The 56,932-nt window shown below is 72.7% G+C and carries 49 protein-coding genes, 3 tRNA genes and 1 pseudogene (1 of these 53 running past the window's edge); 29 read left to right on the top strand and 24 right to left on the bottom strand.

The window, feature by feature from the left end; all coding sequences use genetic code 11:
- The first annotated feature begins 11 nt into the window (after positions 1-11).
- The 3 genes from DWB77_RS26275 (at position 12) to DWB77_RS26265 (ending at position 2,795) form a co-directional block, all read left to right on the top strand.
- Positions 12-905 carry an SGNH/GDSL hydrolase family protein gene (locus DWB77_RS26275; RefSeq protein WP_120723680.1) on the top strand — a complete coding sequence of 298 codons (894 nt, stop codon included), beginning with the start codon at positions 12-14 and terminating at the stop codon, positions 903-905.
- Positions 906-1,067: 162 nt separating this feature from the next.
- A protein-coding gene (locus DWB77_RS26270) for an IS5 family transposase (RefSeq protein WP_246033784.1) occupies positions 1,068-1,876 on the top strand; the annotation gives its coding sequence in 2 pieces (ribosomal slippage) (positions 1,068-1,416 and positions 1,416-1,876; 810 coding nt in all).
- 110 nt (positions 1,877-1,986) lie between these two features.
- A protein-coding gene (locus DWB77_RS26265) for an IS5 family transposase (protein ID WP_246033784.1) occupies positions 1,987-2,795 on the top strand; the annotation gives its coding sequence in 2 pieces (ribosomal slippage) (positions 1,987-2,335 and positions 2,335-2,795; 810 coding nt in all).
- 301 nt (positions 2,796-3,096) lie between these two features.
- On the opposite strand, the gene DWB77_RS26260 is transcribed toward DWB77_RS26265, so the two are convergent.
- On the bottom strand, positions 3,097-5,544 hold the full coding sequence (locus DWB77_RS26260; protein WP_246033640.1) for a glycoside hydrolase family 3 protein: 2,448 nt from the start codon (positions 5,542-5,544) through the stop codon (positions 3,097-3,099).
- A gap of 170 nt (positions 5,545-5,714) precedes the next feature.
- Here DWB77_RS26260 and DWB77_RS26255 point away from each other — a divergent pair, with 170 nt between their 5' ends.
- Complete coding sequence (locus tag DWB77_RS26255) at positions 5,715-6,353, top strand: TetR/AcrR family transcriptional regulator (RefSeq protein ID WP_120723679.1); 639 nt, start codon at positions 5,715-5,717, stop codon at positions 6,351-6,353.
- A gap of 117 nt (positions 6,354-6,470) precedes the next feature.
- Positions 6,471-7,667, top strand: coding sequence for a pyroglutamyl peptidase (locus DWB77_RS26250; RefSeq protein WP_120728266.1), 1,197 nt, complete (start codon positions 6,471-6,473; stop codon positions 7,665-7,667).
- Positions 7,668-8,175: 508 nt separating this feature from the next.
- Here DWB77_RS26250 and DWB77_RS26245 read toward each other — a convergent pair.
- Positions 8,176-8,985: an NAD(P)-dependent oxidoreductase gene (locus tag DWB77_RS26245; RefSeq protein ID WP_120723677.1), complete on the bottom strand. Its 810-nt coding sequence runs from the start codon at positions 8,983-8,985 to the stop codon at positions 8,176-8,178.
- Positions 8,986-9,034: 49 nt separating this feature from the next.
- Between DWB77_RS26245 and DWB77_RS26240 the strand changes: the two genes are divergently transcribed.
- Positions 9,035-9,958 (top strand): LysR family transcriptional regulator, encoded by a 924-nt coding sequence (locus tag DWB77_RS26240; RefSeq protein WP_120723674.1) that lies wholly within the window; start codon positions 9,035-9,037, stop codon positions 9,956-9,958.
- Between the two features lie 267 nt (positions 9,959-10,225).
- Here the strand turns inward: DWB77_RS26240 and DWB77_RS26235 are convergent.
- The 4 genes and pseudogenes from DWB77_RS26235 to DWB77_RS26220 all read right to left on the bottom strand — a co-directional run.
- Positions 10,226-10,987, bottom strand: a pseudogene (locus DWB77_RS26235) (EI24 domain-containing protein); the annotation flags it as partial.
- 89 nt (positions 10,988-11,076) lie between these two features.
- Positions 11,077-12,039, bottom strand: a complete 963-nt coding sequence (pip, locus tag DWB77_RS26230) for a prolyl aminopeptidase (RefSeq protein WP_120728264.1) — start codon at positions 12,037-12,039, stop codon at positions 11,077-11,079.
- A gap of 56 nt (positions 12,040-12,095) precedes the next feature.
- The gene (locus tag DWB77_RS26225; protein ID WP_120723670.1) at positions 12,096-12,521 is read right to left on the bottom strand and encodes an organic hydroperoxide resistance protein; all 426 of its coding nucleotides are present in this window, start codon (positions 12,519-12,521) and stop codon (positions 12,096-12,098) included.
- Between the two features lie 182 nt (positions 12,522-12,703).
- Complete coding sequence (locus DWB77_RS26220; protein WP_120723669.1) at positions 12,704-13,732, bottom strand: NADP-dependent oxidoreductase; 1,029 nt, start codon at positions 13,730-13,732, stop codon at positions 12,704-12,706.
- A gap of 175 nt (positions 13,733-13,907) precedes the next feature.
- Between DWB77_RS26220 and DWB77_RS26215 the strand changes: the two genes are divergently transcribed.
- Positions 13,908-14,330 carry a MarR family winged helix-turn-helix transcriptional regulator gene (locus DWB77_RS26215; protein WP_120723667.1) on the top strand — a complete coding sequence of 141 codons (423 nt, stop codon included), beginning with the start codon at positions 13,908-13,910 and terminating at the stop codon, positions 14,328-14,330.
- A gap of 71 nt (positions 14,331-14,401) precedes the next feature.
- Here the strand turns inward: DWB77_RS26215 and DWB77_RS26210 are convergent, their stop codons facing one another.
- Positions 14,402-15,100, bottom strand: coding sequence for an SCO2400 family protein (locus DWB77_RS26210; RefSeq protein WP_120723665.1), 699 nt, complete (start codon positions 15,098-15,100; stop codon positions 14,402-14,404).
- A 147-nt stretch (positions 15,101-15,247) separates the two neighbouring features.
- Here DWB77_RS26210 and DWB77_RS26205 point away from each other — a divergent pair, with 147 nt between their 5' ends.
- The 6 genes from DWB77_RS26205 to DWB77_RS26180 all read left to right on the top strand — a co-directional run bounded on the left by DWB77_RS26205 (position 15,248) and on the right by DWB77_RS26180 (position 23,014).
- Positions 15,248-15,814 carry a hypothetical protein gene (locus DWB77_RS26205; RefSeq protein WP_174248625.1) on the top strand — a complete coding sequence of 189 codons (567 nt, stop codon included), beginning with the start codon at positions 15,248-15,250 and terminating at the stop codon, positions 15,812-15,814.
- Positions 15,815-16,054: 240 nt separating this feature from the next.
- The gene (locus DWB77_RS26200; RefSeq protein ID WP_120723663.1) at positions 16,055-17,098 is read left to right on the top strand and encodes a rod shape-determining protein; all 1,044 of its coding nucleotides are present in this window, start codon (positions 16,055-16,057) and stop codon (positions 17,096-17,098) included.
- Positions 17,099-17,602: 504 nt separating this feature from the next.
- On the top strand, positions 17,603-19,135 hold the full coding sequence (locus DWB77_RS26195; RefSeq protein WP_120728260.1) for a GAF domain-containing protein: 1,533 nt from the start codon (positions 17,603-17,605) through the stop codon (positions 19,133-19,135).
- 72 nt (positions 19,136-19,207) lie between these two features.
- On the top strand, positions 19,208-20,098 hold the full coding sequence (locus DWB77_RS26190) for a LysE family transporter (RefSeq protein ID WP_120723661.1): 891 nt from the start codon (positions 19,208-19,210) through the stop codon (positions 20,096-20,098).
- A gap of 152 nt (positions 20,099-20,250) precedes the next feature.
- Positions 20,251-21,678 carry an acyl-CoA synthetase gene (locus DWB77_RS26185; protein ID WP_246033639.1) on the top strand — a complete coding sequence of 476 codons (1,428 nt, stop codon included), beginning with the start codon at positions 20,251-20,253 and terminating at the stop codon, positions 21,676-21,678.
- 4 nt (positions 21,679-21,682) lie between these two features.
- Positions 21,683-23,014 (top strand): carboxyl transferase domain-containing protein, encoded by a 1,332-nt coding sequence (locus DWB77_RS26180; RefSeq protein ID WP_120723659.1) that lies wholly within the window; start codon positions 21,683-21,685, stop codon positions 23,012-23,014.
- A gap of 86 nt (positions 23,015-23,100) precedes the next feature.
- On the opposite strand, the gene DWB77_RS26175 is transcribed toward DWB77_RS26180, so the two are convergent.
- The gene (locus tag DWB77_RS26175) at positions 23,101-24,318 is read right to left on the bottom strand and encodes an MFS transporter (protein ID WP_246033924.1); all 1,218 of its coding nucleotides are present in this window, start codon (positions 24,316-24,318) and stop codon (positions 23,101-23,103) included.
- A 548-nt stretch (positions 24,319-24,866) separates the two neighbouring features.
- On the opposite strand from DWB77_RS26175, the gene DWB77_RS26170 reads away from it, so the two are divergent.
- Positions 24,867-25,046: a hypothetical protein gene (locus DWB77_RS26170; protein ID WP_120723655.1), complete on the top strand. Its 180-nt coding sequence runs from the start codon at positions 24,867-24,869 to the stop codon at positions 25,044-25,046.
- 263 nt (positions 25,047-25,309) lie between these two features.
- On the opposite strand, the gene DWB77_RS26165 is transcribed toward DWB77_RS26170, so the two are convergent.
- The 3 genes from DWB77_RS26165 to DWB77_RS26155 all read right to left on the bottom strand — a co-directional run bounded on the left by DWB77_RS26165 (position 25,310) and on the right by DWB77_RS26155 (position 25,698).
- Positions 25,310-25,383 (bottom strand) — tRNA-Ile (locus DWB77_RS26165).
- Positions 25,384-25,547: 164 nt separating this feature from the next.
- Positions 25,548-25,620: transfer RNA gene (locus DWB77_RS26160), tRNA-Asn, on the bottom strand.
- Positions 25,621-25,625: 5 nt separating this feature from the next.
- Positions 25,626-25,698, bottom strand: a tRNA-Asn gene (locus DWB77_RS26155).
- Positions 25,699-25,868: 170 nt separating this feature from the next.
- Here DWB77_RS26155 and DWB77_RS26150 point away from each other — a divergent pair.
- From DWB77_RS26150 to DWB77_RS26135, 4 genes are all read left to right on the top strand, one after another.
- The gene (locus DWB77_RS26150) at positions 25,869-26,165 is read left to right on the top strand and encodes a YtxH domain-containing protein (RefSeq protein ID WP_120728255.1); all 297 of its coding nucleotides are present in this window, start codon (positions 25,869-25,871) and stop codon (positions 26,163-26,165) included.
- A 100-nt stretch (positions 26,166-26,265) separates the two neighbouring features.
- The gene (locus DWB77_RS26145; protein WP_120723653.1) at positions 26,266-27,711 is read left to right on the top strand and encodes an FGGY family carbohydrate kinase; all 1,446 of its coding nucleotides are present in this window, start codon (positions 26,266-26,268) and stop codon (positions 27,709-27,711) included.
- 129 nt (positions 27,712-27,840) lie between these two features.
- Complete coding sequence (locus DWB77_RS26140; protein ID WP_120723651.1) at positions 27,841-29,574, top strand: ABC transporter ATP-binding protein; 1,734 nt, start codon at positions 27,841-27,843, stop codon at positions 29,572-29,574.
- Positions 29,571-31,499, top strand: a complete 1,929-nt coding sequence (locus DWB77_RS26135; RefSeq protein WP_120723649.1) for an ABC transporter ATP-binding protein — start codon at positions 29,571-29,573, stop codon at positions 31,497-31,499. The genes DWB77_RS26140 and DWB77_RS26135 overlap by 4 nt, the downstream gene beginning before the upstream one ends.
- Positions 31,500-31,550: 51 nt before the next feature.
- Here DWB77_RS26135 and DWB77_RS26130 read toward each other — a convergent pair whose 3' ends face one another.
- From DWB77_RS26130 to DWB77_RS26110, 5 genes are all read right to left on the bottom strand, one after another.
- Positions 31,551-32,801 carry an RNA polymerase sigma factor gene (locus DWB77_RS26130; protein WP_120723647.1) on the bottom strand — a complete coding sequence of 417 codons (1,251 nt, stop codon included), beginning with the start codon at positions 32,799-32,801 and terminating at the stop codon, positions 31,551-31,553.
- 130 nt (positions 32,802-32,931) lie between these two features.
- Positions 32,932-34,827, bottom strand: coding sequence for a DNA primase (gene dnaG / locus DWB77_RS26125; protein ID WP_120723645.1), 1,896 nt, complete (start codon positions 34,825-34,827; stop codon positions 32,932-32,934).
- Between the two features lie 29 nt (positions 34,828-34,856).
- Entirely contained in the window at positions 34,857-36,119 is a 1,263-nt protein-coding gene (locus tag DWB77_RS26120) for an NAD(P)/FAD-dependent oxidoreductase (RefSeq protein ID WP_120723644.1), read from the bottom strand.
- Positions 36,120-36,228: 109 nt separating this feature from the next.
- Positions 36,229-37,509: a deoxyguanosinetriphosphate triphosphohydrolase gene (locus DWB77_RS26115; RefSeq protein WP_120723642.1), complete on the bottom strand. Its 1,281-nt coding sequence runs from the start codon at positions 37,507-37,509 to the stop codon at positions 36,229-36,231.
- Between the two features lie 58 nt (positions 37,510-37,567).
- Positions 37,568-38,332, bottom strand: a complete 765-nt coding sequence (locus DWB77_RS26110; protein WP_120723640.1) for a sirohydrochlorin chelatase — start codon at positions 38,330-38,332, stop codon at positions 37,568-37,570.
- A gap of 201 nt (positions 38,333-38,533) precedes the next feature.
- Between DWB77_RS26110 and DWB77_RS26105 the strand changes: the two genes are divergently transcribed.
- On the top strand, positions 38,534-39,241 hold the full coding sequence (locus DWB77_RS26105) for a SanA/YdcF family protein (RefSeq protein WP_120723638.1): 708 nt from the start codon (positions 38,534-38,536) through the stop codon (positions 39,239-39,241).
- Positions 39,242-39,463: 222 nt separating this feature from the next.
- Positions 39,464-41,578, top strand: a complete 2,115-nt coding sequence (locus DWB77_RS26100) for a molybdopterin oxidoreductase family protein (RefSeq protein ID WP_120723636.1) — start codon at positions 39,464-39,466, stop codon at positions 41,576-41,578.
- Here DWB77_RS26100 and DWB77_RS26095 read toward each other — a convergent pair.
- The 3 genes from DWB77_RS26095 to DWB77_RS26085 form a co-directional block, all read right to left on the bottom strand.
- Positions 41,532-41,996 (bottom strand): gamma-glutamylcyclotransferase family protein, encoded by a 465-nt coding sequence (locus tag DWB77_RS26095; protein WP_120723634.1) that lies wholly within the window; start codon positions 41,994-41,996, stop codon positions 41,532-41,534. The two genes, DWB77_RS26100 and DWB77_RS26095, sit on opposite strands and share 47 nt — an antisense overlap.
- Positions 41,993-42,331, bottom strand: a complete 339-nt coding sequence (gene cutA, locus DWB77_RS26090; protein WP_120723632.1) for a divalent-cation tolerance protein CutA — start codon at positions 42,329-42,331, stop codon at positions 41,993-41,995. The genes DWB77_RS26095 and cutA overlap by 4 nt, the downstream gene beginning before the upstream one ends.
- A gap of 235 nt (positions 42,332-42,566) precedes the next feature.
- Positions 42,567-43,166 (bottom strand): NADPH-dependent FMN reductase, encoded by a 600-nt coding sequence (locus tag DWB77_RS26085; protein WP_120723630.1) that lies wholly within the window; start codon positions 43,164-43,166, stop codon positions 42,567-42,569.
- 71 nt (positions 43,167-43,237) lie between these two features.
- Between DWB77_RS26085 and DWB77_RS26080 the strand changes: the two genes are divergently transcribed.
- The 3 genes from DWB77_RS26080 to DWB77_RS26070 all read left to right on the top strand — a co-directional run bounded on the left by DWB77_RS26080 (position 43,238) and on the right by DWB77_RS26070 (position 45,638).
- Positions 43,238-44,026, top strand: a complete 789-nt coding sequence (locus tag DWB77_RS26080) for an aminotransferase class IV (protein WP_120723628.1) — start codon at positions 43,238-43,240, stop codon at positions 44,024-44,026.
- 115 nt (positions 44,027-44,141) lie between these two features.
- Positions 44,142-44,846: a hypothetical protein gene (locus DWB77_RS26075; RefSeq protein WP_120723626.1), complete on the top strand. Its 705-nt coding sequence runs from the start codon at positions 44,142-44,144 to the stop codon at positions 44,844-44,846.
- A gap of 111 nt (positions 44,847-44,957) precedes the next feature.
- Entirely contained in the window at positions 44,958-45,638 is a 681-nt protein-coding gene (locus DWB77_RS26070; RefSeq protein WP_246033638.1) for a class F sortase, read from the top strand.
- 45 nt (positions 45,639-45,683) lie between these two features.
- Here the strand turns inward: DWB77_RS26070 and DWB77_RS26065 are convergent, their stop codons facing one another.
- From DWB77_RS26065 to DWB77_RS26045, 5 genes are all read right to left on the bottom strand, one after another.
- The gene (locus tag DWB77_RS26065) at positions 45,684-45,881 is read right to left on the bottom strand and encodes a hypothetical protein (RefSeq protein WP_120723622.1); all 198 of its coding nucleotides are present in this window, start codon (positions 45,879-45,881) and stop codon (positions 45,684-45,686) included.
- 91 nt (positions 45,882-45,972) lie between these two features.
- Entirely contained in the window at positions 45,973-47,457 is a 1,485-nt protein-coding gene (locus DWB77_RS26060) for a ferredoxin reductase family protein (protein WP_246033637.1), read from the bottom strand.
- Between the two features lie 133 nt (positions 47,458-47,590).
- Positions 47,591-48,244 carry a response regulator gene (locus tag DWB77_RS26055; protein WP_120723621.1) on the bottom strand — a complete coding sequence of 218 codons (654 nt, stop codon included), beginning with the start codon at positions 48,242-48,244 and terminating at the stop codon, positions 47,591-47,593.
- Positions 48,245-48,310: 66 nt separating this feature from the next.
- The gene (locus DWB77_RS26050; protein WP_120723619.1) at positions 48,311-49,609 is read right to left on the bottom strand and encodes a sensor histidine kinase; all 1,299 of its coding nucleotides are present in this window, start codon (positions 49,607-49,609) and stop codon (positions 48,311-48,313) included.
- Positions 49,610-49,634: 25 nt separating this feature from the next.
- Complete coding sequence (locus DWB77_RS26045) at positions 49,635-50,372, bottom strand: hypothetical protein (RefSeq protein WP_162952622.1); 738 nt, start codon at positions 50,370-50,372, stop codon at positions 49,635-49,637.
- 200 nt (positions 50,373-50,572) lie between these two features.
- Here DWB77_RS26045 and DWB77_RS26040 point away from each other — a divergent pair, with 200 nt between their 5' ends.
- The 6 genes from DWB77_RS26040 to DWB77_RS26015 form a co-directional block, all read left to right on the top strand.
- The gene (locus DWB77_RS26040; protein ID WP_120723615.1) at positions 50,573-51,745 is read left to right on the top strand and encodes an NAD(P)/FAD-dependent oxidoreductase; all 1,173 of its coding nucleotides are present in this window, start codon (positions 50,573-50,575) and stop codon (positions 51,743-51,745) included.
- A 117-nt stretch (positions 51,746-51,862) separates the two neighbouring features.
- Entirely contained in the window at positions 51,863-54,259 is a 2,397-nt protein-coding gene (gene nirB, locus DWB77_RS26035; protein WP_246033636.1) for a nitrite reductase large subunit NirB, read from the top strand.
- Positions 54,256-54,588 (top strand): nitrite reductase small subunit NirD, encoded by a 333-nt coding sequence (nirD, locus tag DWB77_RS26030; protein ID WP_120723613.1) that lies wholly within the window; start codon positions 54,256-54,258, stop codon positions 54,586-54,588. Before nirB ends, nirD begins: the two co-directional genes overlap by 4 nt.
- Positions 54,589-54,603: 15 nt before the next feature.
- Positions 54,604-55,188 (top strand): TetR/AcrR family transcriptional regulator, encoded by a 585-nt coding sequence (locus tag DWB77_RS26025; RefSeq protein WP_120723611.1) that lies wholly within the window; start codon positions 54,604-54,606, stop codon positions 55,186-55,188.
- 201 nt (positions 55,189-55,389) lie between these two features.
- Positions 55,390-56,154, top strand: a complete 765-nt coding sequence (locus DWB77_RS26020; protein WP_120723610.1) for an SDR family NAD(P)-dependent oxidoreductase — start codon at positions 55,390-55,392, stop codon at positions 56,152-56,154.
- A gap of 76 nt (positions 56,155-56,230) precedes the next feature.
- Positions 56,231-56,932 carry the 5' portion of an oxidoreductase gene (locus DWB77_RS26015; protein ID WP_120723609.1) on the top strand. 222 nt of this gene lie beyond the right edge of the window, so 702 of the gene's 924 nt are visible here — the first part of the coding sequence; the start codon lies at positions 56,231-56,233; its stop codon lies beyond the right edge, outside the window.

Genomic DNA, 56,932 nt, shown 5'->3' with positions numbered 1-56,932 from the left:
GGGGACCCGGGATGCAGGACAGCCGCCGGAGCCGTCGCGTCCGCGCCGCGGCCGCCCTTCTCGCCGCGTCGGCCCTCGCCCTGACCGCGGGTTGCGAGTCCGGCGGGGGCTCGTCCGCGGCGAGCCCGGCCGCCTCCAAGAAGCCGTCGCCGAGCCCCTCCCCCGCGTGGAACCGCAGCCCGGCGTCGATCGCGGCGATCGGTGACTCGATCACCCGCGGCTTCGACGCCTGCCAGGTGCTCGCCGACTGCCCGGAGGTCTCCTGGGCCACCGGCAGCGATCCCGCCGTCGACTCGCTCGCGGTACGCCTGCTCGGCCCGGCGGCCCCCGCACACAGCTGGAACTACGCCAAGACCGGCGCCAGGATGGCCGATCTGCCGGCCCAGATGGAGCGGGCGGCCGCCCAGCACCCGGGTCTTGTCACGGTGATGACGGGGGCGAACGACGCCTGCCGTGACGATGTGGCGGCCATGACGCCGGTGGCGTCCTTCCGCGCCGACTTCGAGACGTCCCTGCGCAAGCTGCGCGCGGTGTCCCCGACGTCCCAGGTGTACGTGTCGAGCGTGCCCGATCTGAAGCGGCTGTGGTCGACGGGGCGCGGCAGCCCGCTCGGCAAGCAGATCTGGAAGCTGGGGATCTGCCGGTCGATGCTGGCCGACGCGGATGATCTGGGGCCGGCGGCGACGCGGCGGCGGGAGGCGGTGTACGAGCGGGTCGTGGCGTACAACGAGGTGCTTCGGGGGGTGTGTGCGGGGGATCGGCGGTGCCGGTACGACGGGGGGGCGGTCTTTGCGTACGCGTTCGGGGGTACGCAGCTCAGCCCCTGGGACTGGTTCCACCCCAGCCGCGACGGCCAGGCCCGCCTGGCCGAAATAGCCTACGCCCAGGTAACAGCCCCCTCCTGACCCCAACCCCCTGGGGCTCCGCCCCAAACCCCGAGGCCCTTTGCCCACCCACCCGCCCGTAGGCGCAGGGTTGGATGGCCCGGGCCTTCCTGGGGCTCCGCCCCAGACCCCGTTCGCGCCTTAGAAGCCATCTCATTTGGGCGACTCGGTATTCTGTGAGTCATGGTGGGGATCGTTGAGCGTCTGGTGCCGGACGAGTTGTGGGAGTTGTTCCAGCGGGTGGTGCCGGAGGCGCCGTCGAGGCCGCAGGGCGGTGGTCGGCGTCGGCACGGGGACCGGGAGGTGCTGGCCGCGATTGTCTTCGTGGCCACGTCGGGTTGTACCTGGCAGCAGCTGCCTTCGGCGTCGTTCGGGCCGTCCGGAGCGACCGCCCACCGGCGGTTCTCGGAGTGGTCGAAGGCCAGAGTGTGGGCCAAGCTCCACCGCCTGGTCCTCGACGAACTCGGCGCCCGCGGCGAACTGGACTGGTCTAGGTGCGCGATCGACTCGGTGAACATGCGGGCCCTGAAAAGGGGGACCTGACGGGTCCGAATCCTGTCGACCGGGGCAAGTACGGCTCGAAGATCCACCTGATCACCGAACGGTCCGGTCTGCCCATATCCGTCGGAATCTCCGGGGCCAACCTGCACGACAGTCAGGCCCTGATCCCGCTCGTGAAGGGCATCCCGCCGATCCGCTCGCGCCGCGGCCCGCGCCGCCGCAAGCCCAGCAAACTCCACGCCGACAAGGGCTACGACTACGCCCACCTGCGGCAATGGTTACGCGAACGCGGCATCACCCACCGCATCGCCCGCAAGGGAGTCGAGTCCTCGCAACGGCTGGGCCGCCACCGCTGGACCGTGGAACGCACCATGGCCTGGCTCGCCGGCTGCCGACGACTCCACCGCCGCTACGAACGCAAGGCCGACCACTTCCTCGCCTTCACCAGCATCGCCTGCACCCTCATCTGCTACCGCCGACTCGCCAAATGAGATGACTTCTAAAGGGCGCTCGTCCTCAATCGCCGGACAGGCTGAGGTGCCGGCCAGCACCGAGCAGTTAAGAAGCCATCTCATTTGGGCGACTCGGTATTCTGTGAGTCATGGTGGGGATCGTTGAGCGTCTGGTGCCGGACGAGTTGTGGGAGTTGTTCCAGCGGGTGGTGCCGGAGGCGCCGTCGAGGCCGCAGGGCGGTGGTCGGCGTCGGCACGGGGACCGGGAGGTGCTGGCCGCGATTGTCTTCGTGGCCACGTCGGGTTGTACCTGGCAGCAGCTGCCTTCGGCGTCGTTCGGGCCGTCCGGAGCGACCGCCCACCGGCGGTTCTCGGAGTGGTCGAAGGCCAGAGTGTGGGCCAAGCTCCACCGCCTGGTCCTCGACGAACTCGGCGCCCGCGGCGAACTGGACTGGTCTAGGTGCGCGATCGACTCGGTGAACATGCGGGCCCTGAAAAGGGGGACCTGACGGGTCCGAATCCTGTCGACCGGGGCAAGTACGGCTCGAAGATCCACCTGATCACCGAACGGTCCGGTCTGCCCATATCCGTCGGAATCTCCGGGGCCAACCTGCACGACAGTCAGGCCCTGATCCCGCTCGTGAAGGGCATCCCGCCGATCCGCTCGCGCCGCGGCCCGCGCCGCCGCAAGCCCAGCAAACTCCACGCCGACAAGGGCTACGACTACGCCCACCTGCGGCAATGGTTACGCGAACGCGGCATCACCCACCGCATCGCCCGCAAGGGAGTCGAGTCCTCGCAACGGCTGGGCCGCCACCGCTGGACCGTGGAACGCACCATGGCCTGGCTCGCCGGCTGCCGACGACTCCACCGCCGCTACGAACGCAAGGCCGACCACTTCCTCGCCTTCACCAGCATCGCCTGCACCCTCATCTGCTACCGCCGACTCGCCAAATGAGATGACTTCTTAAGGGGCGCGAGGAACTGCGCAAGACGCGACCACAGCCCGCGGACGAACACGGGCTTTGGGGGCGCGGGGAACTGCGCAAAAAACGACCACGGCCCGCACATGACCGGGGGGTTAGGGGCGCGGGGAACTGCGCGGGAAGCGGCCACGGCTCGCAGGGTCGAGAGGGTTTAGGGGCGCGGGGAACTGCGCAAAACGGGGCCCCGGGCCGCGGCCGGGAGGGGCTGGGGGAGCTGCTCGCGGGGGGGGGCTGGGAGTCGCCCCCTGGCCGGTGCGCAGAGCCGAACCCCCCTTAAATCCCCAGCACCGCCGCCAGGCGAACATCCTCCAGGGAGTGGCACGCCCGCACCTCGTACGGCCCGGGCACGAAGCGCCACGCCCCCTCCCCCTCGTCCCAGATCTCGAACGCCCGCCCGCGCAGCGGGATATCGACCTCCACCGCGACGCCCGCGTCCGCCGCCACGGAGGCGAACCCGGCCAGCCAGCGCCGCGGGCGCTCGACCGGGTCGGCGACGGGTGCCAGATAGATCTGGACGGTCTCGCGGCCGGCCCGGGCCCCCGTGTTGCGGACCCGGACCTTGGCGTGGGTGGGTGTCACCTCCAGGGACTCGTACTCCCAGGTGGTGTAGCCGAGCCCGTGCCCGAAGGGGTAGGCGGGGGTCACCCCGTGCCGGTCGTAGGCCCGGTAGCCGATGAACAGGCCCTCGGAGTAAGGGAGTTGGCCCCGCGTCGGGCGGACCTCGGTGACGGGGGCGTCGGCGAGGGCGGCCGGCCAGGTGGTGGGCAGGCGTCCGCCGGGCTCGGCGTGGCCGAGCAGCACGTCGGCGAGGGCGGCGCCGCCCTCCTGGCCGGGGAACCAGCTCAGGAGCACCGCCGCCACGGACTCGCGCCAGGGAAGCTCCACCGGGGAGCCGGAGTTGACGATCACGACGGTCCGGGGGTTGACGGCGGCGACCGCGCGGACGAGGTCGTCCTGGCGCCCGGGAAGGCGCAGATCGCGCCGGTCGAAGCCCTCGGACTCGACGCGGTCGGTGGTGGCGACCACCACCACGGCGAGCTCGGCCGCCCGCGCCGCCTCGACGGCCTCGGCGATCAGTTCGTCCGGGTCGCGCCGCGGGCCGAGGTGGGTGAGCGAGAACATCACGGCCGTGAGCGGGGCGCCGGCCGGCCCCTGCACGGTGTGCAGGAGCGACACCTCGACGGTCTCGCCCTCGGTGAGGTGGACGCGCCCGCGTTCGGCGGGGGCGCCGAAGAACGCCTCGAACGGGTCGGCGCCGTCGCGCGGGGACTGGCTGCCCTCCCACAGGACGCGCCCGTCGACGGTGAGCGCGAACGCGCCGATGCCCCGGGTGCCGAAGGTGTGCTCGCCACTCTCGCGCGGGGTGAAGGTGCCGGTGACCTCGACGGAGTGCAGCGCCTCGTGGGTGACCCCGGCGGGCAGGTCGTCGCCGATCCACTGGACCTGGCCGCTGGGCAGCGATCCGGCCCCCAGGACGTTCCCGTCGGCGTCGTGGCAGACCGCGCGGAGCGTGAACCCCTGGTCGGCGGGGGCGAGTTCGTCGCTCGGGTCGGCGCCGACGCTGTACGTCAGGGCGCCCGCGGGCAGCGCCGCGGTGAGGCCGTCGAGCGGGGAGACGACGTGCTCGGGGAAGACGGTGGCGGAGCCGCCGCCGAGCACCCGGGCATCGCGGGCCGCGGCGCCGCTGAGCGCCACCGTGCCGATGCGGTCCGGGTCGACGGGCAGGGCACCGCCTTCGTTGCGTACGAGGACGAAGGAGCGGCGGGCCACCTCGCGGGCGAGCGCCGGGCCGTCGAGGGCGGCGGGGAGTTCGGTGACGGCCCCGTCGACGCCGTCGAGGATGCCGACGCGGGCGGCGAGCCGCAGCACGTTGCGTACGGCGTCGTCGACGACCGACTCGTCCACCTCGCCCTTGCGGACGGCGGCGGCGAGCGCGTCCCCGTACACGGTGCGGGGGCCCGGCATGGCGACGTCGAGGCCGCCGAGGATGTCGCCGACGGTGGAACGGGCGGCCATCCAGTCCGAGACGATGAACCCGTCGAAGCCCCATTCGCCGCGCAGCACCTCGCTCTGGAGGTGGTGGTGTTCGGTCATGGTGGTGCCGTTGACCTGGTTGTAGGCGGACATGATGCCCCAGGGGTGGGCGTTTTCCACGATGGTCTCGAACGGGGCGAGGTAGAGCTCGCGCAGCGGGCGGGGGGCCACGACGTTGTCGACGGTGAAGCGGTCGGTCTCGGCGTCGTTGGCGACGAAGTGCTTGACGGTGGTGCCGACGCCGCCGCTCTGGACGCCGCCCACGTAACCGGAGGCGATCTCGCCCGTGAGGCAGGGGTCCTCGGAGTAGCACTCGAAGTGGCGGCCGCCGAGCGGCGAGCGGTGCAGGTTGACGGTCGGCGCGAGCAGGACGTGGACGCCCTTGCGGCGGGCCTCCTGGGCGAGCAGCACCCCGGCGCGGCGGGCGAGGTCCGGGTCCCAGGTCGCGGCGAGCGCGGTCGGCGAGGGCAGCGCGATCGAGGGGTCGTCCGCGCTCCAGCGGACCCCGCGCACCCCGATCGGGCCGTCGGACATGACGAGCGAGCCGAGCCCGATCTCGGGCAGCGCGGGCAGCGACCACATGTCCTGCCCGGCGAGCAGCCGGGCCTTGGCCTCCAGATCGAGCCTGCCGAGGGCCGCCTCGACGACCTCGCTGTAGTCGGGCGTGGAAACGGGTGTGCCGGCCACGGTCGTACCTCCTCATAGAAGTCCGCTGCTGGGACCATCGTGACCGGTTCGCCTGTAGAGCGGTAGGGTTAGTTATACTTCCGTGACAATTGACTGCCGTACGGGATGCCGTACTGGATGCCGTACGGTCCTCTCGGACCATCGACGGACGGCACGAAACGGGGGCGGACATGGCGAGGACCAGGAGCGCCAGAAGCGAGGAGCGGCGCGCGGACATCCTGCGGGCCGCCCTGGAGGTCATCGCGGAACGCGGCTACCGGGGCTCGTCCCTGGGCGCGGTGGCCGAGCGGGTCGGCCTCACCCAGCAGGGCCTGCTGCACTACTTCCCCACCAAGGAGGCCCTGCTCCTGGCCGTCCTGGAGGAGCGGGACCAGTGGGACACCGGGGGCCGGCGGGCCACCCCCGGCGGCTGGCGCCTGGAGCTCCTCGCCTCGCTGGTCGAGTACAACGCGATGCGGCCCGGCATCGTGGGGACGTTTTCGGCCCTGCTCGGCGAGTCCGTGACCGAGGAGCACCCGGCCCGCCCCTTCTTCACCCGCCGTTACGCCCAGGTGCGCCAGGAGATGGCGGGGGTGCTGCGCGCCGAGTTCGGCGACCTGCTGCCCGGCGGGCTCACGCCCGAGCGTGCGGCGCCGCTGCTGGCGGCGGTGATGGACGGCCTCCAGTTCCAGTGGCTGCTCGACCCGGACGCGGTGGACATGGCCGACGCCTTCCGCGACTTCATGACGCTGCTGTACGGCCCGGAGGGACCTGGCGGCCCGGAGGGACCGGGCGGCTCGGACGGCTCGGACGGCTCGGACGGCTCATAAGCCCCCCTGTTCACTGGGGACTTCCTTGCGAATACTGGGCGCCACCGGACTTCGACGGAAGGATCTGTGGTGCGACGACGTGTACGGGTGGCGCGGCTGGGTTGCGCGCTGGCGGCGATGACGTTCTGCACGCTGCTCGGCCCGGCCCCCGCGCAGGCGGCGACCGGGCCCGGGCAGGCGACCGTGGAGGAGCAGCGCCTTGAGCGGCCGGCGGCCAAGGAGATCCTGGAGCGCGGCGGATTCGCCGGTGTGGCCCCGGGGTTCGCCCGCGAGCTGGCCGGTGCGCGGTCCTACGAGGCGGCGCGGCGCCTGGTCGAGCGCGAGGGGAGCGGGCTGTGGCGGCGCGCGGTGGACCGGGTGCAGGGCAGGGGGCCCGCGGGTGGCGACCTGAGCCGCGACGACGACCGCCCGCTGTACTGGGCCAGGCTCGGCCTCACCCGTGAACTGCGGCTCTGGCAGCCCGAGTTCACTCTCACCCAGGCGAGCCGCGCGGCCCTCCTGGACCGCTTGGAGCAGACCTCGCGCGGACAGACCAGCGTCAACTACCCCGCGGGCGGCGGCTACAAGCGGATCCTGCTGACCGGCTTCGACCCGTTCACGCTGGACCGCGACATCCGGATCAGCAACCCGTCCGGGGCGACCGCGCTGGCCCTGGACGGCACCTGGATCCGCACCGCCGACGGGCAGCTCGCACGGATCGAGACCATGACGTTCCCGGTGCGCTGGCAGGACTTCGCGGACGGGGTGGTCGAGCGGGCCCTGACACCGGTGCTGCCGAAGGTCGACGCCTTCACCACGGTCAGCCAGGGCCGCGTCGGCCGGATCGACGTCGAGCGGTTCAACGGCGCCTGGCGGGGCGGCTTCCCGGACAACGACAACGCGTCGAGCACCGGGCCGGTCCCGGTGAGCGACCCGGCGTCCCAGCCCCAGTGGACCCGCACGACGCTCCCGTATCAGGACATCGTGGCGGGCGCGACCGGCCGCTTCCCGGTGTACGACCACACCGACGTCACCGAGATCCCGGCCGGCGGGTCGGAGCCGGTGGACCGCCCGGACGGGCCGACTCCGGGCTCGACCGCGCGGGCCGGGGGCGGCGGCGACTACCTCTCCAACGAGATCGCCTACCGCGCCACCCTGCTCCGCGACCGTCTGGGGCTCTCCGTCCCGGGCGGCCATGTACACGCCCCGGTCCTGGAGTTCGGCCCGGCCAACACCGACCCGGCCACGGGCTCGGTGACGGACCCCCAGTTCGTGCGCAACCGCTTGGACATCGTCGCCCAGATACGAGCGATCATCCGAGCGGCCACCCGCTAGGGTCTGTCCGGCGGATCTGGTCGCCTCCCGCAGGGCTCGGCTTCTGCGTCCTGGTGAGCGGGGGCCTGGTGCGTCCAGATGCAAGGCGGAGGAGGGCGACGACGCGGAGCGTCGGCAACCGACGACAACGCGGCAGATGGGCGTGCCAGGCCCCCGCGTCCCAGACAAGATCCGCCGGACAGGCCCTAGCCCCCACCCGACACCGACCCCGCCAGGAGGTGTCCCATGCCCGGCACCAGCCCTGCCAGGGGCGCGGGGAACTGCGCGACCAGCCACCCACGGCCCGCAGACGAGAACGGGGTTTTGGGGGCGCGAGGAACTGCGCAAGAAGCGACCACGGCCCGCAGGTGCGAGAGGGTTTAGGGGCGCGGGGAACTGCGCGACCAGCCACCCACGGCCCGCAGACGAAAACGGGGTTTTGGGGGCGCGAGGAACTGCGCAAGAAGCGACCACGACCCGCAGCACCGGGCAGCCACGCGCTGCGGCGCCGCCCGATCGCCCCCCGGCCTCACCCCCCGGCGCGGATACGGTCCGCAGCACGCGCGAGGTCCCGCGCCGCCAGTTCCGGATACGCGCCGAGCCGGTCATGCACCGCGCCCAGCACCGGAAGCGGCGCCGTCGCGGTGGCGAGCGCGAGGTCCTTGGCGGCCAGCGCCGTGGCGAAGGCCGCCTCGGTGGCCAGCGCCCGCCGCGCCGCGCCGCCCAACGCGCTCGCCAGCAGCGTCCGTTCGGCCATCGCGGCGGGCACGCCGAGGCGGTCGGCGAGGGCGAGCGCCTCGGCGACAACGACCACACCGCCGACCAGGGCCGTGTTGACCACCAGTTTGAGCGCGGCGGCCGAGCCGAGCGGCCCGCAGCGCGTCACGGTGCCCAGCGCGCCGAGCACCTTCTCGACGCCGTCCGCCTCACCGCCCACCAGGACGCCCAGCTCACCCGCGGCCGCCTTGTCGACGCTGCCGAGCACGGGCGCGTCCAGGAGGGTCACGCCCTCGGGCAGGAGTCCGGCGAGGTCGCGCACGGCGTCCGGCCCGATCGTCGACATCTCGATCCAGTGGGTGCCCGGCCGCAGTTGGGGCGCCGCGCTCGTCACGACCGCGGCCACGGCCGCCGGGTCGGCGAGCATGCTGATGACGACATCGGCACAGCGGACCGCGTCGCCGGGGGTGGCGGCGACGGCCGCGCCCCGGGCCGCGAGCCCTTCGGCCCGGGCGGCCGTGCGGTTCCATACGGTCAGCGAGTGTCCTGCGTCGAGGAGCCGGGTGGCCATCGGCGTGCCCATGCCGCCGAGTCCGAGAAAAGCGATCGTCGTCGTTGTCATGGCTCAGACGCTATGAGACTCCGAACCATGCGACAAGCGAATGTCTAGCATGACTCCCATGCCAGTCACGCATAGCTTGTATGAGGTCTTCCTGCGGGTCGCCGCCGACCGCTCCTTCACCTCGGCCGCCGCCTCGCTCGGCTACACCCAGTCGGCGGTGTCGCGTCAAGTCCAGTCCCTGGAGACCGAGTTGGGGGCGCGGCTCTTCGACCGGCTACCCCGGGGCGTCCGGCTCACCGAGGCCGGACGGGTGCTGCTCCCGCACGCCGAGGCGGTACGCGACCGGCTCACGGCGGCCCGCGCGGAACTCGACGCGCTGCGCACCCTGGACGGCGGACTGTTGCGGATCGGCGCGTTCGCGACGGCCGACGCGGCGTTGCTCCCCCGCGCCCTCGCCGCGTTCCGCGCGCTGCGGCCGGGGGTGAGCGTGGCCCGCACCGAGGGCCCTTCGGCCAAGCATCTGCGGCTGCTCGCGGCCGGGGACCTCGATGTGGCCGTGGTCAGCGACACGGCGGGCCAGTCCCTGGACGGCTGCACCCTGCACCATCTGCTCGACGAGCCCATGTACGTCGCCCTGCCCCAGGGCCATCGGCTCGCGGGCCGGGGCGAGGTGAGGCTGTCCGAGCTCGCCGACGAGGAGTGGGTGGCCGGGTCGGCGCGGCCCGAGGACACCCTGCTGCGCTCCGCCGCCGAGGCGGGCTTTCGGCCACGTACCGCCTATGTCGTCCAGGACTGGATCGCCAAACAGGGCTTCGTCGCGGCGGGCCTCGGGGTGACCCTGCTCCCGGCGCTCGCCGCCGATTCGGTACGCGCCGACATCACGCTGGCCGGGGTCCACCCCGAGGACGTGCCCCGCCGGGCGGTCTACGCGGCGACCCCGCGCGGCCTGACCCACTCCCCCGCCACGTCCGCCTTCCTGGCCCAACTGCGGCGATCGGCGCGGGAGTTGATGGATGACGTCGCCGCCAGGTGACGGCGGGCTCCGGTGTCCGGCGGTTCAGAGGGCGGGCGGGGTCCGGGCCGGGTCACCGTCGCCCATCGCGCCCGCGCCCGGCGACTGGCCGTCCGCGCGCCGCAGTCCGCCGCCCACGCGTCGAGGTTCGCCGCCCACGCGTCGAGGTTCGCCGCCCACGCGTCGGGTTTCGTCGCCCGCGCGGCGCGTTTCGCCGTCCGCGCGTCGGGTTTCGTCGCCCGCGCGGCGCGTTTCGCCGTCCCCGCCCCGCGTTTCGTCGTCCGCGCCCCGCGTTTGATCGTCCGCGTCCGACTCGTCGAGCAGATCCCGCACCATCAGCGTCGCGCCCGCGACCGCCCCCGGCATCAGGAAGATGGCGACCAGCGGGACGACGAAGGCGACGGCGAGCGGCACGCCGAAGCCCAGGGTCAGCAGCCGGCGCGAGCGCAGCAGTGCCAGGCGGGGCCGCAGTTCCATGCCCCGGCGCTGGAGGGCGACGGCCGTCAGCTCCTCGGTGAGGAAGAACCCGGTGACGCAGAAGCCGATGGCCGGAATGACGCTCTGGCCGATCACCGGAACGAAGCCGAGCGCGAAGAGCAGGACGCCGTAGCACCCGACCCTGATCAGGATGCGCAGGGAGTCGCGGGCGGAGATCCACAGTTCGCGTCCGAGCGAGAGGCCCGACTCGGGGGCCGCGCCACCGCTCTCGGACCGGTCGACGTCGGCGGAGAGCTTCTCGTAGAAGGGCTGGCCGACGAGCAGGGTCACGGCGGTGAAGGAGATCACCGCGAGGAACAGGCCGAGCGCGAAGACCAGCGCGGTCAGGCAGCCGCGGAACAGGCCGAGCCAGGGCGAGGACCAGTCGTCGGCGAACGGGGTCGCCCAGCCGACGAAGTCGTCGGCGCCGTAGGCGAGCCCGATCAGCGCGCCCACGTACAGGACGAGGGTGATGAGGCCGGGCAGCAGGCCGACGCCGAGCGACCTGCCGTGCCCGGCGGCCCACCGCTGTCCCTTGACCAGATATCCGAAGCCCGCCCCTAGATCACGCATGTCGCCGACCCTATCCGGCGGCCGGTGCGGGGCCGACCCGCAGGGGGCCCCGCTCCCCGCACCCCCCGCCGTGCCTGAACGGCGCTCGTTCAGGAGCGGGCGAACCGGTCGAGGGCGTCCTGGGCCGCCGCACCCATGTCCGCGTGGCTCAGGCCGTGGCCCGCGTCGTCGATCGCCAGCAGTTCACAGCCCGGCCAGCGGTCCGCGAGGGCGCGGGCCGGGTCGGGCGGGGAGCTGAGGTCCTGCCCGCCGGTGATGAGCACCCCGGGTATCTTCCCCAACTCGCTTGCGCCGCGCAGGAGTTGACCGTCTTCGAGCCAGGCCGCATGGCGCCAGTAGTGGGTGACGAGCCGGGCGAAGGTCATCCGGAAGGCGGGGTCGGCGTACCGCGAACCGCCGAAGCTCTCGGGCAGTCGCGCCCCGGGCGCCCGCACATGGGTGTCCTCCCAGCGGCACCAGTTCCGGGCGGCCTCCTCGCGTACGGCGGGATCGGGGTCGGCGAGCAGCCGGGCGTACGCGTCGACCAGTCGCTCGCCCTCGCCGGGCCGCGCCGCGTCGCGGAACTCGGCCCACGCCTCGGGGAAGTGGCCCCCCACCCCCTCGGTGATCCAGTCCACCTCGGCGCGGCTGGTCGTCGCGATCGAGAAGAGGACGACCTCGCTGACCCGGTCCGGGTGAGCCTGCGCGTACGCGAGTCCGAGCGTGGCGCCCCAAGACCCGCCGAACACCAGCCACTTGGCGATGCCGAGGTGCTCGCGCAGCTGCTCCATGTCCGCCATCAGATGGTGGGTGGTGTTGGTGGCGAGGTCCGTCGTCGCCTCACCGGCGGACGGCGTGGAGCGGCCGCAGCCCCGCTGGTCGAAGAGGACCACGCGGTAGCGCGCCGGGTCGAAGTAGCGGCGCCAGGACGGCCCCGCTCCCGAGCCGGGCCCGCCGTGCACCACGACGGCCGGCTTTCCGCCGGGGTTTCCGCACACCTCCCAGTGGACGAGGTTGCCGTCACCGGTGTCGAGCGTGCCGTGGTCGTACGGGGCTGTCTCGGGAAAGGTCATGCGGCCCAGCATGGCAAAGGACCGCGCCACCGGGGCGCGGTCCTTCGAGGTGCCGGTTACGCGACGGCGAGGTTCACCGTGATGTTGCCGCGGGTCGCCTTGGAGTACGGGCAGACCTGGTGGGCCTTCTCGATGAGGTCCTGGGCGGTGGCGCGGTCCACGTTCGGGATGGTCGCGGTGATCTCGACGTAGATGCCGAAGCCGTCGTCGTTCTTGCCGATGCCGACGTGCGCGGTGACGGTCGAGCCGGATATGTCGGCCTTCTCGTTGCGCGCGACGACGCCGAGGGCGCCCTGGAAGCAGGCGCTGTAGCCGGCGGCGAAGAGCTGCTCGGGGTTGGTGCCCGCGCCGCTGCCGCCCATCTCCTTCGGCGGGTTGACGACGACGTCCAACTGGCCGTCGTCGGTGGAGACGCGGCCGTCACGGCCGTTCTCGGCGGTGGCGACGGCGGTGTAGAGGACCTCGGACTTCTGAATGGACATGCTGGGGTGCTCCTCCTGGGTACGCGGCCGCTCGCGCCTCACGGCCGCCGGGATGTGGAAAAACCTTATCGGATCGCGGAAACCGTGAGGCGGAGTGTGCGATGGGTCACGCGCGGGCGTGACGGGCTCCTCGCCGCGTACCTGGACCCAGGAGGACGCAAGCGGCGCGCTCCCGCTCGGAACTACTCGCCGAGCGAGACGACCATCTTTCCGGTGTTCGCGCCGCGCAGCATACCGAGGAAGGCGTCGACGCCGTTCTCGATGCCGTCCACGACGGTCTCGCTGTACTTGAGCTCGCCCGAGGCCAGCCAGCCGGCGACCTCGCCGACGAACTGCTGCTGCATGCCGTAGTGGTCGCCGACGAGAACGCCCTGGAGGCGCAGCCGCTTGCCGATGACCATCGCCATGTTGCGCGGGCCGGGGGTCGGCTCGGTGTCGTTGTAGCCCGCGATCATGCCGCAGATGGTGGCGCGGCCGTGCACGTTGAGGGCGGAGATCGCCGCCTCGAGGTGCTCGCCGCCGACGTTGTCGAAGTACACGTCGATGCCGTCGGGGGCGGCCGCGCGCAGCTGGTCGAGGACCGGGCCGTTCTTGTAGTTGAAGGCGGCGTCGAAGCCGAGCTCCTCCACCAGCCACTTGACCTTCTCGTCGGAGCCGGCCGAGCCGATGACGCGCGAGGCGCCCTTGAGCCGGGCGATCTGGCCGACCTGGCTGCCGACGGCGCCGGCCGCGCCGGAGACGAACACCGCGTCGCCCTCCTTGAAGGAGGCGACCTCCAGAAGGCCCGCGTAGGCGGTGAGGCCCGGCATGCCGAGCACCCCGAGGTAGGCGGAGAGCGGGGCGAGCGCGCCGTCCACCTTGGTGGCGTGCCGGGCGTCGACGTCGGCGTACTCGCGCCAGCCGAGCCCGTGCAGGACCTGGTCGCCGACGGCGAACCCGTCGTCGTTCGAGGCGATGACCTCACCGACCGCGCCGCCGTCCATCGGCCGCTCCAGCTGGAACGGCGGGACGTAGGACTTCACGTCGTTCATACGGCCGCGCATGTACGGGTCGACCGACATGAAGAGGTTGCGGACCAGGATGCGGCCGGGCGCCGGCTCGGCGACGGGGGTCTCCCGCAGCGCGAAGTCGGACGGCACGGGCCAGCCGTTCGGGCGGGCGACGAGGTGCCATTCACGGCTGGTGGCGGGGAGTGCGGACGAGGTGGCCATGGGGTGCGTCCTCCTGCGAGCAAAAGCTGATCGATACATCGGGTACGTCGGTACCGGTACCCATGAGCGCCGGCCGGCTGCGCCGGTGCGCCGGGCGCCCCGAATACTTCAGGTACTGAAAGAACAATGCTCCCAGATATTTGAGATTGTCAAGTAACTGGGTAGGCTTCGGCGCATGGCCCCTCGAACGGATCCCCTGAGCCTCGAAGTGATCGAGCTGATCGGCACGGTCGTCGCCCGCTACTACGAGGAGTACGAGCGGGCCGCCGCCGAGCACTCCCTCACCGGCGCGCAGGCCCGGGTCCTCGGGCTGCTCTCCCTGGAGCCGATGCCGATGCGGCGGATCGCCCAGAAGCTGAAGTGCGAGCCGTCCAACATCACCGGCATCGTCGACCGCCTCGAAGCGCGGGGCCTGGTGGAGCGCCGCCCCGACCCGCTGGACCGCCGCGTCAAACTGGCCGCCCCCACCGCCGACGGCCTGGCGACCGCGGCCGATCTGCGCGCGTCCCTGAACTTCGCGAGGGAACCGCTGGCCGAACTGTCGACACGGGAGCGGACGGTGCTGCGGGATCTGCTCAAGCGGATGCTGGGCGATTAGCCCTGGCGACTAGCCCTGGCGGATGCTGGGCGATCAGCTCAAGGGGATGCCGGGCGATCAGCCCTGCGTGCTCAGGTGCACCACCACAGGAACCGGTGGCAGGTCTTGGTCGGGGTGGGAGAGGGCGGCGGCGGGGGCGGGGGCTGCTCGGAGTGGCTGGGCTCGCCCGGTCCGGGTGAATCGGAGGCTCCCGGCGAAGCCGGATCCATCGGTACGGAGGAGGAGGGCCCGGGGCCGGGAGCGGCCGAGGACGACGTCTTCGGCGAGGCGCCGTCGCGGGGCGGCTCGCTCGCGGCCCCGCCGGGCGCGGGCGCCCCGGTGGCCGGGCCGGAGCCGGGGCCGGAGCCCGGACCCCGGGCGTGCCCTTTGGAGGACACCGGTCTCGCCGCGGGTTTCGAGGGCGGCCCCGCCGCGCTGCCCGACGGCAGCGGCTGGGGGTCGGAGATCGTCTGGTCCTCCTGCACGGAGGACGCCCGGTCGTCGACGGGCGGCTCCATCGCCATCTGCACCATGCCCACCGCCCCGGCCACCAGCACCAGACCGGCCGAGCCGAACAGGATCACCTTGCCCCGCTTTCGCCGGGCCCGGCGGCCCTTGCGGGCGCGGCGATGACCGGGCGGCGCCGGCACCTCCGCGACGCCGGTGGGAGCACCGGCGTACACCAGGAGCTCGTCGTCGGGCGCGGGTGCCAGCGCCTCCACGGGTGTTCCGCAACCGGCGCAGGCCAGTGCGCCGTTGAGGTGCCGTCGGCAGGAGTGGCAGTAATCCATGGCCCAGGGAGGCTATGCGGCGGCCGGGCAACATAAGGGGCCGGAGATGTGTGGATCTTGTGCGGAAGAGCCGCCTCCTGGGCGTGGCCGCGTGACGAATCGCCATGGACCGGGGCGTTGTCAGTGGGGCCGGGCAGGATGGACGTCATGACGGAAATCGTGATGCGGCCGTTCGGTCCGCTGGACTTCCAACTCGTGCTGCTGCGGCGGATGTCCGACCACCAGCCGGGCCTCGTCGAGCAGGCGCGGCTGGAGCTGGGCGCCTCCGTGGCGCAGATGCGCGAGGCCAACAGGCGCTGGCAGGCGATGGTCCGCTCGGCCCGCTCGCGCGGCGCGCTGTCCCGCTACCGCTCGGTGCTCGGGGCGCCCGAGTCGGTGGCGCCGCGCCGGATCGGGGACCTGGACTGCGAGGCCCACCTGTGGCCGGTGCCGCTCTGGCCCGGGCTCCGGTTCGAGGTGCTGGCCGGGCCGGGGGGCGCGGTGTGGAACGAGTGGCTGGTCCGGGCCCCCGGCATACCGGGCCCCGAGCTGCGCGGGGAGGACGATCTGCGGCCGTGGTCGTGCACGGTGGACGAGGCGGCCCGTGCCTTCCCCCCGGCCCGCCCGATGGAGGGCTCGGCGCCCACGCGGTGGCAGCTCTCGATCACCCTGCCCGGCGGCGGGACCCGCGTCGCGGAGTTCACCTGGGGGCTGCTCCAGCGACTGCTGCCCTGAGGCGGAGCCCGAGGGAGGTCTTCGACCCGCCGTCGGGCAAGGCACCGACAGGGCGCGCCGGGCGGGGTGGGCTGCTGCGACGTCCGGGCAGCTAGCCACCGCCGGCGCGCTTGACCTGCGCCGTGTCCGCTTTCTGGCTGGTCGTCAGCTCGTATGCCCCCTACCGGCGCATCCCAGCGCGCGTCGGCCCCCGCGCGGTCGCATGATGCGAACTAAGTACCGCTCTCGGGAGGATCTGCCGTGACCGTCAGTCTTGAGCAGTTGCGCCGTTGCCATGTTGCCGTCGACCTCGGGGCCGCAAGAACCCGGGTCTACGTCAAGGGAGCCGGACTCGTCGTGGACGAGCCGAGCGTGGCTGCCGTCAACACCCGCACCGGCGCGCTCATCGCCGTCGGCGCCTTCGCCGAACAGATGACGGGCCGCACGCCCGACTACATCCGGGTGGCCCGCCCGGTGTCCGGCGGCACCGTCGTCGACATCGAGATGGCCCAGCGCATGCTGCGTCATCTCCTGGGCGAGAAGCTCCGCCGCCAGTTGCGCCGCAAGCCGAGGCTGCGCGCCGCCGCCTGCACCCCGCACGACAGCGACCCGCTGGCGCAGCGCGCCGCGATGGAGACCCTGGTGGGCCTCGGTGCCCGCCGGGTCGAGCTGGTCGACACCCTGATCGCGGCCGCCGTCGGCTGCGGGCTCCCGGTCGAGCAGCCCACCGCCACCATGATCATGGTGTGCGGGGCCGCCACGACCCAGATCGCCGTGCTCTCGCTCGGCGCCATCGTCACGGCCGTCCGCATCCCCGTCGGCGGCGAGGCCATCGACCACGCGGTCATCCAGCACCTGCGCCACCAGCACGAACTGATGCTGCCCAGCCAGTCCGTGCGCCCGCTGCAACTCGCGCTGCGCGGCAACGGCCTGACCTCGCAGGGGCCCGCGTCCACCGAGATCCACGGCCGTGACGTCGCGACCGGTCTGGCCCGTTCGGTCCTGGTCGACACGGCCGCCGTGCGCAACGCCATCCACACCCCGCTGACCGCCGTGCTCGACGGCATCGGCAAGGTGCTCCGCGACTGCCCGCCCGACCTGGTCGCCGACCTCGCCGAGCGGGGCATCATGATGGTCGGCGGCAGCGCCCTGCTCCCGGGCCTCGACCAGATGCTGCGCGACTCCACGGGCATGCCGGTCCACATCGCCGAGCGGCCCGACGTCTGCGCGATCCTGGGCCTCGGCTCGATGCTGGAGGGGACGATCCAGCCGATGGCGCTGGCCCCCGCCCCGATGGCCGAGTGACCGGCACGACAACCGTGGCTGCCGGGACGGACGGCCGGGGTGCGGAATCCTCGAAGGATGACTGAAGCGGAGGGGCTGGGCGGCGCGGAGCCGGGAGGCCGGCGCCGCCCGTCCCGCCCCACCTCCGACACCCCGCCGAACCCGCACCCGGCCGCCCCCCAGGACCCGACGGCCACCGACCCGGGCACCCCCGCCCCCGAACACCCGGCCGCCACCGAACCAGGCACCCCCGGCGGCGAACACCCGACCGCCACCGAACCAGGCACCCCCAACCCCGAACACCCGGCCGCCACCGAACCAGGCACCCCCAACCCCGAACACCCGGCCGCCACCGAACCAGGCACCCCCAACCCCGAACACCCGGCCGCCACCGAACCAGGCACCCCCAACCCCGAACACCCGGCCGCCACCGAACCGGGCACCCCCAACCCCGAACACCCGGCCGCCACCGGATCATCAGGCACCCCCGGCGGCGAGGCCGACTCCGTCGCGCCCCGGTTGCCGATGCTCCTGGAGGCCGTGCTCGGCGTCGGGACCGATCTCGAACTGCGCACCACGCTCCAGCACATCGTGGAGTCCGCGGCCGAGCTGACCGACGCACGGTACGGGGCGCTCGGAGTGGTCGACCCCGAACGCGGGCGGCTCACCGACCTGTTCACCACCGGCCTCACCGACGCCGAACGCGAACGGATCGCCTCGCTGCCCGACGGCCACACCGGGTTGCTCGGCGCCCTCATCCAGGACCCGCGTCCGCTGCGCCTCGACGACCGGCGCACCGACCCCCGTTCGGCCGACCTGCCGCCCGGCCACCCCCCGATGCGCTCGTTCCTGGGCGTACCGATCCGGGTGCACACCCAGGTCTTCGGCAACCTCTACCTCACCGAGAAGCGCGGCGGCCCCTTCACCGAGGAGGACCTCGCGCTGCTGCGGGTGCTCGCCGCGCAGGCCGGCATCGCCATCGGCAACGCCCGCCTGTACGAGACCGTACGGGTGCGGGAGCGCTGGATCGAGGGCGCGGCGGCCGTCACCACCTCCCTGCTCACCGGCGAGAGCGCCGCAGACGCCCTGATGAAGGTGGCCGAGCGGGCCCGGCTGCTCGCGGACGCGGCGGCGGGGGTGGTGCTCCAGCCCACCGCGGCCGGCGGCATGGAGATCGTCGCGGCCTCCGCGCCGGACGACCCCGACGACATCGTGGGGACGACGATCGAGCCGGGATCGCCGGTCCTGGTCCAACTCCTGGGCGGGGAGCCGGTGTTCCTGGAGGACTCGGCGACCGACCCGCGGATGACCACCCATGTGCGCAGCCGTTTCGGGCCGAGCATGATGCTGCCGCTCCAGAGCGGCGGCAAGCTGATCGGCACGCTCGCCCTGCCCCGGCGGCGCGGCGCCCGCCCGTACACGGCGGTCGACCGGCTGCTCGCCGCCCAGTTCGCCTCGCAGGCCGCGCTCGCCCTGGTCCTCGCCGACGCCCAGCACAACCGCGAGCAGCTCGCCGTGTACGAGGACCGCGACCGCATCGCCCGCGACCTCCACGACCTGGTCGTCCAGCGCCTGTTCGCCACCGAGATGATGCTGGAGTCGACCCGGCGCCGGGCGGAGAAGGCCGCGGCCGACGACACCGACGAGATGCTGACCCGGGCCGTCGACGAGCTCGACTCCACCATCCAGGAGGTGCGCACCGCGATCTTCGCCCTCCAGCAGCCGCCCGCCGACGCCCCGACCACCCCGCGCGGCCGGGTGCTGCGCGAGACGGCGGGCGCGGGCGCGCTGCTCGGCTTCCGGCCCTCGGTGCGTTTCGAGGGCGCGGTGGACACCCTCGTCGGCGAGCCGGTGGACGCCCAGCTGGTGGCGGCCCTGCGCGGCGCCCTCGCCGCGGCGCACCGCAGGGCAGGGGTGTCCTCGGTGCGCGTCGTGGTGGACGCGGGCGCCGAACTCCCCGACGGGCGGCCCGGGGTGCGGCTCACCGTCGTCGACAACGGCATGCGCGACGACGGCATCCGCGGCACGACCCTCACCTGGCAGGCCCCGCTCCCCTAGGCCAGCCCGGCGCCGGGGGCGGGCGGAGAAAATGAGCTGCGTACGGCAGGTCCGGGCCCCACAGTGAGGGCCATGAGCGAGCTGTGGACGACGGCGCTGGCGGGCGCGGCGGCGGGCCTCGGGGTGGCCGTGCCGGTGGGCGCGGTCGGCGTGCTGCTGATCCAGGAGGGCATGCGCGAGCGGCGCGGCGCGATGGCCGCGGCGGCGGCCGTCGCCACGGTCGACCTGGCCTACGCGGCCCTCGCCACGGCACTCGGCCCGCTGGTCGCCGACGCGCTGTCCGGCGTGGAGGCCTGGGTGCGCCTGGCCTCCGCCCTGGTACTCGCCACCATCGCCGGCCACGGCCTGTGGGCGTCACGGCGACGCCCGGCACGGGAGCTGGAGGCGTCACCGGGCGCCCCGGCACCGCCGACGCGAGAAGCGCACGCGGAGCCGGGCGCCCTGGCAAGGCCGACGCGGCAAACGGCACACGCCGCCCCGACCAACCCGGCGGCCCCACCCCAGGAAGCGCACGCCGCCCCGACCAACCCGGCGGCCCCACCCCAGGAAGCGCCGCACGCCGCACCGGGCGCCCCGGCGAGCCCACCCCAGGACGCGGCACACCCCGCCCCGACCGACCCGGCAAGGCCGACGCGGCAAGCGGCGCACGCGGCGCCACCCAAGCCACCCGGCCCCGCCCGCACCTTCGTCCGGTTCACGGCGCTCACCCTCATCAACCCGACGACCGCCCTCTACTTCGCCGCGCTGACCACCGCCCGGGGCTCCTCCCTCCGGGGCGGCGCGGCGGGCGCGGTGTTCGTGGCGGGGGTCTTCGCGGCCTCGCTCCTGTGGCAGCAGTTCCTGGTGGCCGCGAGCGGCTTCGCCGGCGCCCGGATCTCTCCGGCCGCCCGGGCCTGGACGTTCCGCGCCGGGTACGGGCTCGTCGCCCTGTACGCCGTGAAGGTGGCGCTCCCCCTGCCGTGACGGTGCTCACGCTTGGGGTGACTCCAGCGGGATGCCAGGACGCGTACGGCAGGATGCGGATCATGCGTCCGAACGGCGCCGCGCCGGGTCGACGACCCCGGCCCGCCCCCGTTCGGGCCCGCCCGCGCCGTCGACATCGAGGAGTCCCGTACGTGTCCCCTCTTCTGCCCCGCCTGTACGCCGCCGAGCCCCGCGAGGCGATCCGCTTCGGCGAGCACGCGCTGACCTACGCCGAACTGGCGGGCTCCGCGGGCGCGCTGGCCCGCCGGATCGCGGACGCGGGCCGGGTCGCGGTCTGGGCGACGCCGACCCCGGCGACCGTGGTCGGCGTGGTGGCGGCGCTCGTCGCGGGCGTACCGGCGGTGCCGCTGAACCCGAAGACGGGCGAGCGGGAGCTGACCCACATCGTCGGCGACAGCGAGCCGACCGTGGTGCTGGCCGGCCCGGACGACCAACTCCCGCCCGCGCTGGCCGCGTTGGAGCGTATCGACGTCATCGCGGACGGGACGGCCGGGGACGGGACGGCCGGGGGCCTGCCCGCCGAGCCCGCCGACTCGGCGCCGGCCCTGATCGTCTACACCTCCGGCACGACCGGCCCGCCCAAGGGCGCGGTGCTGCCGAGGCGGGCCCTCGCGGCGACCCTCGACGCGCTCCAGGACGCCTGGGCCTGGACGGCCGACGACGTCCTGGTGCACGGGCTCCCGCTGTTCCACGTCCACGGCCTGATCCTGGGCGTCCTCGGCCCGCTGCGCCGCGGCGGCTCGGTGCGCCACCTCGGCCGGTTCTCGGTCGAGGGCGTCACCCGGGAGCTGACGGCGGGCGCGACCATGCTGTTCGGGGTGCCGACGATGTACCACCGCATCGCCGAAGTCATCGACGCGCGGCCGGAGTTGGCGAAAGCGCTGGCGGGGGCGCGGCTGCTGGTGTCCGGTTCCGCGGCGCTGCCCGCGCCCGACCACCGGCGCATCGCCCGGGCGGCGGGCCGGCCGGTGATCGAGCGGTACGGCATGACGGAGACCCTGATGCTGTGCGCCCAGCGGGCGGACGGCGGGGCGCGCCCCGGCGCGGTCGGCACCCCCCTGCCCGGCGTCGAACTGCGCCTGGCGGAGGAGGCCGACGGCATCGGCGAGATCCAGGTACGCGGCCCCAGCCTGTTCAGCGGCTATCTGAACCGGCCGGACGCGACGGCGGCGGCCTTCACCGAGGACGGCTGGTTCCGCACCGGAGACATGGCGAGCAGGGACCCGGACGGGCAGGTGCGGATCGTCGGCCGCAAGGCCACCGACCTCATCAAGAGCGGCGGCTACAAGATCGGCGCGGGTGAGATCGAGAACGCGCTGCTCGACCACCCCGGGGTGCGCGAGGCGGCGGTGACGGGCGAGCCGGACGAGGACCTGGGCGAGCGCATCGTGGCGTGGGTGGTGCCCAGCGATCCCCAACTGCCGCCCAGTAAGGTCGAGTTGGCCGACCATGTGGCCAACCAGCTCGCCCCCCACAAGCGCCCGCGCGTGGTGCGTTATCTGTCCGAGCTGCCCCGAAACGAGATGGGCAAGATCATGAAGCGAGCCCTGCATGTCTGAGCGGATGTCTGAGCGGATGTCGGCGCGGGACGCCATCGCGGCCGTGACCCGGGACTTCACCGAACTCCCGCTGCCGGAGGGCGAGTTCCCCGAGGACGGCCCCCTCGCCTGGGCGGGTTACGACGCTGCGCGCGCACGGGCGACGGAGCGTACGGGTGAGACGGAGTCGGTGGTCCCCGGCGTCGCCACCATCGAGGGGCGGCCCTGTGTGCTGGTCTCCTTCGAATTCGGCTTCCTGGGAGGTTCCCTTGGCCGGCGCACCGGCGACCGCCTGGAGGCGGCGTACGAAACGGCCCGCGAGCGGCGCCTTCCGCTGGTCTCGCTGATCGCCACGGGCGGCAGCCGGATGCAGGAGGGCGTGCTCGCGCTGGCCCAACTCCAGCGGGTGGCACGCCAGTCGGCACTGCTGCGGGAGGCGGGGCTGCCGCAGATCGCGGTGGTGCGCGACCCGACGACCGGCGGCGGCTGGGCGACGCTGGGCGCGGGCGCCGATGTGGTCCTCGCCCTGCCGGGCGTCCAGATCGGCTTCGCGGGCTCCCGGGTGCGCCCGGCGGACGCGGACCCGGCGGCCTACCGCGCGGAGGGCCAACTGGCGGCGGGCCAGATCGACGCGATCGTACGGAAGGAGGAGTTGCGGGGTGTCCTCGCGGGCTGGCTGACCCTGCTCGGCGGCGCCCGGCCGACCGGGCCCGCGCCGGTCCCGGAGGCCTTCGGCACCTCCGGTCTGCCCGAGGACGGCTGGGACGCGGTGAGCCGGGCCCGCGCCGCGGGACGGCCCCGCGCCGAGGCCTATCTGGACGCCTACTTCCCGCACCGCCAGGCCCTGGTGGGCGACCGGTGCGGAGGCGTGGACCCGGGGATGCTGTGCGGCTTCGGCCTGCACGCGGGGGCGAGTTACGCCTACGCGGCGCAGACCGGTACCGCGACCCGTCCGGCGGGGTACCGCGCCGCGGCCCGTCTGATCCGCCTCGCCGACCGCCTGGGCATCCCGGTCCTGACCCTCATCGACACCCCGGGCGCCGCGAACGACGCGGAGGCGGAGCGGGCCGGGCAGGGGGCGGCGATCGCCGACGCGTTCGCGGCGGTGGCCTCCGCGCGGGTGCCGGTGACGACCCTGGTCATCGGCGAGGGCGGCTCGGGCGGCGCGCTCGCCCTGACGTCCCCCGACCGCACCTGGGTGACGGCGGACAGCTACTTCTCGGTGATCGCGCCGGAGCTCGCCGCGGCCATCCTGAAACGGGACGCCTCCCAGGTGCGGCCCACCGCCTCCCAACTCCGGCTGCGCCCCCAGGACTTGGTGGAGCTGGGCGTGGCGAGGGGCGTCCTGGGCGCCTAGGGCCTGTCCGGCGGATCTTGTCTGGGACGCGGAAGCCGAGCCCTGCGGGAGGCGACCAGATCCGCCGGACAGACCCTAGCTCCCCGCTACGGAACGGGGTGGCGGCCGTCGTAGCGCGCGAAGTCGCGGCGGCCGAGGCCGAGCAGGGTCACCGCGAGGACGCAGGCAAGGCCGCCGCCGACCACCATGACGGTGGGCGAGGTGAGGTCGGCGACCGTGCCGGCGAGGAAGTCGCCGAGCCTCGGGCCGCCCGCGACCACGACGATGAAGACGCCCTGGAGCCGGCCGCGCATGTCGTCGGGGGCGGCGACCTGCATCATCGTGTTGCGGAACACCATGGACACGGTGTCCGAGAACCCGGCGACGGCCAGCATGAGCAGGCCGAGCCACAGCTGGCGGGTCAGTCCGAACGCCGCGATGGCGGCGCCCCATCCGCCGACCGAGATCAGCACCGCGAGCCCGTGCCGGTGGATGCGGCCCTGCCAGCCGGAGAACACCCCGCCGAGCAGCGCGCCGATCGCGGGCGCCGCGACCAGCAGCCCCGTGGTGCGGGCGTCGCCGCCGTACCAGAGGACGGCGATGGCCGGGAACAGGGCGCGGGGGTGGGCCAGGATCATCGCGCAGAAGTCGCTGAAGAAGGTCATCCGCAGATTGGGCCGGGTGGCCAGGAACCGCAGCCCCTCCAGGATCGAGGGCCGCTTGGTGCCGGTCCGGTCGGGCAGCATCGCGGGCAGCCGCCACATCGCGTAGAGGGAGGCGGCGAAGGTGATCGCGTCGATGAGGTACGCCGTCTTGTACCCGGCGAAGCCGACGACGAGACCGCCCAGCATCGGACCGACGAGCGTACCGGTCGTCATGATCATGGAGTTGAGGGCGTTGGCGGCGGGCAGGTGCTCGGGCGGCAGCAGCTTGGGGATCATCGCCGACCGTGCGGGGGCGTTCAGTGCCTGGCAGACCGACTGGAGCGCGATCACCGCGTACAGGAACCACACGTTCGCCACCCCGGCGAAGGTCCCGGCCGCGAGCGCCCCGGACAGCGCGGCCGATCCGAGCGCGCTGTGGAGCCCGAGCTTGCGGCGGTCCACGGTGTCGGCGATGGCGCCGCCGTACAGACCGAACGCGATCAGCGGTACGAGCGTGAAGATGCCGACCAGGCCCACGTAGAAGCTGGAGCCGGTGAGGTCGTAGACCTGGAGGGAGATGGCGAGCGCGGTCATGCCGCTGCCGACCCAGGACACCATGTTGCCGAACCAGAGCCTGCGGTAGTCCGCGGATATACGGAAGGGGGTGAGGTCGGCGAGGATCCGCCGCCGGACCCCCGCCCCGCCCGGGGCACCCCCGCCCCCGGTGCCCGCCCGGGGTCCCGCGGCGGGGGACGGCGTTGTCGGGGGAGTCTCGGTGGGCTGCTCGGCTTGTTCGGTCACGCGGGATGCTAACCCCGCCCGGTAGCACCCAGGTAGGGGCGACCTCACGCACCCCCGCCCTTGAGCGTGGGCGGGGGTGCGACCCCAGCGCCACTCCGGCCATGACCGCTAAGGTCCCGCCCGTCCCGCATCCCGCATCCCGCATCCCGCGGCGGCCCGCCGTGCCCCGGGCGGGTCAATGCACCGGCAGCCCATTTCCCGGCAATCCACGGCAGTGGAGAAGCGGTGATCATGCCCCCACGAGCACATCGCCTCAGGTCGGGGGCGCATCGGCCGCATTCGGTCGCGTTCGGCACCCTTATGCCGCACCTACATGCGCGCGCCGAAGCCTCCGGTCGCCGCTACGCTTCCCCCGATCAGTAAAGCGTCGTCGCCGCCCCCGCCGTCATCAGGCGGGGGCGGCGACGCATCTCGCCGGAAGGCCCACCATGAACACTCTGATCTCCGCCGCCGCCCGCAGCGCCGCCACCCCGCAGACGGCCCGGCGGGTGCCGCTCGCCGCGCGCGCGGCGGCCCAGCACGCCGGCCGCGTCCCCACCGCCCTCGACCGCGTCACCACGGCCGCGGCCAACGTGCCCAGCGCTTCTGCCTTCCAGTCCGCCCTGTGAAGGCTTGGTAACCCCCGAGCCCCCGCAGAGGCCCCCGGCACCCGCACCAACCGTGCGCGCCACCGGGGGCCTTCGTCGTACCCCGGCCCGAAAGCCCGCCCGAGACCCCGCCCGACACGCCGAGTTGAGCCATTCGTGGCCCCCGCGCCGAAAACGGGCCGAGGCTCGCGAGCAGCCCCCGGACAGCAGCGCGCCCTGGCCGGAAAGACCCGGCCAGGGCGGTAAAACAACAGGTCGCAACGTTTCTGCACGGGGACCCGGAGTGGGGCGGGTGGGACTCGAACCCACGGCCGACGGATTATGAGTCCGCTGCTCTAACCGGCTGAGCTACCGCCCCTAACGGCGCGTCGCGCACATGTGTGCGCGCCGTCTGCCGCAGCATAGCCGCTCATACGATCTCCTGCCTCGGATGGTCGGCATCGCACGCCCATGAGGACTTCGCGGAGATCCCGGCGGTTCCGCCGGATACGAAAAAGGACCCCGAAGGGTCCGATTCCGCTGCTCTCCCGACTGGACTCGAACCAGTAACCTGCCGATTAACAGTCGGCTGCTCTGCCAATTGAGCTACAGGAGACCGAGCTCCCCCGACTGGACTCGAACCAGTAACCTGCCGATTAACAGTCGGCTGCTCTGCCAATTGAGCTACAGGGGAATGTCTCGTTGCGGCGAACGTACCTACCTGGATGTTCCCGGGCGGCGTGCGTTCGCTGCGACACATACATTAGCGCAAGCAGGGGGGTGCTCCGCCAATCGGTTCCGCCCTGGGTGATCACGGGGCTGCGCGGGTAGGCGCGGCACACACGCTAGGGAAGGGTGACCACCATGCGATACCGGCTCACGTTCGTCGTCGGACTGGCTCTCGGATACGTGCTCGGAACCCGGGCCGGCCGCGAGCGCTACGAGCAGTTGAAGAAGTCCGCACGTCAGGTGGCTCAGAACCCCGCGGTGCGCAACACCGCCGAGTCGGCCGCGCAGACCTCGCGCGCCGCGGCGGGCAAGGCGTTCCACGCGGTGAGCGAGAAGGTCGGCGACAAGATGCCCGCCTCCGTCAGCGACCGGGTGCGCTCCCTGCGCGAGCGCACGGGCACCGAGGACGAGTGGGGCACCAGCAACACCTGACCCACGGGCACCCCCGCGTGCCCTCGACCGTGCCGGGCGACAGCGTTGTCCCGGCCACCGCCGTCCCAGGAGTCCCTCGCGTGCGGCAGAATCGTCAACCATGGGGATAGTCGCCGGGCTGGACAGCTCTTCCGCCTTCACTCGCATCGTCGTCTGCGACACCGACACGGGTGCCGTGCTGCGGCAGGGGTACGCCCCGCACCCGGTGGAACCCAAGGCGACCGAGGTGGATCCGCAGGCGTGGCTCCTCTCGCTCGGTGAGGCGGCGGCCGGCGGGCTCCTCGAAGGCGTCCAGGCCATCGGGGTCTGTGCCCAGCAGCACGGACTGCTGCCGCTGGACGGCCAGGGCAACCTCGTGCGGCCCGCGCTGACCGGCAACGACAAGCGGGCGCAGGTCGCCGCGGCCGACCTCGTCGACGGGCTCGGCAGCCGGGAGGCCTGGGCGCAGGCCGTCGGGTGTGTGCCGCAGGCTGCCCAGGCGGTGGCCAAACTGCGCTGGCTGGCACGGCACGAACCCGAGGCCGCCCAGCGCACCGCCGGCGTGCTCCAGGCCCACGACTGGCTGGTGTGGCAACTGCTCGGCCGGCCCGCCCGGCGCACCACCGACCGCGGTGCCGCCTCCGGCACCGGGTACTGGTCCGCCGCCACCGGCTTCTACCGCCCCGATCTGGTCGAGCTCGCGCTCGGCCACCAAGTGGCGCTGCCCGAGGTGCTCGGCCCCTCGGACGCGGCCGGCACCACCCCCGAAGGCCTGCTCATCTCGGCCGGCACCGGCGAGACGATGGCGGCCGCGTTCGGGCTCGGGGTCGGGGTGGGCGACGCGGTGGTCTCGCTCGGCGCCTCGGGCTCGGTCATGGCCGTGCACCACGAGGCGCTGGCCGACCCGAGCGGGATGATTACGTCCTTCGCCGACGCCACGGGCATGCATCTGCCCGTCGTCCATACGAGCAACGCCGTCCGCACCCTGCGCGGGACGGCGGAACTGCTCGGCGTGGAGGATCTCGCCGAACTCAGCGCCCTCGCCCTCAAGTCCACCCCCGGCGCCAGCGGGCTCGTCCTGCTGCCCTACCTGGAAGGCGAGCGCACCCCCCGCCTCCCGCACGCCGCGGGCACCCTGGCCGGGCTGCGCCGCGAGTCGATGAAGCCCGAACACCTGGCGCGGGCCGCCTTCGAGGGCATGCTCTGCTCGCTGGGCGACGCCCTGGACGTGCTGCGGATGCGCGGAGTCGAGGTGCGGCGGGTCTTCCTGCTCGGCGCCGCCGCGGAACTGCCCGCCGTACAGGCGGCCGCGCCCGCCCTGTTCGGTACGCAGGTCGTGGTCCCCCAGCCCGCCGAGTACGCGGCGCTCGGCGCCGCCCGGCAGGCGGCCTGGGCGCTCGGCGTCTCCCAGGGGACGCTCGGCGCGCACACCCCGCCGGCCTGGCAGGGCGCGGCGGCGCAGATATTCGAGCCGGGGGAGGAACTCTCCGTCGGACAGGCGGTGCGTCAGCAGTACATCGCCACCCGTGACGAGATCCACCCCGGCGCCTTCGGCCAGGGTTCTTGACTCCGGCCCCGGCCACGCTCTTTGCTATTCCTTTTGACTCGGGCTGGATAATCGCTTGAGCTTCCAGCGGTGGAGTGTCGCAAGATGGGGGGTCGAACCCCCGATCTTGCCGACCCGGAGAGCCTGCGCGTGCTCATACGACTCCTGCGGTCCCATCTAGGGCCGTACAAGAAACCGATCGCCCTGCTGGTGCTGCTGCAACTGCTCCAGACCAGCGCCACCCTCTATCTGCCCACCCTGAACGCGGACATCATCGACCAAGGCGTTGTGAACGGGGACACGGGTTACATCCTGACCCACGGCGCCATCATGATCGCCGTCAGTCTCGTCCAGGTGTTCTGCAACATCGGAGCCGTCTTCTACGGCGCCAGAACCGCCGCGGCCCTCGGGCGCGACGTCCGGGCCGGGGTCTTCGCGCGGGTGCAGTCCTTCTCGGCCCGCGAGGTCGGACAGTTCGGCGCACCGTCCCTGATCACCCGGACCACCAATGACGTCCAGCAGGTCCAGATGCTGGTCCTGATGGCGTTCACGCTGATGGTGTCCGCGCCGATCATGTGTGTCGGCGGCATCGTCATGGCGCTCGGCCAGGACGTTCCGCTGTCGGGTGTGCTCCTCGCCGTCGTTCCCGTCCTCGGCATCGCGGTCTCGCTGATCGTGCGCAGGATGCGGCCGCTCTTCCGCACCATGCAGACCCGTCTGGACACGGTCAACCGCGTGCTGCGCGAGCAGATCACCGGCAACCGCGTGATCCGGGCGTTCGTACGGGACGAGTACGAGCAGGAGCGCTTCCGGGGCGCCAACACCGAACTCACCGACGTCTCCCTCGCCACCGGCCGGCTGATGGCGCTGATGTTCCCCACCGTCATGACCGTCGTGAACCTGTCGTCGGTGGCCGTGGTCTGGTTCGGCGCGCACCGCATCGACAGCGGCGGCATGCAGATCGGCCAGCTCACCGCGTTCCTGGCGTACCTCATGCAGATCGTGATGGCCGTCATGATGGCCACCTTCATGTTCATGATGGTGCCCCGCGCCGAGGTCTGCGCCGAGCGCATCGAGGAGGTCCTGGGCACGGACACCAGCGTGGTGCCGCCCAAGAGCCCCGTCACCGAACTGCGCCGCCACGGCCATCTTCAGGTGCGGGGCGCCGACTTCAAGTACCCCGGCGCCGAGGCGTCCGTGCTGCGCGGCGTCGAACTCGTGGCCCGCCCCGGCGAGATCACCGCGATCATCGGCTCCACGGGCAGCGGCAAGTCGACCCTCCTCGGGCTCGTGCCGCGCCTCATGGACGCCACCGATGGCCAGGTGCTCGTCGACGGCGAGGACGTCCGCACGCTCGACCCCGTGCTGCTCGCCAAGACGGTGTCGCTGGTGCCGCAGAAGCCCTATCTCTTCTCGGGCACGGTCGCCACCAACCTGCGGTACGGCAACCCCGACGCGAGCGACGAGGAGCTGTGGCACGCGCTGGAAGTGGCGCAAGCCAAGGAGTTCGTGACCAAGCTGGAGGGCGGTTTGGACGCGCCGATCGCCCAGGGCGGCACCAATGTCTCCGGCGGCCAGCGCCAGCGGCTCGCGATCGCGCGGACGCTGGTGCAGCGCCCGGAGATCTACCTCTTCGACGACTCCTTCTCGGCGCTCGACTACGCCACCGACGCGGCGCTGCGCTCCGCGCTCGCCCGCGAGACCGCCGAGGCGACGGTCGTGATCGTCGCCCAGCGGGTCTCCACCATCCGCGACGCCGACCGGATCGTCGTCCTCGACGAGGGACGGGTCGTCGGCACCGGCCGCCATCACGAACTGATGGCCGGCAACGAGACGTACCGGGAGATCGTGCTCTCCCAGCTGACGGAGGCTGAGGCGGCATGAGCGGGCCCGGTGGACGCATGATGATGGGCGGCGGTCCCGACCAGCGCTCCCTCAATTTCAAGGAATCCGGAAAGCGGCTCCTCAAGGGGCTCGCTCCGGAGAAGGCGACCCTGAGCGTGATGATGCTCGCGGTCGTCGTCAGTGTCGGCCTGACCGTCATCGGACCGAAGATCCTCGGCCGGGCGACCGACCTGGTCTTCGCCGGTGTCGTGGGCCCGCGCTTCCCGGACGGCATGACCAAGACGCAGGCCCTTGAGGCGCTGCGCGCCAAGGGCCAGGGCGGCCTCGCCGACATGCTCTCGGGCGTGGACTTCGCCCCCGGCGACAGCATCGACTTCGGCGCGGTCGGCTCCGTCCTGCTCACGGCGCTCGCGGTGTACCTCGGTGCCGGTCTGATGATGCTGGTGGCGACCCGGCTCTCCAACCGGGCCATCAACAAGACCGTGTTCCGGATGCGCGAGGACATCCAGACCAAACTGTCGCGACTGCCCCTGTCCTACTTCGACCAGGCCAAGCGCGGTGAGGTGCTCAGCCGCGCCACCAACGACATCGACAACATCTCGCAGACGATGCAGCAGACGATGGGCCAGCTCATCAACTCGCTGCTCACCATCGTCGGCGTCCTGGTGATGATGTTCTGGATCTCGCCGCTGCTGGCCCTGGTGGCGCTGGTCACGGTGCCGCTGTCGGTGGTCGTGGCCACCAAGGTCGGCAAGCGGTCGCAGCCGCAGTTCGTCCAGCAGTGGAAGTCCACGGGCAAGCTGAACGCGCACATCGAGGAGATGTACACCGGGCACGCCCTGGTGAAGGTGTTCGGGCGCCAGCAGGAGTCGGCCAACGCCTTCGCCGAACAGAACGACGCGCTGTACGAGGCGTCGTTCCGGGCGCAGTTCAACAGTGGTGTGATGCAGCCGCTGATGATGTTCGTCTCCAACCTGAACTACGTCCTGGTGGCGGTCGTCGGCGGCCTGCGGGTGGCGACCGGCTCGCTCTCCATCGGTGACGTCCAGGCCTTCATCCAGTACTCGCGGCAGTTCTCGATGCCGCTGACCCAGGTCGCCTCCATGGCGAACCTGGTGCAGTCCGGTGTCGCCTCCGCCGAGCGGATCTTCGAACTGCTCGACGCCGAGGAGCAGGAACCGGACACCGCATCGCCGGAGCGCCCCGAGGTGCTGCGCGGCGCGGTCGCACTGGAGGGCGTCTCGTTCCGGTACGAACCGGAGAAGCCGCTCATCGAGGACCTCTCGCTCACGGTGGAGCCCGGACACACCGTCGCGATCGTCGGCCCCACGGGCGCCGGCAAGACGACGCTGGTCAATCTGCTCATGCGGTTCTACGAGGTCACCGGTGGCCGGATCACCCTGGACGGGGTGGACGCGGCGCGGATGACCCGCGAGGAGCTGCGGTCCTCCATCGGCATGGTGCTCCAGGACACCTGGCTGTTCGGCGGGACGATCGCCGACAACATCGCGTACGGCGCGGCGAAGGAAGTCACCCGCGAGGAGATCGAGGAGGCGGCGAAGGCGGCCCACGCGGACCGCTTCATCCGCACCCTGCCCGAGGGCTACGACACCGTCATCGACGACGAGGGCAGCGGCGTCAGCGCGGGCGAGAAGCAGCTCATCACCATCGCGCGGGCGTTCCTGTCCGACCCGGTGATCCTCGTCCTCGACGAGGCGACGAGTTCGGTCGACACCCGTACCGAGGTGCTGATCCAGAAGGCGATGGCGCGGCTCGCCCACGGGCGTACGTCGTTCGTCATCGCGCACCGGCTCTCCACGATCCGGGACGCGGACGTCATCCTGGTGATGGAGAACGGCTCGATCGTCGAACAGGGCACGCACGACGAACTGTTGGCGGCCGAGGGCGCGTACGCCCGCCTGTACGCGGCCCAGTTCGCCCAGGCGGTAGCCGAAGTCGACTGACGAACCCGGCAATTGGGAGGCCGGTACGGGGGTGTTCCGTACCGGCCCTCGTCAGTCCAGGTAACCCCGCAGCTGATCCGCGAACGCGTGATCGCGGAGTTTGTTCAGCGTCTTCGACTCGATCTGGCGGATCCGTTCGCGCGTCACCCCGAAGATCCGCCCTATCTCCTCCAGCGTGCGCGGCCGCCCGTCGGCGAGCCCGTAACGCAGTTGGACGACCTTGCGCTCGCGCTCGCCGAGCGTGGAGAGCACCGCCTCCAGGTGCTGGCGCAGCAGCAGGAACGCGGCGGACTCGACGGGCGAGGCGGCGTCGCCGTCCTCGATGAGGTCGCCGAGCGCGACGTCGTCCTCCTCCCCCACCGGCGCGTGCAGCGAGACCGGTTCCTGGGCGAGACGCAGCACCTCGCCGACCCGCTCCGGGGTGAGGTCGAGGTGGGCGGCGACCTCGTCGGGGGTCGGCTCGTAGCCGCGTTCCTGGAGCATCCGGCGCTGGACGCGCACCACGCGGTTGATGAGTTCGACGACGTGCACGGGGACGCGGATGGTGCGGGCCTGGTCGGCGAGCGCCCGCGACATGGCCTGGCGGATCCACCAGGTCGCGTACGTCGAGAACTTGTAGCCGCGCGCGTAGTCGAACTTCTCGACCGCCCGGATCAGCCCGAGGTTTCCCTCCTGGACCAGGTCGAGCATGGTGAGCCCGCGGCCCACGTACCGTTTGGCGACGGAGACCACCAGACGCAGGTTGGCCTCGATCAGGCGCCGTTTCGCCATCCGGCCCATGACGACCAACTTGTCGAGGTCCAGGGCGAGTTGGGAGTCCAGGTCGGGGGTGCTGGTCAGCTTCTCCTCGGCGAACAGGCCCGCTTCGACACGCCGCGCGAGCTCGACCTCCTCGGCCGCGGTGAGCAGCGGAATGCGGCCGATCTCGCGCAGATACTGGCGGAAGAGGTCGGAGGACGGGCCGCCGGTGTCCACCCGGCCCGGGCGTGGTTCGGGCGGCTCGGGGGCCTCCTCCTCGGTGACCGGCCCGGCCGCCGGACCCGCCGTCGGCCCGCCGGGCTCCGCCTCAGGGTGGTGCACGGCCCGCGACTGCTGCGGTACGGCCGTGACGACGTCGTTGTCGGTCAGGGTCTGGGTCTGCACGGGGGCGACCTCCAGGGTGATCGCTGCCGGATCGGGGGCGCCCGGCAGCGGGACGGGGGCGGCCGGGCCGCCTTCCGTCCCGTACACGACGAGCGGATCCGCGGGGGTGAGGTGCCCACCTCCCGGGGTGGGCCGGCCGCGCTCCGAGGACTCAGGCACCGCACCCCAGTGTGGGGTACGACACACCGTCGCCGCGACGGGCGTGCGGCGACTTTTTGAAGCCGGTGCGTGACCGGGTGGTTACGGGGGCGGACCTGCCGCCGCGCGCGCCCGAATGGCCCGAGGGGTCCTAGAGGGCCGCGGCGCCCTTGTTGCGCAGGGCCTGGCCGTACTGCTGAAGGACCCACAACTCGTTCTGCACGGCGGCCAGTTGGGCCGGGTCGCCGTTCTGGCCCAGGCGCGCCAGGGTGCCCTGGATGTCCAGGAGACGGCGGTCGACGGCCCGGCGGCGTACCGCCACCAACTGCTCGCCCGCGTACGCCTCGTCGACCGTACGGGCGTGGATGGCCTCGACGGCGAGCTCGGTGACGAGCGCGCGCACCACGTCGTTGGGCGCGCAGTCCATGACGGCCGGCAGATAGTCGGAGGGCGCGTCGGTGGCGCCGCCCGCGTCCTGGATGCACTGGCGGACCGCGGCATAGGGCGGGGCGGTGAACTCGTCCGTGCCGTACGCGTCGAACGCCGGGGACACCAGATGCGGATGCTGCAACGCCAGCTTGAGCAGCTCGCGTTCGGTGCGGTGGGCGGGGCTGCGCAGGTTCAGGGCGGGGCCGGGGCCCGCGGCGGGGCGCGGGGCGGCGCTCTCGTACTGCTGGCGGCGGTGCTGCGCGGGCGCGGGGCCCTTGCCGCCGCGGTCGCGGGCCCAGCGGGCGAGCTGGGCGACCCGCTTCACCACGAACTGGGTGTCCAGGATGCCGAGGATCCCGGCGAGTTGGACGGCCACCTCGTGCTGGGACGCCACGTTCTTGATGCGGGCGACGATGGGCGCCGCCTCGTCGAGGGCCGCGGCGCGGCCCGCCGGGGTCTCCAGGTCGTAGCGCTGGACGATCTGGCGGATGGCGAACTCGAAGAGCGGGGTGCGGGGCTGAACCAGGTCCGCCACCGCCTCGTCGCCCTTGGCCAGGCGCAGATCGCACGGGTCCATGTTGTCGGGCGCGATCGCGATGTACGTCTCGGCGGCGAACTTCTGGTCGTCCTCGAAGGCACGCAGGGCCGCCTTCTGGCCGGCCGCGTCACCGTCGAAGGTGAAGATCACCCGGGCCGAGCCGTTGTCCATGAGGAGCCGGCGCAGGATCTTGATGTGGTCGCCGCCGAAAGCCGTGCCGCACGTCGCGATGGCGGTGGTGACGCCCGCCAGATGACAGGCCATGACATCGGTGTACCCCTCGACGACCACCGCCCGGCTCGACTTGGCGATGTCCTTCTTCGCGAGGTCGATGCCGTACAGGACCTGGGACTTCTTGTAGATCGGGGTCTCGGGGGTGTTCAGGTACTTCGGCCCGTTGTCGTCGTCGCGCAGCTTGCGCGCGCCGAAACCGACGACCTCGCCCGACACGTCGCGGATCGGCCACATCAGCCGGCCACGGAAACGGTCGATGGGGTTGCGGCGGCTCTCCTGGGCGAGCCCGGAGGTCAGGAGCTCCTTGTCGGTGAAGCCCTTGCCGCGCAGGAAGCGCGTCAGATGGTCCCAGCCGGCCGGGCTGTAGCCCACCCCGAAGTGGGCGGCCGCCGCCTGGTCGAAGCCGCGCTCCGCGAGGAACTTGCGGCCGATCTCCGCCTCGGGGCCGTCCAGCTGCTCGATGTAGAACTGCGCGGCCGCCTTGTGCGCCTCGACCAGACGGATCCGCTCACCGCGCTGGTTGGACGGGTTGTAGCCGCCCTCCTCGTAGCGCAGCGTGATGCCCGCGGTGGCGGCGAGCCGCTCGACCGCCTCGGAGAACGACAGGTGGTCGATCTTCCGCACGAAGGCGATCGTGTCGCCGCCCTCCTGGCAGCCGAAACAGTGGAAGAGACCCTTGCTCGGGCTGACCTGGAAGGACGGCGACTTCTCGTCGTGGAAGGGGCACAGGCCCTTGAGGTTGCCGCCCCCGGCGTTGCGCAGCTGGAGGTACTCGGACACGACGGCGTCGATCGGGACCGCGTCCCGTACCGCCTTCACGTCGTCATCGTTGATCCTGCCTGCCACGCGTGAAGTCTACGGGGACTCAAGGACGCTCAGGGTGCGAGGGAGTCGAGCGGGACGGACGGATCGGCGAGCGCCTCGGCGTCCACCGGGGCGCCGCCCCGGATCAGCGCCTGGATCGGCGCTGTGACATCCCACACGTTGACGTTCATTCCGGCCAGCACCCGGCCCTCGCCCAGCCAGAACGCGATGAACTCCCGCTTGCCGGTGTCGCCCCGGATCACCACCTGGTCGTAGGAGCCCGGCGGCGCCCACCCCGAGTATTCGAGCCCGAGGTCGTACTGGTCGGAGAAGAAATAGGGGATGCGGTCGTACGTCACGTGCTGGTCCAGCATCGCGCGAGCGGCGGCCGGTCCCCCGTTGAGCGCGTTGGCCCAGTGTTCGACGCGCAGCCGGGTGTCTAGCAGCGGGTGGTGGACCGCGGCCACGTCGCCCGCGGCGAAGATGTCCGGGTCCGAGGTGCGCAGCGAGGCGTCCACGGCGATGCCGCCGCCGTGCGCCCGGTCGACCATGGCGAGCCCGGCCGTCTCGGCGAGCGAGGTGCGCGGGGCGGCGCCGATCGCGGCGAGCACGTCGTGCGCGAGGTGTTCCTCGCCGTCGTCGGTGCGGGCCGCGAGCACCAGGCCGTCCTGGCCGACGATCTCGGTGAGGCGGGCGCCGAAGTGGAAGCGCACCCCGTGCTCGGCGTGCAGGTCCGCGAAGAGCTGGCCCAGCTCGGGGCCGATCACGTTGTGCAGCGGGGTGGGCTCCGGCTCGACGACGGTGACCTCCGCGCCGTACCCCCGGGCGGCGGCCGCGACCTCCAGGCCGATCCAGCCGGCGCCCGAGATCACGAGGTGCCCGTTGTCGCGGCCGAGCGCCTTCAGGACGTGCCGCAGCCGCTCGGAGTGCGCAAGGCGGCGCAGATGGTGGACGCCCGCCAGATCGGTGCCGGGGATGTCCAGGCGGCGCGGCTCGGCGCCGGTGGCAAGGAGCAGCCGGTCGTACTGGATGAGGGCGCCGTCCCCGAGGCGGACCGTCTTGGCCTCGCGGTCGATGGCGGTGACGGTCTGGCCCAGGTGCAGCTCGATGTCGTTGCGCGCGTACCAGGCGGCCTCGTGCACGAAGACGCTGTCGCGCTCCTCCTTGCCGGAGAGGAACCCCTTGGACAGGGGCGGGCGTTCATAGGGGTGCTCGCGCTCGTCGCCGATGAGGATCACCCGCCCGTTGAAGCCCTCGGACCGGAGGGTCTCGGCGGCTTTCGCCCCCGCGAGACCGCCTCCGACAATGACGAATGTCCGATCTGCGTCGACCACTTGATGCCTCCTCGGTGCTTGCTGCGCGGCGCCGCCACCTGCGAGCGTCCCGCACGGAGCGTGATGGGGGAAGAGGGCTTGCTCCGTTGGGACGCGGGGACGGCCGGGATTACCGGTGGTGCACGGTGAGTCTGGAGTGCAACGAGCGGGCCGCCGCGTCGGTGAGCGAGGCGATCTGATCGACGATCACCCGCTTCCTCGTCCGCTCGTCGTCCGCCTCCTCGTACAGCGCCCGGAACTGCGGGTCGAGGCCCTCGGCGGGCGCCCGGGCGGTCAGCGCGTCCGCGAGCTCGGCCAGCACCACGCGCTGGTCGGCGCGGAGCCTCTCCTGCTCGTCGCGCTGCATTACATAGCGGTCGGCGACCGCCTTCAGTACGGCGCATTCGTTGCGCGCCGCGCGCGGCACCACCAGCTCCGCGCCGTACCGGGTCAGGTGCCCGGTGCCGAACGCGGCACGCGTCGCGCCCTCGGCGGCCAGGCAGAACCGGCCGATGAGCTGGCTCGTGGCGTCCTTGAGGCGGGCCTGCGAGACCGCCGAACCGTCGTAGCGGTGCGGCCACCAGTCCTGCTCGGTCAACCGCTCCAGGGCCTCGCTCAGCTCCTGGGGATCGGTGTCCTGCGGGACGTAACGGCCGATCGCGACCCGCCAGATGTCGGCCCGCTCCGTCTCGGAGCGCAGCGCGCCCGGGTCGATGTGCCCGGCGTGCAGACCGTCCTCGAAGTCGTGGACCGAGTACGCCACGTCGTCGGACCAGTCCATCACCTGGGCCTCGAAACACTTGCTGTAGGGCGTGGCGCCCTCCCTGACCCAGGCGAAGACCGGCAGGTCGTCCTCGTACACACCGAACTTCACCGAGGCCGGGTCGGTGGGGTGACCGCCGCGCGCCCAGGGGTACTTGGTCGCCGCGTCCAGCGCGGCCCGGGTGAGGTTGAGGCCGACGCTGACGGGCTTCCCGCTCTCCGCGGCCCGCACGAAGCGCTTCGGCTCCAGCCGGGTCAGCAGCCGCAGCGACTGGGCGTTGCCCTCGAAGCCGCCGATGTCCTTGGCGAAGTCGTTGAGCGCCTGCTCGCCGTTGTGCCCGAACGGCGGGTGCCCCATGTCGTGGGCGAGGCAGGCCGCTTCGACCAGGTCGGGGTCGCAGCCGAGGGCGGCGCCCAGCTCACGGCCGACCTGCGCGCACTCCAGCGAATGCGTCAGCCGGGTGCGGGGGCTCGCGTCCCAGGCCTGACTGCGCGAGCCCGGCGTGACGACCTGCGTCTTGCCGGACAGACGGCGCAGCGCCCCCGAGTGCAGCACCCGCGCGCGGTCGCGCTGGAAGGCGGTGCGGCCGGGCCGCTTGTCGGGCTCGGCGGCCCAGCGTTCGGTGTCGGCCTCGGCGTAGAACTCCATGCACCGACAGTAAACGCAGTCACCGACAACTGGGCTCAAGGATGTGTCGAGGATCGCCTCAGACGCAGACGAGTGCGGAGGTCAGAGCGGTGTCGCCGAGGACCGGCACCCGCGTCAACACCTGTGTGTAGCGGTGCAGTACGAGGCGGGCCATCGCCGGATGCGCCCCCAGGGGCGCCGCGGCGATCCACGGTGCCCGTGCCGCGCTCTGGGTCGCGAAACGTCCCGGGGCGGTGAAGTACGAGGCGATCGCGACGCGCCGCCTCCCGCGTGCGGCGAGGGCGTCAAGGGCCTCGGAGACGGTGGGCGAGGCTCCCGAGGCGTAGGCGGGCAGCACCGGCACCCCGCCGAGCCGCTCGCTGAGCAGCCGCGCGGTACGGCGGGTGTCGACAGCCGACTCGGGATCGCGGGATCCCGCGGCGGCGAGGACGACCCCGCTGCCGCGCCCGCCCGGGCCGTCGTGATCCCAGCCCGCTTCGACGAGCCGCCCGTACAACGCCTCGGCGAGCAGCGGATGCGGGCCGAGCGGGGCGGCGACACGGGCGGTCAGGTGCCGGCCCGAGGAGGCGAGGGTGTGGGGGATGTCGTGCTTGACGTGGTGGCCGCGGCCGAGCAGCAAAGGCACGACGACGGCCTCCCCGCGCAGGTCGGCGAGGGTGTCCGGCAGCAGCGGACGGTCGATCTCGATGTGGCCGAGCCGTACGTCGAGATCCGGGCGCAGGGCGCGGACCCGCTCCAGGAGCGCGGTGACCGTCCGCAGCGCGCCGGGGTCGCGGCTGCCGTGCGCGACGGCGACGAGGGCGGGGCGGGCGGTGGGTGTCATGGATCCGATCCTGTCGTGTCCACGTTGCCGGGTCGTTGCGGGGCGGTGACGGGTGTTTTCCGCCACCTCACGGCGGGTGGCGGAGCGGGGTGCGGGACGCCCGTGTCACAGGGCTGTACGGAGGCGGCGCGCGAACGAACCGGGGTGACGGCGTGCGCGTCCCTCTCCTCGTCAGCGAGCTGGATCACCCCAGGGGGCCCCATGTCGTACCCGCGGTTCACGAGGGCGCGCAGGCGATTGGAGCGGCCGCGTCTGCCGCGCACCCACGTCGGCAGGCGACGTCTGGTGCGGGGCGTCGTCGTCGCGTGCGTCCTCGCGCTCACGCCCGCGACCTGGGTGTACGCGAGCACCGGCGACCGCGTCGGCACCGTGGCCGACGCGCCGGCGGCCGGGGTCGCGGTCGTCTTCGGAGCCGGGCTGTGGGACGGCAAGCCCTCGCCGTACCTGGCCGATCGGCTCGACGCGGCCGTGGCGCTGTACCGGGCGGGCAAGGTGAAGGCGGTGCTGGTCACCGGCGACAACAGCCGCGCCGCCTATGACGAGCCCGACGCGATGCGCGGCTACCTCGTGGAGCACGGGGTGCCGGACAGGAACGTGGTCAGCGATTTCGCGGGTTTCGACACCTGGGACTCCTGTGTGCGGGCCAAGCAGGTCTTCGGCGTGGACCGGGCCGTCCTGGTCAGCCAGGGCTTCCACATCCGGCGTGCGGTGGCCCTGTGCGAGGCTGCGGGGGTGCGCTCCTACGGCGTCGGCGTCGACGCCCCGCACGATGTGACCTGGTACTACGGCGGCACCCGCGAGATCTTCGCCGCGAACAAGGCGCTGCTGGACGCCGTGTTCCACCCGGACCCGACGTTCCTGGGCCCGAAGGAACCGGGGGTACGGCGGGCACTGGCGGGCGAGGGGTGACGGGCGGCGGTCGGCGGCTGCCGGCCGGCAGATGACCGGTGAGAGGTGACAGGTGACAGATAGTGGATGGCGGATGACCACCGGCCAGTGACCTCATGCGCTGGCGGGCGCCGCCCCCGGCCCCTCCTCACCACGCCCCCTCCCCCGCGATGAGCCCCCCGCCCCGGCGGCGTAACCCGGGGGCGGGGGCGGGCGTAACACGGTCGGCGCAGGGTGGAGGGCATGCTCACCGATGCTCTCGCGCCCGCCCCCGTGACCGCCACCCACTGCCCGTACTGCTCGCTCCAGTGCGGCATGGGGCTGCGGGCGGCGAGTGACGCGGCGGGTGGTCTCGATGTGGTTCCGCGTGACTTCCCGGTGAACCGGGGCGCGCTGTGCGGCAAGGGCAGCACCGCGCCCGCCCTGCTCGCCCGGCCGCTGCGGCTGACCGAGCCGTTGATCCGCCGGCCCGCGTCCGGGCGGCTCGAACCGGCAAGCTGGGACGAGGCGTTGGCGCTGGTCGTCGAGCGTCTCGGCGCCGTACGCCGTGATCACGGAGCCGACGCCGTCGGCGTGTTCGGTGGTGGTGGGCTCACCAATGAGAAGGCGTACGCGCTGGGGAAGTTCGCGCGGGTGGTGCTCGGCACCTCGCAGATCGACTACAACGGGCGGTTCTGCATGTCGTCGGCGGCCGCCGCGCACCAGAGGGCGTTCGGTGTCGACCGGGGGCTGCCGTTTCCGCTGGCGGACGTCTCCCGGACCGGGTGCGTGATCCTGACGGGCTCCAACATGGCCGAGACCATGCCGCCCGCCGTCCGTCATCTTCGCGAACTGCGCGAGAACGGCGGCACGTTGATCGTCGTGGATCCGCGCAGGACGAAGACGGCCGAGCTGGCGGATCTGCATCTCGCGCCCCGGCCCGGTACCGATCTGGCGCTCGCGCTGGGTCTGCTGCACCTCGTGGTGGCCCAGGGCCACGTCGACGAGGAGTTCGTGCGGGAGCGGACGGCCGGGTGGGAGGCGGCGCGGGCGGCGGCGATGGCGCACTGGCCGGAGCTGGTGGAGAGGATCACCGGGGTTCCCGTGCCCCAACTCCGAGCGGCGGTGGACCTGTTCTGCGGGGCTACCGACGGCATGGTGCTGACGGCGCGCGGCGCCGAGCAGCACAGTACGGGCACGGACACCGTCGGCGCGTGGATCAACTTCTGTCTCGCGACGGGCCGGGCGGGCCGCCCGCTGTCCGGGTACGGCTGTCTCACCGGCCAGGGCAACGGCCAGGGCGGACGCGAACACGGCCAGAAAGCCGACCAGTTGCCGGGCTACCGCAAGCTCGCGGACCCGGCGGCGCGGGCGCACGTCGCCGGGGTGTGGGGCGTGGACCCGGACTCGCTCCCGGGCCCCGGACGCAGCGCCTACGAACTGCTCGACGCGCTGGGCGGCGAGGTGAAGGCGCTGCTGGTGATGGGCTCCAATCCGGTGGTGTCGGCGCCGCGCGCGACCCATGTCGAGGGCAGGTTGCGGGAGTTGGACTTCCTGGCCGTGGCGGACGTGGTGCTCTCGGAGACGGCCGCCCTCGCGGACGTCGTGCTTCCGGTGACGCAGTGGGCCGAGGAGACCGGCACGATGACCAACCTGGAGGGGCGGGTGCTGCTGCGGCGGGCCGCGATCACGCCTCCCGACGGCGTACGCAGCGATCTGCACGTCCTCAACTCCCTTGCGGAGAAGCTCGGTTGCGAGGTGACGGCCAAGAAGTTCCCGGCCGATCCGGAGGAGGTGTTCGAGGAGCTGAGGCTGGCGTCGGCGGGCGGGGCCGCGGACTATTCGGGCATCACGTATGCGCGGATCGAGGCGGAGGACGGGGTGTTCTGGCCGTGCCCGCAAGAGGGCCATCCGGGTACGCCCCGGCTGTTCCTCGACCGGTTCGCGACCGAGGACGGGCGGGCCAGGTTCGTGGAGGTCTCCTACCGCGAGGTGGACGAGGAGACCGACGCCGCCTACCCGCTGGTGCTCACGACGGGCCGGGTGCTGGCCCAGTACCAGTCGGGCGCGCAGACGCGGCGGGTGCCCGGGCTCAACGCGGCGGCGCCCGGCGCGTATGTCGAGATGCATCCGCTGGTCGCGGACCGGCTCGGGGTGGGCGACGGCGATCCGGTGACGGTGACCTCGCGCCGCGGGCGGGCCACGGCCCCGGCGCGGGTGACCGGCGCGATCCGTTCGGACACGGTGTTCATGCCGTTCCACTGGGCGGGCGAGGGCCGGGCCAACAACCTGACGAACCCGGCGCTCGACCCGGTCTCGAAGATGCCCGCGTTTAAGGCGTGCGCGGTCCGGGTGGAGCGGGCCGCGCCGGCCGGCTGAGCCAGTCGCCGCCGGGGATCGCCACGCCGTGGGCGAGCAGCTCGCGGGCGAGGCGTGGGGCGGCCAGATAGACCCAGGCCCGCGTGCACCGCCCGTCGACGACCGCCTCGCGCACCAGGCGGTCGTAAAGGTTGCGGGGGTGGCCGGGCCCTCGGTACTCCTCCAACCCATCCAGCGCCGCGAGGAGTTCGGCGTGGTCGGCGGGGTGGACCTCGATAAGGGTGCCCGTGATCGTGCCGTTCCCGGCTATGGCGTAGGGGTAGCCGGGGCCCTCGTACAGGAGGGCGCCGTGCAGGAGCGCGGGGCGCTCGCGGAGGGTACGGCCGCGCAGGAAGCGCCGGTGGTAGCGCTCGCCCGGGCGGAGCGTGCCGTACACGAAGAAGGGGAGCGGGGGCGGGGGCCCGGCGGCGGAGGTCATCGGGCGACCGTCTCGGCCGTGATCCAGGACAGATAGGCGGGGCTGCCGGCCACCACGGGAGTGGCGACGATCTCGGGGGTCTCGTAGTCGTGGGCGGCCAGGAGATGGCGTTCGAGCGCCGGGTAGCGGGCGGCGGTGGTCTTGAAGAGGACCTGCCACTCCTGGGTGGTCTCGATGCCGCCGGCCCAGTGGTAGACGGAGGTGACGGGGCCCGCCACCTGCGCGCACGCCGCGAGGCGGGCCTCCACCGCGCCCCGGGCGAGCGCCGCCGCCTTGTCCTGGCTGTCGGTCGTCGTCTGTACGGTCAGCACGGTCGGCGTGTCGGCCGATGTCATGGCTTCCTCCTCGGTCGAGCCCGGGTCGAGCGGCCGGGCCAGCCCGGCCGGGACGGCGGGAGGCGCCCGGCCGGGACGTCGGCCCTGATCCTGCCGGACGGCGCGGGGCTTACGCACGGCTGCCATCTGACATCTGCCATCTGCCATCTGTCAGCTGTCAGCTGTCAGCTGTCGGATGGCAGCCGTCAGCGGTCAGCGGTCACCAGCCCGTCCGGGAGTGCAGTGCCGCGTCCGCTCAACCGGCGTACGGCCGCACCGCCTTCGCCTGGCGCAGGGCGTGCGCCCACCACGCCACCTGGTCGAGCATCTTCTTCACCGCCGCGTCCGCCTGCGAGGGCTCCCGGTGCTCGCCGTTCTCGTCGAAGAGGCCGTGCACATGCTGGAAGCTGACCGTGTCCCGCACCGTGACGGAGTGCGTTTCGGCGAAGACCTGCCGCAGCTGCTCGACCGCGCGCAGACCGCCGGAGATCCCGCCGTACGAGACGAAGCCGACCGGCTTGGCCTGCCACTGCACGAAGTGCCAGTCGATCAGGTTCTTGAGGGCGGCGGGGAAGGAGTGGTTGTACTCGGGAGTGATCACGACGAAGGCGTCGGCGTCCGCCAACTTGGGTGAGATGACGGCGAGTTGGGCCTGTACGGCGGGCGAGGGCTGGTGGGAGAGGGCGGTCGGCAGCTCGGTTTCGGCGAGGTCGAGCACCTCGATGTCGAGGCCCTGGTGTTCGCGGGCCCGGGCGAGGAACCAGTCGGCGACGACCGGGGCGAACCGGCCCTCGCGGTTGGAGGCGATGATGACGGTGAGGCGGGGAGCGGCCTGTTCGGCCGTGGTGATGTCCATGCCGAGAAGGATTCAACCTCAAGCGAACTTGAGGTCAAGCCCGGTCCGGTGGGCGAACTATCTTGTGCCGCATGACACTTCCGTACGTCGAGATCGACGGCCGTCCCGCCGATGCCGAGAATCTGCTCGTCCCCGCGCTGACCGGCGGCTATGGCCACTTCACGGCGATGCAGGTTCGTGACGGAAGGGTGCGCGGACTCGCCCACCACCTGACCCGGCTCGACCGGGCCAACCGCGAGCTGTTCGGGCCCGCTCTGGACGTCCAACGCGTCCGCTCGCTGATCGCCCGCGCCCTCGCCGGCTCCGGGCAGACCGACGCGTCGGTACGGGTCTATGTGTACGGGCCGGCCGAGGCGCCCACGCCGATGGTCGTGGTGAAGGGGCCGGCCGAGATGCCGTCCACCGCGCAGTCGCTCCTTTCGGTGCCGTACGAGCGGCCGGTCGCCCACATCAAGCACCTCGGCGGTTTCGCCCAGGGCTACTACAGCCGCCTCGCCCAGCGCCAGGGGTTCAGCGAGGCCCTGCTGACCGGCCCCGGCGGCGTCATCGCGGAGGGCGCGATCACCAACATCGCGTTCTGGGACGGCACTTCGGTGGTCTGGCCGGACCGTCCCGCGCTGCTCGGCATCACCAAGGCGGTGCTCGACCCGCGGCTCGCGGCGTACGGCCTGAAGTCGACGCACCGCGAGGTGACGCTGGCCGGGCTCGACGCGTACAGCGCGGCGTTCGTCACCAACGCGCGGGGCATCGCGCCGGTGGGCCGGATCGACGAGCGGGCGTTCGCGGTCGACGCGGAGCTGATGAAGGTGGTGTGGCGGGCGTTCGAGGAGGCGCCCTGGGATGTGATCGACCCCGGGTGACGGTCACCCGTACGGCCCACCCCCTGTCACTCTTTCGTCCCCCGCCGGCGGGCGGAGCGGCCCGGACGCCTCTTAGGTCGTAGGCAGAAGCACTTGCCGCGCCTCCGGAGGATCCATGCGTTCTGCCCGAATCCTGACCAGTGCGCTGCTCACGTCCGCCGCCGTGCTGGGCCCGGCGGGTGCGCTCGCGCATGCCGACAGCGCGCCCGGCGGCCCGCCCGGGTACGCGGAGAACGTGCCGGGCGGCGCGCTCGAACTGTGGCCGACGAGCGCCTCGCCGGGTGCCACGGTGACCGCGAACACCACGGCCTGCGGGTCGTCGGGGCGCGCCACGGGGGACGCGAACGCGGTGGGCGCGGGTGACTTCCCGATGACGGCTTCCACCCACAAGGAGGTGCTGGCCGGGCAGTTCCAGGTCGCCTCCCCCACCAAGCCGGGCAGTTTTCCCATCCGGGTGAGTTGCGAGAACGGCCATGTCGTCGAGGCCAAGCTCACGATCAGCGGCAAGGGCGAGCACGAGCAGTGGACCAAGGACAAGCCGTGGGACCCGGGCGCCCAGCAGGGCCGCGACAAGGCGTGGGGCCACGACGACCAGCACGGCCGTGACAAGGGGTGGGGCCACGACGAGCAGCAGTCGCTGGACCACGGCAAGGGGTGGGAGGGCAACGACCCGCACGGGCATGTGAAGACCGGGGTCGGCGGCAGCATCGGCCCCGACACCACCGAGATCGCGGCGGGCGTGGCGGTACTGGCCGCGGCCGCCGTGGGCGGCACCTGGCTGCTGCGTCGCCGGGCGAGCGGCGCGCAGGGCCGGGGCTGACCGCCCTTGTCGGCCCCGGCCCCGGCGGCGGCTCCAACGTCGGTCCCGGCCCCGGTCCCGGCGTCGGCCCCCGCCTCGGCGTTGGTCGCCCGGCGCAATGCGTGCTGGCTGGTGGTGGTTGCCGCGTTCGTAGGGCTCTGGCTGATCGAGCACGGCCTGGAATCCGTGGAGCCGCCGCGGCCGTCGGCGGCCGAGGCGTTCACGGCGGGGCCGGCAGCCGCCGGTGACGGCGTCGGCGCCCACCCCCCGGCGGGCTCCGCCGCGCGGGCCCGGCTCGTTGCCCCGCCGCCCGACGGCCTGCCGCCTTCGGCGCCCGTGCGGATCAGGATCGCCTCGATCGGGGTGGACGCGCCGGTGATGCGCCTCGGGCTCGGCCCGGACCACAGCCTGGACGTGCCGCCCCCGGGGAGCACCCAGATGGCCGGCTGGTACAAGGACGGCGCTGCGCCGGGCGCCACGGGCACCGCCGTGATGGCCGGCCACGTCGACGACACCCGCGGCCCCGCCGTGTTCTACGCGCTCGGCGCCCTGAAGAAGGGCACCCGGGTCGAGGTCTCCCGCGAGGACGGGCGGACCGCGGTCTTCGACATCGACGCGGTCGAGGTGTACGAGAACGAGGCGTTCCCGGACACCAAGGTGTACGGGGCCGCCGCGCGGCCGGAGCTGCGGTTGATCACCTGCGGCGGCGGCTTCTCGAAGAAGACCGGCTACCGGGGCAATGTGGTCGCCTTCGCCCATCTGACCGGGGTCGTCGAGGCCACCGCGCCGGGCAACCCGGCCGGAGCCCACTGAGCCCCACCCCTTCCAACTTCCTTGGATATAAAGCGCTTTCGGCCCTCACCGCCCTCCGGACGCTTGCGCGAGGTCCGGGCCGGGGGCTGTTGGGGCGCGGTCGGGAGCGGGGGGCGCGGCCGGGGTGACGGTGACGGCCAGGAAGGTGGCCGCGAGGGCGCTGGCTGCGGTGAGCCCCGCGGCGAGCCGGCGCCGGGCACGGTCGAGGGGAGCGGGGGTGGCGCACTTGCGGTGTCGGGCCATGGTGCGGCGGTTTCCTCATATGTGTAGGGCCTGCTGGGCTATGTGCGGGCGGGGGTGTTCGGGGCGGTCGGCACCGTCGGCGGGTCGGACTTCAGAAACAGAACCGCTCGGTGTGGATGCGCTGTTGGAGCACTCCCGCCTTGATGAGCGAGGCGATGGCTGCGTCGGCCATCGGGGTGGGACCGCACAGATAGACGTCGTGTTCGGCCAGCTCGGGAACGAGGTTGCGCAGCGCTTGGGGTGCGAGCGGGTCGAAGGACGCGTCGGACGGGCCGAGCAGGTAGTGCAGCGCGGCCCCGCGCTGCGCGGCGATGGCCTCCAGCTCGTCGCGCAGCACCAACTGTGCGGCGTTGCCGGCCCGGTAGAGGAGGGTGAGGTCGCCGGGTGCCGCGGGCAGCGTCTCGAAGAGGACCCGCATCGGCGTGATGCCGACGCCGCCCGCCAGGAGCAGCACTTTGCGGCGGGTGCGGCGGTGCGCCGTCATCGCGCCGAACGGTCCGCTCGCCAGCACCCGGGTCCCGGGGCGAAGCCGCCGCATCCGCCGGCTGTGCACCCCGAGGGCCTTCACCGTGATCCGTACGGTGTCGTCCCTGACCGGTGCGGACAGCGAGAACGGCAACGAGGTGTGCCACAGCCTGCGTTGCACGAACCGCCAGCGCATGAACTGCCCGGGTTCGGCGCGCAGCGCGTCGAGCCCGGTGCCGCGCATGACGACGGACACGACGTCCGGGCTCTCGTCGCGCACCTCGACGACGCGCAGACCGTGCCGCAGCGCCTGCCGCACGGGGACCACCCCGCGGTACCAGACGATGAGCACGGCGACCGTGGCGTGCACCATCGCCCAGGCCCACACTGTGAGCGGGCCGGAGGCCACATCGGGGCCGACGAGTTGGTGGGCGAAGGCGAGCGCGGCCCCCAGATAGGTGAGGAAGTGCAGCGCGCGCCAGGTCTCCTGCGAGAGCCGTGCCCGTGCGGCCCGCACCGAGCTGACCCCGGCGGCACCCAATGCGACCGTGCCCAGCGCGGCCGCCACAATGCCTTGGTAGCCGAGCAGTTGCCCGGCCGAACGCACCAGATCACCCCCGTTGTACGCGGCGTATCCACACACCGCCAGCGCCAGGTGCGCGCCCACCAGGCCCAGGACGTAGCGGCCCCCCAGCGCGTGCCAACGCGCCAGCCGGTCCGCGCCGACCCCGTGTTCCACGGCCGGCACGCGGGCCATGAGCAACAGCATCACCAGGATTCCGTAGCCGGCCAGCAGCCCCGACAGATGGGCCCCGCTCGCGAACAGCGCGTCCAGCCGCGCGGACGGCTCGGCCTGGCTCCCCCACAGCAGCCCCACCGCCCCGGCCCCCGCCACCACCCCGCGTCGCATCACCCGCGGCCGGACCCGCAGCGGCGGCCCCACCACCGCACCGACCGGGCGCACCCGATCCCCCTCGTCGAAGCCCCCTCGGGCGGGGACACCCGAGGGGTGCACCTGGTGCGCCTGCTTCACTTGCTGCGCTTGCTGCGCCAGGTAGGCGGACAGCGCTGGGTACGCGGCTGGCTGCGGGTCGGTGGCCTCGATCGTCACGCCCGGCAGCCTAGGTCGGCCCGGTGCCCCAAAGGCCCTGGTCAGAGCCGGATCGCGGATCCTTAAGGCGCCCTTGAGGAAGGGCTGACCGCCGATTAAGCCGGCCGACCGCGACCCGTGACTCGGCGCCCGGTCAGGTCGCGTCGCGGTCCAGATAGCGCAGGACCGCGAGCACCCGTCGGTGGCCCGACTCCGAGGGCGGCAGGTCCAGCTTGGTGAAGATGTTCGCGATGTGTTTCTCCACCGCTCGCTCCGACACCCCGAACCCCTCGGCGATGGCGTGGTTGGTGCGGCCCTCCGCCATCAGGCCGAGCACCTCGCGCTCGCGCGGGGTGAGCTTGTCGAGCGCTGCGGCCCGCCGGCTCGCCCCGAACAGTTGGGCCACCACCTCCGGATCCAGGGCGGTGCCGCCGGCCGCGACCCGCTCCAGCGCGTTCACGAACTCCCCGATGTCCACGACGCGTTCCTTCAGGAGGTAACCGACCCCCGCCCCACCGTCCCCGATGAGCTGCGCCGCGTACTTGGTCTCCACATACTGCGAGAAGATCAGCACCCCGGTGTCCGGCGCGGTGCGGCGGATCTGCACGGCCGCACGCAACCCCTCGTCCGTCTGCGTCGGCGGGAGCCGGATGTCCACGACCGCCGCGTCCGGGCGGTGTTCGGTGACCGCCGCGAGCAGTGCCTGCGCGTCCTGGACCGCGGCCGCGACCTCCACTCCCCGCATTTCCAGCAGCTGCACGAGTCCGTCGCGCAGGATCGAGGAGTCCTCGGCGATGACGACGCGCATGAATGACCCACCCTGCTCTCGGCGTTCGCACCGTTCCCCGTGCGCGGACCGCTCTCCTTGCCACCCTCATCGGAAAGGCAGCAGCACACTCACCACCGTAGGCCCTCCCGGTGGGCTGTCGCAGGTCAGGGAGCCGTCGACGGTACGCACCCTCGCCCGGAGCCCGGCGAGGCCGCTGCCGGCGCCGACCACCGCTCCCCCGCGCCCGTTGTCCTCGACGGTGAGCAGCAGGATCTTCGCCGCGCCGTGCACGGTGACGCTCACCTCCGAAGCCCCGCTGTGCTTGGCCGCGTTGGTCAGCAGTTCCGCCGTGCAGAAGTAGGCGATGGACTCGATCGCGGGGCTCGGTCTCCCCTCGATCCCCCCGCTGACCCGCACGGGCAGCGCGCTGTCGGCCGCGAGGGTGGCGAGCGCCGTCTCCAGACCCTGGTCGAGCACGGGCGGGTGGATGCCTTTCACCAGGTGCCGTAGATCGGCGACGGCCTGCTTGGCGTTGCCCTGTGCCGTCTCGACGACCTTGAGGATCCTGTCCTGTTCCGCGCCGCCCGCCACCAGTTCGCGGATCATCGTGAGGTGCATGGCCAGGCCCACCAGGCGGGCCTGGGTCCCGTCGTGGAGGTCGCGTTCGATGCGGCGCAAGGTGGCCGCCGCGTCGTCGACGGCCTGGGCGCGGGTCTCCTCCAGGGTTCGGATGCGCTGATCCGCCCGGTCCGGCCCGAGGAGTGCGGTGAGCAGCAGCCGGTGCGGGGTGAGCGCGTGACGGATCAGCCACGGCGCCGCGTACAGGAGCAGCAGACCGACGGCGAAGGGCAGCAGCCACCGGGGCCAGCTGTCCAGCTCCACTCCTCCCACCTCCAGGCCCACCTGCCGTACGGAGCCGTCGGGCTCCCGGATCGTGAAGTAGTTCCAGCGCTTCAGCACGGGATACAGGCTCAGCAGCACGCCCTGCACCACGCCGATGTAGACGGCGGCCAGGGGAAGGAGCGCGGTCAGCGGGGCCGCCAGGGCGCAGCCCACCGCCCGCCAGCCGGGCCGGCCGCCCAGCACCGAGCGCCGCCAGCCGAACACCCCGCTCGCCTCCGCCCGCTCCGGGGGTTCGATCTCAAGCCCCAACAGCCGCCGCGCCAGGGCTCGTTGAACGTCTCCGAGCCACAGGGCGCCATGGACCGCGGCGGCAATGAGCCAGAGGCCGAGCGCCGTCCACGACAGCACCGCGCCGACGAGCAGGGCCGCGAGGACCGGGGCGAGGCCGGCCAGTGCGAGCGGCAGCGCGATCAGCGAGTAGAGCGCGGCGCGGGCGGCCGGGCCCGGCCGGTCGCGCCAGTGGGGGAATGTCCGGAAGCGCGAAAAGCGCGGGCGGTGCATGAGGATCAACCCTAGGGCGCGCCGGTCAGAGCTGGTGGATCACGGGTATGGACAGGAGCGCGCAGAGCGCGGCCACGGCGAGGGCGACGCCTGTCGCGCCGAGGAGGCCGGTTCGGTCGGTGCCGAGGAAGCTCTTGACGAGGCGGGCCTGGAGCAGGGTGAATCCCCGCATCACCCAGGGCGTGATCAACAGGAACGACACGCCTCCCGCTATGCCGTGCAGCGCCCAGGCGCCGGCCATGGTGGGGCCGCCCCACGCGTTCGTCGGGTCGCTGTCGGGCCGCAGGGGGTAGGCCAGGTTGATGACGACGACGGTCCAGAAGTAGCCCGACACCACCAGCGCCGTCAGATTGAGCGGCACGCTGATCACGGCGTGCGCCAGGGCGAGCGGTCCGGTGCGCCGGGGTGCGGCCACTTCCACGCCGAGCAGTCTTTGGGCGAGCCCCCGCTGGATGCGGCCCGCCGGGCCGCCGACCAGGGCTATGGGGACACACAGGACGCCGACGGGTAGCGCGAGCAGGAGATAGGCGAGGCGCCGCCACGTCGCGGCATGGAACGGCTCCCGAAGGAACGTCCGCCATGCGATCCGGGGCGCCTGCCGGTGCCGGGAGGCCGCATGGGCCGAGCCCACGCCGGCCCGGCCCGAGTCCCCGTCCGGCTGCTTCGGCGCAGGCGCGGGGTGGCCCGGCGTGGGGGCGGACGGATCAAGTGCTGGGGCTGGTCGGTCCGGCGGGGAAACGGGGTGTCGCTGTTCGAGGTCCATGCGTCAAGGCTCCCGCCCCCGCCCCGCCGTTTCGATCGTGCCAGCACGGAACTTCCTGGTTCGGTTTACCCCACCCCACCCGGGCCCACCCCGCCCCACCCCGGCCCTCACACCCCGCACCACCGCCCGCTGAGCTCAAGGTTCCCCCGTGGAAATCGGCGGGATGCGGTCGGGTAACAGCCGCCGCGCACGCTGGGCACATGAGTACGGACATCGTGGTGATCGGCGGCGGCACAGCGGGTGCCCGTCTGGCCCGGCATGTCCCGGTGACCGTCATCGGCGAGGAGACCCACGCCCCGTACAACCGGGTGCTCCTCGCGGAGGTCCTCGCCGGGCGGTACGGGCCCGAGGTGATCGCGCTGCCGCCGGTTCCGGTGCGGCGCGGGGTGCGGGCGGTGCGGATCGACCGCGCGGCGCGCAGGGTGCACTGCGACGACGGGAGCGCCGTCCCCTATGGGCGCCTCGTGCTCGCGACCGGATCGAACCCGGTGCTGCCGCCGCTGCGGGGGCTGCGCGAGGGGCGGCTGCCCGAGGGCGTCCACCCCTTCCGCACGCTCGACGACGCCCTCGCACTGCGCGAGAGGGCCCGCCCGGGCACGCGTGCGGTGGTGATCGGTGGCGGGTTGCTCGGCGTCATGGCCGCCCGGGCGCTCGCCGAGTGCGGCGCCCAGGTCGTGCTGGCCCAGCAGGGCGAGCGGCTGATGGAGCGCCAACTCGACGTCGGGGCATCCCTGTTGGTCCGTGCCCACCTCGAACTGCTCGGAGTGGAGGTGCACACCGAGTGCCGGGTGCGGGGCCTGACCGGCCCGGCCGGCACCGACGTGGAACTCGCCGACGGATTCGTCCTGGGCGCCGAACTCGTCGTGCTGGCCACCGGCGTACGCCCCCGCACCGGGCTCGCGCTCGACGCCGGCCTCGACGTCCGCCAGGGCGTCGTCGTCGATGACGAGCTGCGCACTTCGGACCCGTACATCCACGCCGTCGGCGACTGCGCCGAGCACCGGGGAACGGTGTACGGGCTCGCGGGCCCGGCGCTCGAACAGGCCGACGCGCTGGGCGCGTTGCTGTCCACCGGGCGCGGTTCCTACGCCGGGACGCGCGGTCTGACCCGGCTCACCCTGGGCGGTCCGCGCCCGCTGGACCTCGCCGCGTTCGGCGAGCCCACGCCCCGCCCCGGTGACGACGTGGCGCATCTCGCGGACGCGACCCGGGGCGCCTACCGCAAGGTCGTCGTGCGCGGCGACCGCCTGGTCGGGGGCGTACTCCTCGGCGATCTCGGGGCGGTCGGGGCGCTCGCCCGGACCTGGGAGGGCGACGAGCCCGTACCGGACGCGCCCCTGCTCCACCTACTCACCCACGACGGAGGTTCCTGACGTGTCCACCGAACACCTTTCCACCCTCGTGGTCATCGGCCACGGCATGGTCGGCCAGCGCTTCCTGGAGGCGCTCGCCGAGCGTGGCGCCACCGGGACGACCCGGGTGGTGGTGCTGTGCGAGGAGCCCCGCCCCGCCTACGACCGGGTCCACCTCACCTCGTACTTCGAGGGGAAGACGCCCGACGAACTGAGCCTCGTCCCGAGGACTTCATGCTGCGGCACGGGATCGAGCTGTATGTCGACGACCCCGCCGAGTCGATCGACCGGGCCGCCCGCACGGTCACCGCCCGCTCGGGGCGGACCTTCGCCTACGACACGCTGGTGATGGCCACCGGGTCATACCCGTTCGTGCCGCCCGTGCCGGGCAAGGACCTCCCCGGCTGTTTCGTCTACCGGACGATCGAGGACCTCCTGGCCATCGAGGCGTACGCGAAGACCGCGACGACCGGCGCGGTGGTGGGCGGCGGGCTGCTCGGCCTGGAGGCGGCCGGAGCGCTCAGCGGGCTGGGCCTTGCCACCCACATCGTGGAGTTCGCGCCCCGGCTGATGCCGGTGCAGGTCGACGAGGGCGGCGGCGCGGCCCTCCTTCGCACCATCGAGAACATGGGCCTCACCGTGCACACGGGGGTCGGCACCCAGGAGATCACGGCCGACGACGAGGGCCGCGTCAATGGAATGACACTTTCTGACAGCTCTCATCTGTCGACCGATCTGGTGGTCTTCTCCGCCGGTGTCCGCCCGCGCGACCAGCTCGCCCGCGACTGCGGACTCGACGTCGGCGAGCGCGGCGGGATCGTCGTCGACGAGCAGTGCCGCACCAGCGACCCCGCCGTGTTCGCGATCGGCGAGTGCGCGCTGGCCGCCGACGGCCGGGTGTACGGCCTGGTCGCACCGGGTTACGACATGGCCGAGACGGCCGCCGACACGATCGCCGCCGTCGGCGGGCGCGCCTTCTCGGGGGCCGATCTGTCGACGAAGCTGAAGCTGCTCGGCGTCGATGTGGCGTCGTTCGGCGACGCGCACGGCACGGCCGACGGCTGCCTGGACGTCGTCTACTCGGACTCGCGCTCCGGCGTCTACAAGAAGCTCGTGGTGTCCTCCACGGGGGTGCTGCTCGGCGGCGTCCTGGTCGGCGACGCCGACGCGTACGGCATGCTGCGCCCGCTCACCGGGCACGTGCCGCCGGTCGCCCCCGAGCAGCTGGTGCTGCCGGCCGGGCTCGGCGCGCCCGCCGCGCTCGGCCCCGAATCCCTGCCGGACGACGCCGTCATCTGCTCCTGCCACAACGTCACCAAGGGCGCGATCACCGCCTGCTCCTCGCTGCCCGAGGTCAAGAAGTGCACCAAGGCCGGTACGGGGTGCGGGAGTTGTGTCAAGACGATCGGCATGCTGCTGCCCAAATCGGGCGACGGCGGCCTGTGCGCCTGCTTCGCGCAGACCCGCCAGGAGCTGTACGAGATCGCTCTCGCGCTGCGGCTTACCTCGTTCACCGAACTCCTCGACGGGTACGGCCGCGAGGCGGCGCGCGGCGGGGAGGGCTGCGAGACCTGCAAGCCGGCCATCGCCTCGATCCTGGCCGCGCTCGGCAACGGGCACATCCTCGACGGCGAGCAGGCCGCCCTCCAGGACACCAACGACCACTTTCTCGCCAACTTGCAACGCAACGGCTCCTATTCGATCGTGCCGCGCATCCCGGGCGGCGAGATCACTCCCGACAAGCTCATCGTCATCGGCGAGGTGGCCCGGGACTTCGGCCTCTACACGAAGATCACCGGAGGTCAGCGCATCGACCTCTTCGGCGCTCGTGTCGATCAACTGCCTTCCATCTGGACCCGGTTGGTGGACGCCGGCTTCGAGTCCGGGCACGCCTACGGCAAGTCGCTCCGCACGGTGAAGTCGTGCGTGGGACAGACCTGGTGCCGTTACGGGGTACAGGACTCGGTGCGGATGGCGATCGACCTGGAGCTGCGCTACCGGGGTCTGCGCTCGCCGCACAAGCTGAAGTCGGCGGTCTCCGGCTGCGCCCGCGAGTGCGCCGAGGCCCAGTCGAAGGACTTCGGTGTGATCGCCACGGCCAATGGCTGGAACCTGTACGTCGGCGGCAACGGCGGAGCGAGCCCGCGCCACGCCGATCTGCTGGCGCAGGACCTGACAGATGACGAACTTGTCCGTCTGATCGACAGGTTCCTGATGTTCTACATCCGCACCGCCGACCGCCTGGAGCGCACCTCCGTGTGGCTGGAGCGGATCGAGGGCGGCCTCGCCCACGTCAAGGACGTGGTGGTGAACGACTCGCTCGGCATCTGCGACGAGCTGGAGGCCCTGATGGCCGCGCACGTGGCGGGCTACCGCGACGAGTGGGCCGAGACCCTCGACGACCCCGAGCGGCTCGCCCGCTTCGTCTCCTTCGTGAACGCGCCCGGCGCACCCGACCCCTCGGTCCGGTTCGTCCCCGAGCGCGACCAGATCAAGCCCGAACTCCCCCTCCTCACCCTGGGAGCAACCCGATGAGCATGGTCCAACTCAAGCTGGACGAAGGCTGGTTCGAGATCTGCGAGGCCGCCCGCCTCACCCCCGGGCGCGGCGTCGCGGCGCTGCTGCCCGACGGCCGCCAGGCCGCCGTCTTCGCCGACCGGCGCGGCCGGACGTACGCGATCGACAACCGCGACCCGTTCACCGGCGCGTATGTGCTCTCGCGCGGGCTGGTCGGTTCGACACCGGAGGGCCGCCCCTATGTCGCCTCCCCGCTCCTCAAGCACCGCTTCGACCTGGAGACCGGGGCCTGCCTCGACGACGAGGCGCAGGCCGTCCAGACGTACTTGACCGACCGTTCCAATTAGTCGTAGCGTTCCCGTGTGGCCAGGACCAAGGAATTCGACCCGGACGCCGCGTTGCAGTCAGCCCTCGAGCTGTTCTGGCGGCGCGGCTACGAGGCGACGTCGATGGCGGACCTCGTCGAGCACCTCGGCATCGGCCGCGCCAGCATCTACGCGACGTTCGGCAACAAGCACGAGCTGTACCTGAAGGCGCTGGACCGCTACACCGAACACCGCAACCCCCAGCTCCTGACCGAGCTTTCGGGTCCCGGCGCCGCGCTGCCCGCCGTGCGGGACGTGGTGCGGCGCTTCGCCGCCGAGTCGACGGCGAGCGGATCCCGGACGGTCGGCTGCTTCCTCACCAACACCGCCGCAGAGCTCGGCCCCCACGACAGCGCCGCGGCGCGACGGGTCGAGCGCGGCTGGGAGCACCTGGAGACCCTGTTGCACTCGGCGCTCGTCCGGGCGCAGGCACAGGGCGAGTTGGCACCCGACCGCGACCCGCGCGGGCTCGCCCGGCTGCTGCTCGTCTTCCTCCAGGGGGTACGGGTCGTCGGCAAGGCATCCGACGAGCCGGGCCGCGTCCGGGATGCGACCGAACAGATCCTGACCGTGCTCGACTGACACCCGACCCCGGCCCCGGCGTAGGGCGGTAACGGAGGGCGGAAGGCCGTGGCCGCGCCCGCTCCGGCCGGGCCTCCGCCTTTGCCTTCGCCTCCCCCTCGCGCCGAGGCGGCCCCCTGAACGCACCCCAGCCACGATTCCCGACTGCCCCCATCGGCGCGGCTCTCGCACGCCCTCATAACAGAACGATTGGTCAAGAATATGTCGCTCCGTTTCGCACACAAGACCGTTCTCGTCACCGGTGCCGGCGCCGGCCTCGGCCGGACCGCCGCTCTCGCCTTCGCCGCCGAGGGGGCCCGGGTCGCCGTCGCCGGCCGTACGGCCGCGTCGCTCGACGAGACGGCCGCCCTGATCGCGCGGGCGGGCGGCACGGCCGCCGTGTTCATCGCGGACGTCTCCCGCCGCCCGGCCGTACGCGCCCTGGTGGCCGACGTGGTCGAGCGGTTCGGCTCCCTCGATGTGGCGGTCAACAACGCCGGGGTGTTTCGAGGCGGGGCTCCCCTCGTCGAGCTGTCGGAGGACGACTGGCAGACATTGATATCCGTCAACGTCACAGGCGTACTCCATGCCCTCCAAGCGGAGATCGCCCAGATGCGTACCCAGGCGGCGGGCGGCGCCATCGTCAACATCGCCTCCAACCTGGGCGCCCACAGCCGGCGCCCGGGGCTTGCCGCGTATGCCGCGTCCAAGGCGGCCGTCAGCGCGCTGACCAGGGGCGCCGCCCTCGACCACATACGGGACGGGGTGCGGATCAACGCGGTGAGCCCGGGCCCGCTCGACACCGCCATGTCACTGCTCCCCGGCGAGGGCGAGGAGGGGCGCGCGGCCCGCATGAAGGAGGACCTGCCGCTCGGCCGGGTCCTGACCACTACGGAGGCCGCCGCAGCCGTGCTGTACCTGGCCTCGGACGACGCCGCCTCGGTCGTCGGCACGGACCTCGTCATCGACGGCGGCGCCTCCGCCTGACCCACCCGGCGCCTCCCGCCCCGGCCCCTCGGACACGCCCTGCCCACTCGGCATACCGACCGGTACGGTGGGGCGTATGACACAGGGTTGGAGTGCTCAGGACATGCCCGACCAGAGCGGCCGCACGGCGGTCGTCACCGGGGCGAACAGCGGCATCGGCCTGGTCGCGGCCCGGGAGCTGGCCCGCAGGGGCGCGCGGGTGGTGCTCGCCTGCCGCAGCGAAGCGCGCGGACGGCAGGCCGAGGAGCGCGTCACCAGTGAAGTCCCGGGCGCCCGGGCCGAGTTCCGGCGGTTGGATCTCGCCGACCTCGCCTCGGTCCGGGACTTCGCGGCGACGCTTCCGTATGAGCGGCTCGATCTGCTCGTCAACAACGCCGGCGTGATGGCCCTGCCCTACGGCAGGACCGCCGACGGGTTCGAGACGCAGTTCGGCGTGAACCACCTCGGCCACTTCGCGCTCACCGGACTGCTCCTGCCCCGGTTGCGGGCGGCCGGGGCGGCGCGGGTGGTGAGCGTGTCCAGCGGGATGCACGCGCTGGCCAACATCGACCTGCGCGATCTCAACAGCGAACAGGGCTACCGGCGTTGGGTCGCCTACGGGCGGTCCAAGACGGCGAACCTGTTGTTCGTGCACGAGCTCGCGCGCCGGCTGCGAGCGGCCGGCTCGGACATCGTCGCGGCGGCGGCCCACCCCGGCTACGCGGCGACCAACCTCCAGACGCAGGGCGTACGCATGGAGGGCCGCAGGAGGACCGAGCGGATCGTCGCCCTCGGCAAC

The organism is Streptomyces hundungensis (genome assembly GCF_003627815.1).
Classification (GTDB): domain Bacteria; phylum Actinomycetota; class Actinomycetes; order Streptomycetales; family Streptomycetaceae; genus Streptomyces; species Streptomyces hundungensis_A.
This window is presented reverse-complemented; position numbering and strand designations above follow the sequence as displayed.

Coding starts and splice junctions, on each gene's coding strand:
- DWB77_RS26275 (WP_120723680.1), top strand. CDS start 12: ATGCAGGACAGCCGCCGGAGCCGTCGCGTCCGCGCCGCGGCCGCCCTT.
- DWB77_RS26255 (WP_120723679.1), top strand. CDS start 5,715: ATGGCGAGGACCAGGAGCGCCAGAAGCGAGGAGCGGCGCGCGGACATC.
- DWB77_RS26250 (WP_120728266.1), top strand. CDS start 6,471: ATGACGTTCTGCACGCTGCTCGGCCCGGCCCCCGCGCAGGCGGCGACC.
- DWB77_RS26245 (WP_120723677.1), bottom strand. CDS start 8,985: ATGACAACGACGACGATCGCTTTTCTCGGACTCGGCGGCATGGGCACG.
- DWB77_RS26240 (WP_120723674.1), top strand. CDS start 9,035: ATGACTCCCATGCCAGTCACGCATAGCTTGTATGAGGTCTTCCTGCGG.
- pip (WP_120728264.1), bottom strand. CDS start 12,039: ATGACCTTTCCCGAGACAGCCCCGTACGACCACGGCACGCTCGACACC.
- DWB77_RS26225 (WP_120723670.1), bottom strand. CDS start 12,521: ATGTCCATTCAGAAGTCCGAGGTCCTCTACACCGCCGTCGCCACCGCC.
- DWB77_RS26220 (WP_120723669.1), bottom strand. CDS start 13,732: ATGGCCACCTCGTCCGCACTCCCCGCCACCAGCCGTGAATGGCACCTC.
- DWB77_RS26215 (WP_120723667.1), top strand. CDS start 13,908: ATGGCCCCTCGAACGGATCCCCTGAGCCTCGAAGTGATCGAGCTGATC.
- DWB77_RS26210 (WP_120723665.1), bottom strand. CDS start 15,100: ATGGATTACTGCCACTCCTGCCGACGGCACCTCAACGGCGCACTGGCC.
- DWB77_RS26205 (WP_174248625.1), top strand. CDS start 15,248: ATGACGGAAATCGTGATGCGGCCGTTCGGTCCGCTGGACTTCCAACTC.
- DWB77_RS26195 (WP_120728260.1), top strand. CDS start 17,603: ATGCTCCTGGAGGCCGTGCTCGGCGTCGGGACCGATCTCGAACTGCGC.
- DWB77_RS26190 (WP_120723661.1), top strand. CDS start 19,208: ATGAGCGAGCTGTGGACGACGGCGCTGGCGGGCGCGGCGGCGGGCCTC.
- DWB77_RS26180 (WP_120723659.1), top strand. CDS start 21,683: ATGTCTGAGCGGATGTCGGCGCGGGACGCCATCGCGGCCGTGACCCGG.
- DWB77_RS26170 (WP_120723655.1), top strand. CDS start 24,867: ATGAACACTCTGATCTCCGCCGCCGCCCGCAGCGCCGCCACCCCGCAG.
- DWB77_RS26150 (WP_120728255.1), top strand. CDS start 25,869: ATGCGATACCGGCTCACGTTCGTCGTCGGACTGGCTCTCGGATACGTG.
- DWB77_RS26145 (WP_120723653.1), top strand. CDS start 26,266: ATGGGGATAGTCGCCGGGCTGGACAGCTCTTCCGCCTTCACTCGCATC.
- DWB77_RS26135 (WP_120723649.1), top strand. CDS start 29,571: ATGAGCGGGCCCGGTGGACGCATGATGATGGGCGGCGGTCCCGACCAG.
- DWB77_RS26115 (WP_120723642.1), bottom strand. CDS start 37,509: ATGGAGTTCTACGCCGAGGCCGACACCGAACGCTGGGCCGCCGAGCCC.
- DWB77_RS26110 (WP_120723640.1), bottom strand. CDS start 38,332: ATGACACCCACCGCCCGCCCCGCCCTCGTCGCCGTCGCGCACGGCAGC.
- DWB77_RS26105 (WP_120723638.1), top strand. CDS start 38,534: ATGTCGTACCCGCGGTTCACGAGGGCGCGCAGGCGATTGGAGCGGCCG.
- DWB77_RS26100 (WP_120723636.1), top strand. CDS start 39,464: ATGCTCACCGATGCTCTCGCGCCCGCCCCCGTGACCGCCACCCACTGC.
- DWB77_RS26095 (WP_120723634.1), bottom strand. CDS start 41,996: ATGACCTCCGCCGCCGGGCCCCCGCCCCCGCTCCCCTTCTTCGTGTAC.
- cutA (WP_120723632.1), bottom strand. CDS start 42,331: ATGACATCGGCCGACACGCCGACCGTGCTGACCGTACAGACGACGACC.
- DWB77_RS26085 (WP_120723630.1), bottom strand. CDS start 43,166: ATGGACATCACCACGGCCGAACAGGCCGCTCCCCGCCTCACCGTCATC.
- DWB77_RS26080 (WP_120723628.1), top strand. CDS start 43,238: ATGACACTTCCGTACGTCGAGATCGACGGCCGTCCCGCCGATGCCGAG.
- DWB77_RS26075 (WP_120723626.1), top strand. CDS start 44,142: ATGCGTTCTGCCCGAATCCTGACCAGTGCGCTGCTCACGTCCGCCGCC.
- DWB77_RS26065 (WP_120723622.1), bottom strand. CDS start 45,881: ATGGCCCGACACCGCAAGTGCGCCACCCCCGCTCCCCTCGACCGTGCC.
- DWB77_RS26055 (WP_120723621.1), bottom strand. CDS start 48,244: ATGCGCGTCGTCATCGCCGAGGACTCCTCGATCCTGCGCGACGGACTC.
- DWB77_RS26050 (WP_120723619.1), bottom strand. CDS start 49,609: ATGCACCGCCCGCGCTTTTCGCGCTTCCGGACATTCCCCCACTGGCGC.
- DWB77_RS26045 (WP_162952622.1), bottom strand. CDS start 50,372: ATGGACCTCGAACAGCGACACCCCGTTTCCCCGCCGGACCGACCAGCC.
- DWB77_RS26040 (WP_120723615.1), top strand. CDS start 50,573: ATGAGTACGGACATCGTGGTGATCGGCGGCGGCACAGCGGGTGCCCGT.
- nirD (WP_120723613.1), top strand. CDS start 54,256: ATGAGCATGGTCCAACTCAAGCTGGACGAAGGCTGGTTCGAGATCTGC.
- DWB77_RS26020 (WP_120723610.1), top strand. CDS start 55,390: ATGTCGCTCCGTTTCGCACACAAGACCGTTCTCGTCACCGGTGCCGGC.